Annotated in this window: 47 protein-coding genes, 2 tRNA genes and 3 pseudogenes (2 of these 52 only partly in view); 20 read left to right on the top strand and 32 right to left on the bottom strand. The window is 37.7% G+C overall.

Annotated elements, in window-relative coordinates; translation table 11 throughout:
* Positions 1-1548 carry the 5' portion of a DNA translocase FtsK gene (locus MCQ_RS00760; protein WP_006922949.1) on the bottom strand. 1011 nt of this gene lie to the left of the window's left edge, so the window shows 1548 of its 2559 coding nt (coding positions 1-1548); it begins with the start codon at positions 1546-1548; its stop codon lies off the left edge, out of view.
* Between the two features lie 401 nt (positions 1549-1949).
* Here MCQ_RS00760 and MCQ_RS00755 point away from each other — a divergent pair, with 401 nt between their 5' ends.
* The 3 genes from MCQ_RS00755 (at position 1950) to rpoH (ending at position 5444) form a co-directional block, all read left to right on the top strand.
* Positions 1950-3380, top strand: a complete 1431-nt coding sequence (locus tag MCQ_RS00755) for an aldehyde dehydrogenase family protein (RefSeq protein ID WP_006922948.1) — start codon at positions 1950-1952, stop codon at positions 3378-3380.
* A gap of 32 nt (positions 3381-3412) precedes the next feature.
* A complete protein-coding gene (locus MCQ_RS00750; RefSeq protein ID WP_006922947.1) occupies positions 3413-4417 on the top strand; it encodes an RluA family pseudouridine synthase in 1005 nt (334 codons plus the stop codon).
* Positions 4418-4565: 148 nt separating this feature from the next.
* On the top strand, positions 4566-5444 hold the full coding sequence (gene rpoH / locus MCQ_RS00745) for an RNA polymerase sigma factor RpoH (protein ID WP_006922946.1): 879 nt from the start codon (positions 4566-4568) through the stop codon (positions 5442-5444).
* A gap of 162 nt (positions 5445-5606) precedes the next feature.
* Here rpoH and MCQ_RS00740 read toward each other — a convergent pair whose 3' ends face one another.
* From MCQ_RS00740 to MCQ_RS00730, 3 genes are all read right to left on the bottom strand, one after another.
* Complete coding sequence (locus MCQ_RS00740) at positions 5607-7034, bottom strand: hypothetical protein (protein ID WP_006922945.1); 1428 nt, start codon at positions 7032-7034, stop codon at positions 5607-5609.
* Between the two features lie 241 nt (positions 7035-7275).
* Positions 7276-8565 (bottom strand): adenylosuccinate synthase, encoded by a 1290-nt coding sequence (locus MCQ_RS00735; RefSeq protein ID WP_006922944.1) that lies wholly within the window; start codon positions 8563-8565, stop codon positions 7276-7278.
* A 397-nt stretch (positions 8566-8962) separates the two neighbouring features.
* Entirely contained in the window at positions 8963-10120 is a 1158-nt protein-coding gene (locus tag MCQ_RS00730; RefSeq protein ID WP_006922943.1) for a phosphoserine transaminase, read from the bottom strand.
* A gap of 406 nt (positions 10121-10526) precedes the next feature.
* Here MCQ_RS00730 and MCQ_RS00725 point away from each other — a divergent pair.
* Positions 10527-10602: transfer RNA gene (locus MCQ_RS00725), tRNA-Phe, on the top strand.
* Positions 10603-12330: 1728 nt separating this feature from the next.
* Here MCQ_RS00725 and MCQ_RS00715 read toward each other — a convergent pair.
* The 4 genes from MCQ_RS00715 to MCQ_RS00700 are packed head-to-tail and all read right to left on the bottom strand — an operon-like array spanning position 12331 to position 15681.
* Complete coding sequence (locus MCQ_RS00715) at positions 12331-12885, bottom strand: biotin transporter BioY (RefSeq protein WP_006922940.1); 555 nt, start codon at positions 12883-12885, stop codon at positions 12331-12333.
* Positions 12886-12921: 36 nt separating this feature from the next.
* The gene (locus MCQ_RS00710; RefSeq protein ID WP_006922939.1) at positions 12922-13536 is read right to left on the bottom strand and encodes an energy-coupling factor transporter transmembrane component T family protein; all 615 of its coding nucleotides are present in this window, start codon (positions 13534-13536) and stop codon (positions 12922-12924) included.
* A complete protein-coding gene (locus MCQ_RS00705; RefSeq protein ID WP_035007758.1) occupies positions 13533-14213 on the bottom strand; it encodes an energy-coupling factor ABC transporter ATP-binding protein in 681 nt (226 codons plus the stop codon). Before MCQ_RS00705 ends, MCQ_RS00710 begins: the two co-directional genes overlap by 4 nt.
* 37 nt (positions 14214-14250) lie before the next feature.
* Complete coding sequence (locus tag MCQ_RS00700) at positions 14251-15681, bottom strand: amino acid permease (RefSeq protein ID WP_006922937.1); 1431 nt, start codon at positions 15679-15681, stop codon at positions 14251-14253.
* Between the two features lie 193 nt (positions 15682-15874).
* Between MCQ_RS00700 and MCQ_RS00695 the strand changes: the two genes are divergently transcribed.
* Both MCQ_RS00695 and MCQ_RS00685 read left to right on the top strand, forming a co-directional pair.
* Complete coding sequence (locus MCQ_RS00695) at positions 15875-16195, top strand: hypothetical protein (RefSeq protein WP_006922936.1); 321 nt, start codon at positions 15875-15877, stop codon at positions 16193-16195.
* 1309 nt (positions 16196-17504) lie between these two features.
* Positions 17505-17580, top strand: a tRNA-Thr gene (locus MCQ_RS00685).
* Positions 17581-17806: 226 nt separating this feature from the next.
* Here the strand turns inward: MCQ_RS00685 and MCQ_RS00680 are convergent.
* From MCQ_RS00680 to MCQ_RS08650, 5 genes and pseudogenes are all read right to left on the bottom strand, one after another.
* Positions 17807-18625, bottom strand: a pseudogene (locus MCQ_RS00680) (DNA adenine methylase).
* Between the two features lie 143 nt (positions 18626-18768).
* Entirely contained in the window at positions 18769-19758 is a 990-nt protein-coding gene (locus MCQ_RS00675) for a phage late control D family protein (protein ID WP_006922933.1), read from the bottom strand.
* Positions 19758-20012, bottom strand: a complete 255-nt coding sequence (locus tag MCQ_RS00670; RefSeq protein ID WP_006922932.1) for a tail protein X — start codon at positions 20010-20012, stop codon at positions 19758-19760. The genes MCQ_RS00675 and MCQ_RS00670 overlap by 1 nt, the downstream gene beginning before the upstream one ends.
* The gene (locus MCQ_RS00665) at positions 20009-20470 is read right to left on the bottom strand and encodes a phage tail protein (protein WP_006922931.1); all 462 of its coding nucleotides are present in this window, start codon (positions 20468-20470) and stop codon (positions 20009-20011) included. The genes MCQ_RS00670 and MCQ_RS00665 overlap by 4 nt, the downstream gene beginning before the upstream one ends.
* Positions 20471-20591: 121 nt before the next feature.
* The gene (locus MCQ_RS08650; protein ID WP_245256369.1) at positions 20592-20954 is read right to left on the bottom strand and encodes a hypothetical protein; all 363 of its coding nucleotides are present in this window, start codon (positions 20952-20954) and stop codon (positions 20592-20594) included.
* A gap of 24 nt (positions 20955-20978) precedes the next feature.
* Here MCQ_RS08650 and MCQ_RS09155 point away from each other — a divergent pair, with 24 nt between their 5' ends.
* The 8 genes and pseudogenes from MCQ_RS09155 (at position 20979) to MCQ_RS09460 (ending at position 27237) form a co-directional block, all read left to right on the top strand.
* Positions 20979-21602: a hypothetical protein gene (locus MCQ_RS09155; RefSeq protein WP_159052264.1), complete on the top strand. Its 624-nt coding sequence runs from the start codon at positions 20979-20981 to the stop codon at positions 21600-21602.
* 2256 nt (positions 21603-23858) lie between these two features.
* Entirely contained in the window at positions 23859-24521 is a 663-nt protein-coding gene (locus MCQ_RS00655; protein ID WP_006922928.1) for a lysozyme, read from the top strand.
* Positions 24518-24745, top strand: a complete 228-nt coding sequence (locus tag MCQ_RS00650) for a hypothetical protein (protein ID WP_006922927.1) — start codon at positions 24518-24520, stop codon at positions 24743-24745. The genes MCQ_RS00655 and MCQ_RS00650 overlap by 4 nt, the downstream gene beginning before the upstream one ends.
* Positions 24678-24893: a hypothetical protein gene (locus MCQ_RS09475; RefSeq protein WP_081489766.1), complete on the top strand. Its 216-nt coding sequence runs from the start codon at positions 24678-24680 to the stop codon at positions 24891-24893. The genes MCQ_RS00650 and MCQ_RS09475 overlap by 68 nt, the downstream gene beginning before the upstream one ends.
* A 735-nt stretch (positions 24894-25628) precedes the next feature.
* Positions 25629-26222: pseudogene (locus tag MCQ_RS09030) on the top strand (hypothetical protein).
* A gap of 311 nt (positions 26223-26533) precedes the next feature.
* Positions 26534-26749: a hypothetical protein gene (locus MCQ_RS09470; protein WP_006922923.1), complete on the top strand. Its 216-nt coding sequence runs from the start codon at positions 26534-26536 to the stop codon at positions 26747-26749.
* Positions 26750-26825: 76 nt separating this feature from the next.
* Complete coding sequence (locus tag MCQ_RS09465) at positions 26826-27041, top strand: hypothetical protein (protein WP_006922922.1); 216 nt, start codon at positions 26826-26828, stop codon at positions 27039-27041.
* Positions 26992-27237, top strand: a complete 246-nt coding sequence (locus tag MCQ_RS09460) for a transketolase C-terminal domain-containing protein (protein WP_006922921.1) — start codon at positions 26992-26994, stop codon at positions 27235-27237. The genes MCQ_RS09465 and MCQ_RS09460 overlap by 50 nt, the downstream gene beginning before the upstream one ends.
* A gap of 364 nt (positions 27238-27601) precedes the next feature.
* Here MCQ_RS09460 and lldD read toward each other — a convergent pair whose 3' ends face one another.
* Positions 27602-28753: an FMN-dependent L-lactate dehydrogenase LldD gene (lldD, locus tag MCQ_RS00635; protein ID WP_035007635.1), complete on the bottom strand. Its 1152-nt coding sequence runs from the start codon at positions 28751-28753 to the stop codon at positions 27602-27604.
* Positions 28754-29175: 422 nt separating this feature from the next.
* On the opposite strand from lldD, the gene MCQ_RS09255 reads away from it, so the two are divergent.
* The 3 genes from MCQ_RS09255 to MCQ_RS00620 all read left to right on the top strand — a co-directional run bounded on the left by MCQ_RS09255 (position 29176) and on the right by MCQ_RS00620 (position 31656).
* Positions 29176-29472: a hypothetical protein gene (locus MCQ_RS09255; protein ID WP_181461085.1), complete on the top strand. Its 297-nt coding sequence runs from the start codon at positions 29176-29178 to the stop codon at positions 29470-29472.
* A 551-nt stretch (positions 29473-30023) separates the two neighbouring features.
* The gene (locus MCQ_RS09145; RefSeq protein ID WP_159052262.1) at positions 30024-30188 is read left to right on the top strand and encodes a hypothetical protein; all 165 of its coding nucleotides are present in this window, start codon (positions 30024-30026) and stop codon (positions 30186-30188) included.
* A 124-nt stretch (positions 30189-30312) separates the two neighbouring features.
* Entirely contained in the window at positions 30313-31656 is a 1344-nt protein-coding gene (locus tag MCQ_RS00620; protein ID WP_006922918.1) for an MATE family efflux transporter, read from the top strand.
* A 1013-nt stretch (positions 31657-32669) separates the two neighbouring features.
* Here MCQ_RS00620 and MCQ_RS00610 read toward each other — a convergent pair.
* Positions 32670-33758 (bottom strand): 2'-deoxycytidine 5'-triphosphate deaminase, encoded by a 1089-nt coding sequence (locus MCQ_RS00610; protein WP_006922917.1) that lies wholly within the window; start codon positions 33756-33758, stop codon positions 32670-32672.
* Positions 33759-34053: 295 nt separating this feature from the next.
* Between MCQ_RS00610 and mutL the strand changes: the two genes are divergently transcribed.
* Both mutL and MCQ_RS00595 read left to right on the top strand, forming a co-directional pair.
* Complete coding sequence (mutL, locus tag MCQ_RS00600) at positions 34054-35901, top strand: DNA mismatch repair endonuclease MutL (protein WP_035007629.1); 1848 nt, start codon at positions 34054-34056, stop codon at positions 35899-35901.
* Positions 35902-36015: 114 nt separating this feature from the next.
* Complete coding sequence (locus tag MCQ_RS00595; RefSeq protein ID WP_006922915.1) at positions 36016-36252, top strand: DUF2093 domain-containing protein; 237 nt, start codon at positions 36016-36018, stop codon at positions 36250-36252.
* 45 nt (positions 36253-36297) lie between these two features.
* Here the strand turns inward: MCQ_RS00595 and lpxK are convergent, their stop codons facing one another.
* The 10 genes and pseudogenes from lpxK to MCQ_RS00545 form a co-directional block, all read right to left on the bottom strand.
* On the bottom strand, positions 36298-37317 hold the full coding sequence (gene lpxK / locus MCQ_RS00590; protein ID WP_006922914.1) for a tetraacyldisaccharide 4'-kinase: 1020 nt from the start codon (positions 37315-37317) through the stop codon (positions 36298-36300).
* Complete coding sequence (waaA, locus tag MCQ_RS00585) at positions 37307-38626, bottom strand: lipid IV(A) 3-deoxy-D-manno-octulosonic acid transferase (protein ID WP_006922913.1); 1320 nt, start codon at positions 38624-38626, stop codon at positions 37307-37309. Before waaA ends, lpxK begins: the two co-directional genes overlap by 11 nt.
* Positions 38627-39438: 812 nt before the next feature.
* Entirely contained in the window at positions 39439-39684 is a 246-nt protein-coding gene (locus MCQ_RS00580) for a DUF4170 domain-containing protein (RefSeq protein ID WP_006922912.1), read from the bottom strand.
* Between the two features lie 45 nt (positions 39685-39729).
* Positions 39730-40533, bottom strand: coding sequence for a 3'(2'),5'-bisphosphate nucleotidase CysQ (locus tag MCQ_RS00575; RefSeq protein WP_006922911.1), 804 nt, complete (start codon positions 40531-40533; stop codon positions 39730-39732).
* Positions 40520-41851: a TldD/PmbA family protein gene (locus tag MCQ_RS00570; RefSeq protein ID WP_035007627.1), complete on the bottom strand. Its 1332-nt coding sequence runs from the start codon at positions 41849-41851 to the stop codon at positions 40520-40522. Before MCQ_RS00570 ends, MCQ_RS00575 begins: the two co-directional genes overlap by 14 nt.
* A 1416-nt stretch (positions 41852-43267) precedes the next feature.
* Positions 43268-43718, bottom strand: a pseudogene (locus tag MCQ_RS00565) (SRPBCC family protein).
* 220 nt (positions 43719-43938) lie between these two features.
* A complete protein-coding gene (locus MCQ_RS00560; protein ID WP_006922908.1) occupies positions 43939-44127 on the bottom strand; it encodes a hypothetical protein in 189 nt (62 codons plus the stop codon).
* A 146-nt stretch (positions 44128-44273) separates the two neighbouring features.
* Positions 44274-44537: an EVE domain-containing protein gene (locus MCQ_RS09455; protein ID WP_006922906.1), complete on the bottom strand. Its 264-nt coding sequence runs from the start codon at positions 44535-44537 to the stop codon at positions 44274-44276.
* Positions 44538-45129: 592 nt separating this feature from the next.
* Entirely contained in the window at positions 45130-45699 is a 570-nt protein-coding gene (rsmD, locus tag MCQ_RS00550; protein ID WP_006922904.1) for a 16S rRNA (guanine(966)-N(2))-methyltransferase RsmD, read from the bottom strand.
* The gene (locus MCQ_RS00545) at positions 45680-47083 is read right to left on the bottom strand and encodes a pseudouridine synthase (RefSeq protein ID WP_006922902.1); all 1404 of its coding nucleotides are present in this window, start codon (positions 47081-47083) and stop codon (positions 45680-45682) included. The genes rsmD and MCQ_RS00545 overlap by 20 nt, the downstream gene beginning before the upstream one ends.
* Before the next feature lie 278 nt (positions 47084-47361).
* Here MCQ_RS00545 and MCQ_RS00540 point away from each other — a divergent pair, with 278 nt between their 5' ends.
* The gene (locus MCQ_RS00540) at positions 47362-47808 is read left to right on the top strand and encodes a nucleoside deaminase (protein ID WP_006922900.1); all 447 of its coding nucleotides are present in this window, start codon (positions 47362-47364) and stop codon (positions 47806-47808) included.
* 5 nt (positions 47809-47813) lie between these two features.
* On the opposite strand, the gene MCQ_RS00535 is transcribed toward MCQ_RS00540, so the two are convergent.
* From MCQ_RS00535 to MCQ_RS00505, 7 genes are all read right to left on the bottom strand, one after another.
* Positions 47814-48395 (bottom strand): hypothetical protein, encoded by a 582-nt coding sequence (locus MCQ_RS00535; protein ID WP_006922899.1) that lies wholly within the window; start codon positions 48393-48395, stop codon positions 47814-47816.
* 201 nt (positions 48396-48596) lie between these two features.
* Positions 48597-51512, bottom strand: a complete 2916-nt coding sequence (gene ileS, locus MCQ_RS00530) for an isoleucine--tRNA ligase (protein ID WP_006922898.1) — start codon at positions 51510-51512, stop codon at positions 48597-48599.
* Between the two features lie 251 nt (positions 51513-51763).
* Positions 51764-53230: an outer membrane protein gene (locus MCQ_RS00525; RefSeq protein WP_006922897.1), complete on the bottom strand. Its 1467-nt coding sequence runs from the start codon at positions 53228-53230 to the stop codon at positions 51764-51766.
* 166 nt (positions 53231-53396) lie between these two features.
* The gene (locus tag MCQ_RS00520; RefSeq protein ID WP_006922894.1) at positions 53397-54233 is read right to left on the bottom strand and encodes a porin; all 837 of its coding nucleotides are present in this window, start codon (positions 54231-54233) and stop codon (positions 53397-53399) included.
* Between the two features lie 338 nt (positions 54234-54571).
* On the bottom strand, positions 54572-55405 hold the full coding sequence (locus tag MCQ_RS00515) for an outer membrane protein (RefSeq protein ID WP_006922892.1): 834 nt from the start codon (positions 55403-55405) through the stop codon (positions 54572-54574).
* A gap of 1152 nt (positions 55406-56557) precedes the next feature.
* Positions 56558-56878 carry a hypothetical protein gene (locus MCQ_RS00510; protein ID WP_006922890.1) on the bottom strand — a complete coding sequence of 107 codons (321 nt, stop codon included), beginning with the start codon at positions 56876-56878 and terminating at the stop codon, positions 56558-56560.
* A gap of 612 nt (positions 56879-57490) precedes the next feature.
* Positions 57491-57671, bottom strand: the final stretch of a protein-coding gene (locus MCQ_RS00505) for a ribonuclease D (RefSeq protein ID WP_006922889.1). 440 nt of this gene lie beyond the right edge of the window; only the last 181 of its 621 coding nucleotides appear in the window; its start codon lies beyond the right edge, outside the window; its stop codon occupies positions 57491-57493.

The following is a 57671-nucleotide window of genomic DNA, read 5'->3' as shown; positions in this document are numbered from 1 at the left end:
TTGCTCTGGCGTCATGCGATAAAGGATCGATAAGATCATTGTATTAATTGCAACAGATTTTCCTGACCCTGTTGTTCCTGCAACCAACAAATGGGGCATTTTTGCTAATTCTGCAATGACAGGCTCACCATTAATCCCCTTCCCTAAGGCAAGCACTAATTTAAATTGGCTATCACGAAAAGTTTTTGATTGGATTAATTCACGCAAATAAACGGTTTCACGAACTGCATTTGGTAATTCAATTCCGATAACATTGCGTCCAGGAATCACAGCAACACGGGCAGAAATGGCAGACATAGAACGGGCAATATCGTCAGAAAGACCAATAACCCGAGACGATTTCACCCCAGCAGCAGGCTCAAATTCATACATTGTCACTACTGGTCCTGGGCGGACATGAATAATTTCTCCCTTAATTCCAAAATCTTCTAAAACGCTTTCTAAAAGCCGAGCACTACGTTCCAATATTTCTTGCGAAATAATTTTATCATCCTGAAAGATAGGTTCTTGTAATAAATCAATTGGAGGAAATTCATAAGTACCATAGTCAAGAGATTTAACATTTGACTTAAAAGCAGAATCATAATTTCCTAACGACTTATAAGCGGAGTGCAATGCTTTGTGTTTTGGTTTTATCACAGATAAATCTTCTGAACTCTTCGCTATACCTTCTGTTATACAACCGGAAATATTATTGGTATTTTGAGGCTCCATAGCAGCCCCTGCTGCGCTTAAATTATGAGCAGAATCTTCTACAACAAGCTGAGACTTAGAATGACACTTTTGAGGCTCTTTAACAGTAGTATTCTTTGCATGTATTAAATTAGAAATTTGCTCAATGCCCTGATTATTCTCCGTTGGAGCTTCTGATGTAATGGAATCGTAAAATTGCGGAAAACGATATTCAAGAACACGATAAAGAGCAGTAATTGACTCATCAAAAGCAGAAGCCGTATTCAGTGCAACCTCATCACTTACAAAATCAATCCGTGTTACATCTTTTTCTGAAATTTTAGTGTCAATCTGTTCTAGCATAAAGGATTCACACTCAAAAAATGCATCATCAGAAAGATGAACAACAGCCTTTGTTTTTTGCACCACATTTTTTACTTGTAATTTATGCTTTCCTGCATCCTCCTCAACCGGCGTATTAACAGTTTGTCGTGACAACTGCTCCAAAACTGCTGAATGACAAATTGACGCTTTATTCTCTATAGATCGCGGATTAATCACTCTTTTGGTCGATGGGAAATTTTTTGTTTTCTTGTTACAATGTATAATGTTCGTAAGCTTTTTTCTTTCTTGCTTCGTAAAGACTTGAAACTGTTTCGCAAAAACTGGATCTGTTTCTATACGACGACGCAAAATTTCCACTTCTGGTGTTCGTGTAAAACGCACATTCTGTCCAAGCATGAATGCCTTTTTCCATACTTCTGGATAAGAAAATATTTCAGCAATATTAGTAGATGAATCTCTTTCTGATGCACCTTGTGCACTCTCATCAGAAAAAAAAGATGTAGAAATGGATTTTGTTTTCGAACTATGCATGACACCCAACAAAATTATAGCAATAAGAACACTTGCTTCTTCAAAAAGAATGGATAGAGACTACAGTACGAAGGTTAATAACCTTTTGCTGGCTGTCACTTTTTTTTAAAAAATAATATAATTTCTCTCTATAATTTTCCCTTTATTCTTGCTGTGTAAATGATAAAATTCATAGTGTTATACAGCTGTACTTCGTTGGTTTTAAAGAAAAATTTCTTATAGAAGATTAGTAAAAATAATACAAAGAGTTAAGTCCTACTTTTTCAATGCTCCATGCCTCATTGTTATAAAACAGTCCAATTTCTTTACCTTTGATAAGATTATCCTTGTTATCCTTATTAAAAAAGGTTCAAATAGAACATCATTTAACAATACAAAAATAAAAAAGTAGGGAGTGCATTATGTTTAATAAGCGGAAATTTTATATTAATGGTTTATGGGATGATCCGAGCACTCCTCACGATTTACACGTCATTGACCCATCAACAGAAGAAGCTTGTGCTGTCATTAGCATGGGCAATACAACAGATGCAGATAAAGCAATTAACGCTGCTAAAAAAGCTTTTCCAAATTGGAAAAAAACCTTGCCCAGTGAACGTCTTAGTTTCGTTGAAAAAATTTTAGAAATCTATGAAAAACGCTCAGAAGATATGGCACAAGCCATTTCAATGGAAATGGGAGCACCTATTGATATGGCGCTCAATGCGCAGACCGCAACCGGCAGTGACCATATTCGCAACTTTATCAAAGCTTACAAAGAGTTTTCGTTCCAAGGTCTTTTAATAGAAGACAATGAGAAAGCGATTCTTCATTATGACCCTATCGGCGTCGTAGGATTGATTACTCCTTGGAATTGGCCGATGAACCAAATAACTCTTAAAGTTATTCCTGCTCTCTTAGCTGGCTGTACTATGGTTTTGAAACCCTCAGAAATTGCTCCTCTTTCTGCTATGCTCTTTGCTGAAATTTTAGATGAAGCCGCCTTACCTGCCGGCGTTTTTAATTTGATCAATGGTGATGGAAAAAATGTCGGCTCTTACCTCTCTGCTCATCCAGATCTGGAAATGATCAGTTTTACTGGATCCACCAGAGCAGGAAAAGATATTTCTAAAAATGCCAGCAACACTTTAAAACGAGTCTGTCTAGAACTTGGAGGCAAAGGCGCTAATATCATCTTTGCTGACGCCGATACAGACGCTATTCAACGTGGTGTACACCACTGCTTCTATAATAGTGGGCAAAGCTGTAATGCGCCAACACGTATGCTTGTGGAACAAACCATCTATGAAAAAGCTATCGAAATAGCCAAAGATATCGCCGAACAAACAAAGGTAGGCCCAAGCCACCAAGTAGGAAATCATATTGGTCCCGTAGTTTCAAAACAACAATACGAAAAAATTCAAGATCTTATCCAATCCGGAATTGATGAAGGTGCAACACTTGTCGCAGGTGGAACTGGTTTACCGATGGGAATGGAACGCGGTTATTATGTACGTCCAACCGTCTTTGCCAATGTGAAATCTAGTATGCGTATTTTTAGAGAAGAAATCTTTGGTCCGGTCCTGTCTATTCTTCCCTTTAATACAGAAGATGAAGCCGTAGCTTTAGCCAATGATACTGAGTATGGTCTTACAAACTATATACAATCGCAAGATCGAAGCAAATGCCGTCGTATAGCTGTGCAACTACGGTCTGGTATGGTAGAAATTAACGGACATGGATTACCCGATGGTAGTTACTTTGGAGGCGTAAAGTTTTCTGGACGTGCCCGTGAAGGCGGACGATGGGGAATTAAAGAATTCCTCGATACCAAAGCAATTTCATATTGGTAAAATAATCTTATTAAAAACTTAATAGGAAATGTATGATAACACAGCGAGTAACAGATGAAAATGCTCTTGGGCAGCGGCTTGATCAATGGCTAGCCGAACAATATAAAAATGAGTTATCGCGTTCGCGTTTGCAAGTCCTCATCCGTGAAGGCTCCCTTAAAATTGATGGTCAATTAATAAAAGAGCCGAAAACAAAATTAAAACCCAATCAAATGATCGAATTGACAATACCTGTCCTTTCTGATGCAAAACCTAGCGGTGAAGCCATTGCATTGGACATTCTCTTTGAAGATGATCATGTCATTGTCATCAATAAACCGGCTGGTCTCGTTGTTCATCCTGGAAACGGTAACTGGACAGGTACATTGGTTAATGCTCTTATCTATCACTGTCACGATAGTTTGTCTGGTATCGGTGGCATTAAACGTCCGGGTATTGTCCATCGTCTCGATAAAAATACAAGCGGAGTCATGGTTGTCGCCAAAAATGACCTTGCTCATCAAAGCTTAAGTGCACAATTTTCTGACCACGGACGTACCAGTGCATTAGATCGACGCTATCACGCCTTGATTTGGGGATCTCCCAGCCGTAATGTTTTAACAATTGATGCATCTCTTGGCCGTTCCCCCCATAACCGAACGAAACAAGCTGTCGTCCATAGCCAAAGTTCTCATGCTCGTCACGCTATTACACATATTTCTCTCCTTGAAAAATATGGAACTCTCGCAGATACAACATCTTTTGCTAGCCTTCTGGAATGTCGTTTGGAAACCGGGCGCACACACCAAATTCGTGTTCATATGGCCCATATAGGACATCCACTCGTAGGTGATACTGTTTATGGAAATGCTTTTAAAACAAAATCAAACGTGCTTAATCCCATAATTAGAAATGCAATCGATCAATTCAACCGACAAGCGCTTCATGCAGTCAGTCTTACCTTTGAACATCCTGCTACAGGTAAAATTATGTCTTTTTCTTCACCTCTTCCCCACGATATGGCTGAACTTATCAAGCATTTTCAAAAAATGAATTGAAACTTTTAGCCTTCTTATGATTTCACAATAAAATGTCTCTTTTTGAACAAAATTAAAAATTATGATAAGGTGATGCATTAGAGATATTGGTAATGTCTACAAATCGAATTTGCCTTATCAGGGAATTCATGCAAAAGGAGGGTGCTATATGGCCCATATGAATCTGCTATCAGTAACGACAGGTGACGGAGGATTGAATCGTTACCTAGAAGAAGTTCGTCGTTTTCCAATGCTTGAGCCAAAAGAAGAGTACATGCTGGCTCAACGTTATCGTGAACATAATGATCTAAAGGCTGCGCATAGATTGGTAACCAGTCATTTACGCCTCGTGGCTAAAATTGCAATGGGATATCGGGGCTACGGATTGCCTATTGGGGAAGTCATTTCAGAAGGCAATGTTGGACTTATGCAAGCTGTTAAGCGTTTCGAGCCGGAACGTGGTTTTCGTCTTGCAACCTATGCAATATGGTGGATTAAAGCATCAATCCAAGAATATGTATTGCGGTCTTGGAGCTTGGTAAAAATGGGGACAACTGCTAATCAAAAGCGCTTATTTTTCAACCTTCGTAAGTTAAAAAGTAGGCTTCAAGCGCTTGATAGTGGTGATCTCAACGCAGAGCAAGTGAAAGAAATTGCAACCCAATTGAATGTCACAGAAGATGAAGTCGTATCGATGAACCGTCGACTTGGTGGTGACACTTCGCTCAATGCACCTGTTCGCACCAAAGAAGGTGAAAGTGGACAATGGCAAGATTGGTTGGTGGATGACTCAAACAATCAGGAACAAACTTTGATTGAACAAAATGAATTGGAAAATCGTCGTTCCATGCTAATACATGCCATGAGTAATTTGAATGAACGAGAAAGGCGTATATTCAAAGCACGTCGTTTAAGCGATATACCGCTGACATTAGAAGAACTCTCAAGTGAATTTAACATTAGTCGCGAGCGTGTAAGACAAATTGAAATGCGTGCATTTGAAAAAGTGCAAGATTCTATAAAAGCTTTTGCTTTATCCCAAAGTTAGGTATAAAGCTCCTAAATTTTAAGTATAAAATCAATTATTTGTGCATTTTGAACATAAGAAAGAGCTGACATCTGTTGGCTCTTTCAGTTTGAGCTAAGCTACCAGAAGCTTTCTGTAACGAGAATTCTTTTTATAGTCTTCTGTCTCATTCGCGCTAATATTTTATTTTTTCTGCCCAAGAATTGTCAGCTTCTCTGATTTAACAAGCCATTGTCCAATGACTTCATTAAAAATAGACTCACCTGTTGGTCCTTTTGCAAAAGTCAATTCGTTTGTACGTCCGTTTTTATCAGTCAATACTAAACGCACCCAATCCAATTCCCGCATTAATTGTAAATTTCGGTTAAGAAATGGATGATTGCTGCTCAATGCAACAAGAAAAAAATTCTCATCAATCTTCGCTGCAACAGTCCTTGTTAAAGTCTGTCCAATGGATTGTTCACTTGCTTTAAAAGTTAGTGCCTGAACATTGCTTATAGATTGACCTGAAAATTTATCAGAAAGAATGAAAATAAGATCCATAATATACGCAGCAGGAAAAGATAGATCGGTATTACGACGCAAAATTAACCGTAATGATAATCCTTCATCTGGAATTTTTATATCACCTTGGATAGCCAATTCTTCTGGAGCCCCCTTTCCGCGAGACTCCTTTATAAGTGTCCAACGAGCGCTCCCTGTTGCTACTTTTTCTGCATCATAATCCGTACGCGCTTGATAAAAAACAGCCTCACCTAATTGTTCACTTGACTGCAAATTTTTAGCAATAACTGTTGAGGTTCCTTCTTCATTCGAAGAATCTGCCGTTTGATCTAAGCCAACATCAATTTCGCTCCCATCCTCTAACAGACGTTGTGTTAACTTTCTGTTAACCGAAAGTGTCCTGGATAATGCATGAGAAACGTGAATATTTTCCCCTGACAATCGATAATTATTTGATACAAACAAACGTTCACAGATAAAATAAATACCTATCACTAAGGTGAAAAAACCAACAAAAACAGCAGCACTTATCACAATACGCCTTTGCATCGATGACCTATTAGCACGACGCAAAGCTTGAGAAAAAATATGCGAAACAATGTACGTATTATCTCCTTGCAAAGGAGAAGCTAAAGATGAAGCCTTTAAGGTATTGTTGTCAACATGCTCAGAAGACAAATAAGCTTCCATACTGACAAGCTCTGCATCTGGCACCGCTGATACAGAAAGCTCATCAACTGCCTCATTGTTCTTTAAACTTGTAACAGTGTCTTGTCTTCCTTCTGTTTTTACTACTGAAAACTCATTACCCTGTAGCAATACAGAGTCTTGTGTGTGTTTGTCATCTTCAGCTATATGTGTAGTTTTCCACCCAATAACTGAAGACAGCAAATTCTTTTCAACAGCTAAATATTCTTCTTCAACAGTTGCAATAGCACTTTGCAAAATCTTTCTCTGCTTATCTGCCATCGCTTGTGGTATTGTTGCTGCTACAAATTGATGTTCTAATGTTTCGATAGCTCGTTTATAAACCCGCTTACGCACTTGTGGTGTAACATTACTTTGCGCATTGATTGTTTTTTTTAAGATTCCAATGAAATCTACCATATCTTCTATAATCTTTCTCAAACTGAGAAGAAAAACCCCAGCCCCCAGGCCAGCGTTTATTTTAGCCTTCTAAGTTGATTGCCATTTATATTGATACAACTATTGCCTCAGTTTAAAGTGAATATACGAAATAAACAATGCTATTTTGCACCTTTCTCTCACACCCTCTCGTATCAGTCTCTGTTCTATAGGAAAATACAGAGCCAAAACAAAAATCAATATGGAAATCTCAAGATAATGATTAATCTGCAAATGGATCAGTAACAAGGATGGTATCTTCACGCTCAGGGCTAGTAGATAATAAAGCCACCCGCGTATTAATCAATTCTTCAATATAGCGTATATATTTAACAGCCTGCACCGGTAAATTTTCCCAGCTCAATGCATGTGCTGTTTCTTCCTTCCAACCTTCCAATGTCTCATACACAGGCTTTACACGAGCTTGCGCTCCCATGGAAGAGGGTAAATAATCAATCTTTTTTCCATCAAGCTCATACCCAACACAAATTTTAATTTCATCCAAACCATCCAAAACATCAAGCTTTGTCAGTGCTATACCGTGAACACCGCAAATCGCTACCATCTGACGTACTAAAACAGCATCAAACCAACCACATCGACGTTTTCGACCAGTCACGACACCAAATTCTTTGCCACGCATTCCAATAAATTCGCCAATATCATTTATCTGCTCTGTCGGAAATGGTCCTTCTCCAACTCGTGTTGTATAAGCTTTTGCAATACCTAAAACATAGTGAATTGAGCTAGGTCCCATACCTGAACCAGTACATGCCTGCCCAGCAACTGTATTGGATGATGTCACGTAAGGATAAGTACCGAAATCATTATCTAATAAAGCACCTTGCGCACCTTCAAAAAGAACATGCTTTCCCATCCGATAACTTTCATCTAAAAGACGCCACGTGCAATCTATAAAGGGTAGAATTTCGTCCGCTACTTGCATTAATTCATCATAAAGCGCCTTGGAATCAATCTCTGCAACACCCATCCCGCGACGCAAAGCATTATGATGTCCCAAAAGCCGTTCAATCTTAGCCATAAGCGTATCAGGTTCTGCTAAATCCATCACTCGGATAGCACGACGCCCCACCTTATCTTCATAAGCCGGACCAATACCACGCTTTGTCGTACCAATTTTTAAACCCGATAAACCACTTTCTCGGGTCGCATCAAGATCGCGATGCAAAGAGAGAATCAACGGAGCATTTTCAGCAATACGTAAAATTTCCGGTGTAATTTTCACGCCCTGATCACGTAGTTTTTTTAATTCTGACACAAAATGATGGGGATCAACGACAACCCCATTCCCAATAATTGATAACTTCCCACGTACTAAACCAGACGGTAAAAGCGATAATTTATAACTAACCCCATCAATAACCAATGTGTGCCCTGCATTGTGTCCGCCCTGATATCTCACCACGATATCTGCCCGCTCAGACAACCAATCTACAATTTTACCTTTGCCTTCATCGCCCCATTGTGTACCGACAACTACTACATTGGCCATAACTTTCTCCATCATGTTTGGTCAAACAAAACCAGCATTCAAAAACAAACGGTGTTTTATAACGAAACCTTAGAGAAAGTGCGACTCTTCATTTCAGCTTTTTCCAAATCTCTAGGTGATTTCAATCTGCAACTTTATGATAATTAAAAGAAAACAATACTTAAGACATAAAATATATCTTCATTCTCAATCAGTCATTTTTTCTGTAAAAAGTAGAAGACTTTAGAACCTTTGGTTGTTGCTTTCGCCAATATTTGAAAAATCATTCATAGCCCCTGTAATTCCTTACAATCTGCGCGATATTTTAACATCGTTTTCTTATTTAAAAATACGAGAGGCCATCATGGTCGCCCGTATTTTTCTGGAAAAGTCACATTATAAAATTGCCAACAATGCTTTAAAGTCGAGCTTTTTCGACCTGAAATGCCCATTCAAGCCATTGTGTTAAAATTTCAAGATCAGAAGCCTCAACGGTTATACCTGTCCAAATCCGAAGTCCTGGAGGAGCATTTCGATAGGAACCAATATCATAAGCAGCATCTTCCTCTTCAAGACGGTTTACTACCGCTTTTATAAAAGATACTCGCTTTTCAATATCCAAAGTAGTAATAACTGGATCAACAATATCTAAACAAACAGATGTATTAGACCGCACTTGAGGATCCTTGGCCAAATATTCTAACCACGGTGTTTTGCGAACAAACGCATCAATTACAGAAAAATTTTTATCAACTCGCGCCCTTAATGCCTGCACTCCACCCAATGATTTTGCCCACTTCAATGCATCAAGATAATCTTCAACACATAGCAGAGAGGGTGTATTAATTGTCTTACCCTTAAAAATATTTTCGTTTAATTTTCCTTCTTTTTTCATACAGAAAATTTGGGGCATGGGCCAAGGTGGAACATAACTTTCAAGCCGTTCAACAGCACGAGGACTTAAAATCAACATGCCATGCGCAGCCTCACCTCCCAAAACTTTTTGCCAGGAAAAAGTCACAACATCTAATTTTGAAAAATCAAGATTTTGCGCAAAAGCCGCTGATGTTGCATCACAAATTGTTAATCCTGCCCGCTTATCTGGAATGAAATCTGCATTAGGAATACGCACACCAGAAGTTGTCCCATTCCATGTAAAAACAACATCACGATCAAAATCCATTTGTGTTAGGTCCGGCAATTCGCCATAAGGGGCTTCAAAACGACGCACATCAGAAAGCTTTAATTGCTCAACAACATCTGCAATCCACCCCGAACCAAAACTTTCCCATGCTGCCATATCGACACCACGTTCGCCTAATAAGGACCATAGAGACATCTCAACAGCACCAGTATCGGAAGCAGGAACAATTCCTATACGATAATCAGAAGGCACTTCAAGAACTTCACGTGTTAAATTAACAACCTCAGCCAGTCTTGATTCTGCTGCTCTAGATCGATGTGAACGTCCAACTAATGCTTCTTTAAGGACTTCAAGAGTCCAACCAGGTCGCTTACGACAAGGGCCTGAAGAAAAATTAGGATTATTTGGACGATAACTTGGTTTTTTAAACATTATTATTAGTCTCCCCTTTTAAATGGCTTGCCTTTCTTTAAAGAAAAACGAATTATTATAAAGACTGTGCCAATAGTCCCCTTAAACAAAGATCAAAAACATTTTCTATTTATTTCGTAAGCTTAAAATACGTGGAAATCTTATGAAAAATATTCCTCTCAATTATATTTTTATTGATTCTTTAGAAAGATTTCCTTGCGTCATCACCACGATAAGACAACATTCTGATGACGATACACTAACGTATCGCAATATACCTATCAAGTTGATTTTATGAAAAGAGAAATTATAATTGCCTCAAATACGGAAATAAATTTATAAAAAATCAATTATTTTTCTTTTGATGACTGGACAGAGAAAATTTTAATGTTATAACCGCACACGTTTCACGTGTTTTGTGAAATGTGCCCAGATAGCTCAGTTGGTAGAGCAGCGGACTGAAAATCCGCGTGTCCGTGGTTCGAATCCGCGTCTGGGCACCACATTCTTTTTTTCTCTAAATAACTTATTGATTTTCCATATGTTTTTTTAAGGTGAGGGATGCGTCGATAAAAGTGAGGGAATAGAATTTTAAAATATTCCTTTCTAATTATTTGAAAAAGGACTTTTTTGAGGAATTCCTAGCTGCATTAAACATCAAAAGTGTTTCCGTTTCTAAAAAAATAGATCCCTTTGAAGACCTCTGATACCTCATTACAATCTTTAAGATTTAAACAAACTTGCTTTCGATATCCTTGACGATGTATGCCATATTAACAAAATCATCTGCATTAAAATTATCCGCAGAAGAATAATGATCCTTGAAACTACAGAGGATATAAAAAAATAAACTCTATGGAGCATCATAAAGATTAAAACTCAATAGCATGTTCCATAAAAAATTTCTTGATATCAGTGAAGTTTTGCTTAACTTATTTCATTCTTCTTCAAAGCTTTTCTAGATTATAAGCGACTGATCTTTTTTTTTAATTTAAAACACTTTTAGTCTTTTTTCCAAATAGAACAGCATTACAATCACAAAAACTGGACTACTCTTTTCACAGGAAGCAAGTTGCCAAGATCAATTTTTTTTTATAATCAAGTAAAAATCTCTTTGAAAAAATGAACAATTCCAATTGCCAAATAAGCAAAATTATTCCGAAGCATTAGAAAAGCTTAGTGATCTCACCTGCAACTACTTATGCTTGTAAAAGATTATTTAATACACCCAATAATTAAATTATTAACGCATAAATTTATGTATATATATGATGCATGCCCCCCCAATTTTGCCTTGATAGTAATCCTCTTTTTATTTTATTCTTACAATAAAATTCGGATATTCCATAAAATACATTTCATGCCTTTATTGCAAATAATTAAGCCAAATAATACTATAATATACTCTTTTATCCTACCTAAATATGGAAAATATGGAAGAGTATAAATATTGCCATAAATTAGCATATACAAGCGCCACTTTCATAAAAAATGATGTTACACTTTCCCAAAATACAACTTGATTGCTTGAATGAGCAGACATGATCACTTTATTCAATAAAGGACGAACCTGTTTATTAGAAAATAAAGCTGTCCTAGAAAGAGTAGGAGAAATAATAAAAGATGTCTCTCCTTGAATAAGAGTTCGATCTGATGCATTCGCACCAGAAGAAAGAAAGAAAATAATAAAAAATATAGAAAAAAAATATCTTACATTCATGGTTTTTACTTTTACAATTTAGCTTATTAAATAAGACAAAATGGGTTTAACATAAATATTGTTATGTATTTATATATTACAAATGAAATAATTGCAATAATAATATTTATTAAACATAGATATTAAAATATGTTATATTCACTGCATTAAAATATAAATTTCTTATTCAAATTATTTAAATAAAAATATGATAATAATAATCCATTGTAATTAATTTTTCAAAAAAGAATGAAATTTTCTTATATATGAAGAATATTATTAACTATTTTATATCAAAAATTCACTTTAATATTCAATGATATTTTTAATATCTATTAATAATAACGGATATAAATTACATTTATTAGTTTTGAGATGATCACTTAGATAGCATAGAATAATTTTTCTTTTATCCTACATATTTCCTCTTATGAAAGCGCAAACAATAAGACAGAAAACTTTTCCATATTATTATTTCTGTCCTTTCTCTCCTAGGTATATCGCAATATAAATCCCTCCTTTACAGCAAGAATTACCTTTTCTTTGACACAATGAGAGGAACAGATTTTTTAACTGTAAGTGCTACAAAGGATGTAATCAGCACTTTCAGAGAATCGCCAATCAAAAAACCTAAGGAACTTATTAAAGCTGTTAGCAAAGGAATTTGAGTAATATAAGCCATCCACGGAACTCCAAAAAGATAAACAATCCCAATACCACCTAAAGCATTTATCACAAACAATGTAATAAAATTTAACCGTCGCCAAAATAACTCAACCATAATGCCAATAAAAAATGCAGCAACTGGATACCCAATCATATAGCCACCCCCAGCTCCTAAAAAAACACTAATACCTCCACGCCCACCAGCCAATAGAGGCAATCCAATAGCAACAAGTACAAGAAAAAGAATTGAAGCCAAAGCCCCTCTTTTCGCTCCAAGTATAGACCCTGCTAACATCGGCCCCATAGACTGAGCTGTAATAGGAAGCCCAAGAAAAACAGGAAGAAAAATAGGGGGGAAAAGTCCTAAAACTGCATAAATAGCTGCAAATAAAGCAACGTAGGTTAAATCTTTTGTATTCATTAAATTATTCCTTTATTATGAGTGTTTTTATCGACACTAGACTTTATCATCAGTATCACTGTCATAAGAACGTGCATCTAAGGCTTCAGCCACCTCTGAAGCCATCTTGATAGTTCGTATAATAAGGGGCATTGCAAGAGCGAAAATGTTGGTATCAAATCCGCGTGCCCGCTGTGCTTCACGCACCTCATTGAACTTTTCACTAACAACCGGAATAAATCTGATCGCCAGAGATAAAGCCATACTCAATTTTGATGGATTTATACCAAAGCATCGAAATGGTCGAAGCCTTCTTTCAACTGAATTTACCATATCTGAAACTTTGGTTGTTAAAGAAACAAGCGACGCTAAAAAAATAAGAGTAATAAAGCGTAATATGACTTCAAAGCCCGTAAACCAACTCTTAAAAAAAACTTGAAAAACAAATATAAGTACTAAAAATAAACTCATCGATTTGAGCTGTTTTACAACATTGTTGAAAGGAACCTTCGCAACTCCATACAACAAAGCTACAAACAGTAAAAAAAACGAGAGCACAGGTAAAGATGAAACCGTAAATATAATAGTTCCACATAAAGCTAGAAACACCAGCTTAACCTCTGGTTTAAGCCGATGGATAAATGTATCCTTGGGAAGATATAAGCCGATCACGACATTCTTCTTATATATTCTTTAATTGCAACAAACGGTATATCATCAACAATTATTTCCCCCTTATCAAAAACTAGTACTCTATCAAAGTTCCTGAGAAATTCCAAATCATGTGATACCACAATTGCCGTTTGTGATAATTCTTCTATGACTTGCGTAATACGACGCTTATTTCGTAAATCAAGTAATGTTGTTGGCTCATCAAAAATAATATAATCGGGTTTCATCGCCACCACACCCGAAATGGCAACTAATTGTTTTTGTCCGCCACTTAATAAATGAACCGCATGATTTCTTAAAGTTTGGAGATCATAGCGCTGTAGGATTTCATCTACACGCTCCTTAATTTCATCTTTACTAAGTTTTAAATTCTTAAGACCAAACGATAAATCTTCTTCTACTAATGGCAAAACAATTTGATTATCAGGATTTTGAAAAACAAATCCTATTTTACGCCTTACTGCTTTTGCATCACGCTTTGTATCAAGACCATCAACGCTCACAAAACCATTTGATGGTAACTGTAGCCCACTGATAAGACGAACAAATGTACTTTTTCCAGAACCATTGGCACCAATAACTGCAATTCGTCTTTCAGTAAGCTCTACAGTGATATCTCTTAAAACGCACAAATCACCAAAATTTTGTGTGACATTATTAAATTTTATGATTCCCAAGATTTCTTCCAATCATTCCCCTTATATTATCCCAACGCTATCTCTTAAGCTTATAGCTTAAAAGCAAAAGTAAACACCACAGAGGAATGATAATAACCGCCAAACTCATATCAGGCATCTGCGTAGGAATATATGATTCAAAAAAGGTCGCTTTGACTCCTATCATATCAAAAATTTGAGCCATTAACCCATTTTTTCCAAAGCCACTTATAAACATAATACAAAATAATAAAGCAAGAAAAAAGAGGCAAAAATAGTTAGCATAAGGATACAGACCAAACGCATAAACAAAAGATCCTTCCCTGTCCTTGTGTGCTTTTCGAAACTTTAAATGAACAATAACAATAATAGCCCAAGTAATAACTGCTGCCGCAGTCGCAAGAGCCATAATCCGCATAAAACTATTGTCGGGAACAAGAGCATTAACAACAACAATTACCGAAGTACATAATGATGAAAAAAGGATAGCAACATAAGGAACATGGGCAGCATTAAGTTTACCAAAAATATATGGTGCATTTTTTTGTATTGCTAAACTATAAAGCATGCGGCTATTCGAATAAATGCCACTATTATAGACAGAAATAGCAGCCATAATCACCACAAAATTCAAAATATGTCCAGCTGCAGGAATTCCCACGGTTTCAAAAATAGTAACGAAAGGACTGCCATCTTTTCCAATCGTATCCCACGGACTTATCATCATAATTACGCCAATAGAACCAATATAAAAAATGATAATCCTCCACATCACTTTACGAATAGCCATTGGAATTGTTTTTTGGGGATTGGAGACCTCTCCAGCCGCAATACCAATAAGTTCTGTTCCACCAAAAGAAAACATCACCACAGCAGTAGCTAATACAACTCCTATTGCACCGTAAGGGAAAAAACCGCCATGATCCCAAAGATGGTGAATACTCGCTTGATTATCATTTGTTCCAGTGACAATAAGGAAAATTCCAAAAATAATCATGCCAACAACAGTAACTACTTTAATCAAAGCCAAGCCAAATTCAAATTCTCCGTAAAAGCGAACATTAAACAAATTGATTAATGTAACAAACATAAGAACAATGAGGGATGACTTCCAATGATCCATTAAAACCCAATGATCAAGATAAAATCCAATAACTGTAAGTTCAGTCATACTGACAAGAATATAAAGAAACCAATAATTCCAACCCGTTATGAAACCAACCTTATCTCCCCAATATTTATAGGCAAAGAAGCTAAAAGCACCCGAAGTTGGCTCTTCTACTGACATTTCACCAAGCATTCTCATGATAAAATAGATAATAAGTCCACCGAAAAGATAAGCTAAAATAGTTGAAGGACCAGCCAATTGTATAGATTCCGCTGAGCCATAAAAAAGACCGGTCCCAATAACGCCTCCTAAAGCAATCATTTGAACATGACGATTTTGAAGGCTACGTTTCAATTCACTATGCTTTTCTTCAAACATCATTCCTCGTTTCCTGTTAGGTTTAACTTCAATTTTATCAAAAACGCCGCCCATGACTTTTATGTATTTTTCTAAAAAAATCACGAACACAAACGTAAACACACCTTTCGTCTCACAATGTGCAACGACTTTTTTTTCTGTGCGTTATGCAAGTGTTGAATTGAGCAAACGCTGCGTTAAAATAACAGGAAGAAATATGCTTCGTCCTTTATTTAAATTAATGGCTTTTATTTCTTTTACGTTGATGATTATAGCATTAGTCATCGATGGTACGCGCTCTGTGAGCACATCACATTGGGAAACAACACCCCTCAATAAAATGCTAGAAAATCTCCTACAAACAGATATCTATGGACTCAACCAATCTATGCATAATATGACACTCCCTCTCTTACACTCAATTTGCATCACCCTCATCTGTTTACCAATATGGTCTATTTTAGGTACCTTAGCAATAATATTTTGTATTTTGAGTTATGAAAAACAAAAGCCTTTTCATAAAATCTTCTATAGATAAAGAAAAATACATTTGATATTTAATAAGATTTTCAAAATCTATTGCGCTATAAATAATCGGCACACCTTAAAGAAATTTATCCTCTTGATAAAACAAAAGCTATTTCACCAATAGGCATAACTGAATAAGGCTTTATTATGAATATAAAGTGGCCTACCCTACCCGATGATCACTGTGGGCTACTACTATAAATAAGCTTTACTTTTATCAATAAAAGCATTTAGCTATTGCAATGTTACTTCTGTTCCTACCTGTAAGAAAATTCTGCATAGAAAAAACTGAACAACATATTGCTGTAGCTAAAATTATTTATTATCCCTAATTTATCTCTTAAAAGTTTTTCTCCGTTCTTTGGAACAGTGATCGTAGACAAAAAATGTACCCTAAAATAATATGGAAACTCTTTATTGAATTGATATCTTTTGAAATAATGATGATAACATAGATTTTGCAAAAACCATCCCTTATATCTACTGAGATGCATTAAACTGAAAAATCTGTGCAATAAACGGTTACAATTACAACAAAAAAACATTTCATCCTATTGTAGTCTAGGAGATACATACCTTGAAAAAAAGAAGGCTTTACTGACAAAAATTGAAAGCTTCAACAAAAATATCCAATATCCCTATTCATGAAGAAATAATATAGCAGCTGTTTCAGAGAAACTTCATTTTTCTAAATATGAAAATCGCCTTGTTAAAATATTAAATTTTTAGATATTTCATATTCTTGCCTTGATCACTTACCACGCAAGAAAGCTTCTCAATGAACCTTTTCTTGATGTGCTTGCTTTTGCTTGATTCGGTATTGTCTGTCGTCCTGAAAGCCGATTTTATCACATTATTCCCCTTTACCTCCATTCCTGTGATATAAGAATGAAAAGTAGCTTTTCTAAAAAACAATTCTTACACTGATCTTCTCTTTAGGTTATAAAGATTGATGGTATTTTTTTATTTCAAAAATAATCTATAAAATAAATCTCTCCCTTTCGGATAAGAAAGGCATCCTTAATCTGTGCAAAGATCTCTTAACGCAATCTCTATCCCAAAAATCGACTTATTATACCGCCTCCAACATTAAATACAATTGTAAATTGAAAAGATATATTATCGGCAACTTCATAGCATTAAGATGAAAAAAATATCGCTCTGCACTGCTAATTTCAGCAAGCCACGCTTTTTACCTCAACTGCCTCAATGACTCCTGAATCTTCTAGATTAATCGAACAAAATGCACACTTGCTTTTGTGCATTCTTTTGGTTATTACCTTCGGTCTGACTTTTGTCTGATTAATATGTAAGCTTATGCCGCATTAGCTCAGTTGGTAGAGCACATCATTCGTAATGATGGGGTCGCTGGTTCGAATCCGGCATGCGGCACCATGTTTTGCTTTTAACACATTGAAATATATAGGTTTTTCCTTTAAACAATTATTTTCAGACCACCTTTTGGACCACCTTCTACAATTTATATAATTTGACTGTAGCTTGACAGTAGGTTTTGTACCAATTTATTTTTTCAAAAGTTTTTTAAGAGGTTCTCAAAGGGTCTTCAAAGACCTTTCAAAGGTCATTTAAAGCCCCTTTTATGAGTCATTTTTCTCTTCTTCTAAAAATCGCAATTTGAGATGATCAGCTCCTTCGCCGGAATCGGATACTTTGAACCACATGTATAAGACGTATTCACCTCTTTTCGTTTAAATTGGCTAAAGGTTGTTCGGATCTCTGGCACATCATTGAGAGACAAAACAAACTTCCCCTTTAATTGTGCAAGCAGTGTCGACATTTTCTGGTAATCCTCTCGCTTAAACAAATCCTTTCCATAGCAATCCTCAACGCCCCAATAAGGTGGATCAAGGTAAAACAAGGTCGTTGGCAAGTCATAGCGCTTGATAAAGTCAAACCAGTCTAAATGTTCAATGGTCACATTTGATAAACGCCGGTAAATCAGCTTTAAGAACCCCTCAAGTTTGAAAGAGTTAAACCGGGCACTACGGTAGGGATCAACTCCAAACGACCGCTTTGCTACCTGCCCACCAAAACTCAACCGCTGTAGATATAAAAACCGCAAAGCCCGCTCTAAATCCGTCAGTGTCTTTGGATCTTGCAGAGCAAAACTTTAAAACGCCTCACGGCTGCTAATTTGGAACTCTAACAGATCCATAAAAGGGTGATAATGGCGTTGCAAAACCCGAAAAAAATTCACCACATCCCCTGAGCGATCATTGATGACTTCATATAAGGGTATCAATTTCCGTCTGAAGAATATTCCCCCCATGCCAACAAAAGGCTCAGCATAAGTGCGATGTGGGATCGCTTCAATGATTTTGATAATGGTTTTTGCTAACCTGATTTTGCCACCAATATAAGCGGCAGCTGGTTCTATAGGATCAATAGATTTTAATGTTTCTTTACAAAGTGTATCCATACTTTTTTAACACTCTTTCATCACTAGTAGCCATCTTCTCATTGCTTCAAGTGATAAGAAGTGGCTGCGATGTTAAGTTGTGTTACATCGGACGGGGTGTGTTCGCAAAACTAGTCCCGTTGGCTGGACAACCAACCCAGCCTCTATTCTTTATTGCTGTCCCTTCCCTTGTCTGGTGCTTCAAGAGTAATGTCTGTGGTGTATCCGCTTTGTTTCTCATAGCGATGGGTGACGCTTTGGGCTTTCCATGGTCCATCGATTTCACTGCGGAACCCTTGAAGAAGCAGCGGTTGATCCGCCATGATTTCGGGGCGCCCTTCAAGGGACAAAGAGCCACTGCCTACAGCACGACACAGCCGGTCTGATTCTGAAGCGGCAGCAGCCAGTGCCTCTTCCTTACAAGTGTAGCAACAACGCAGACGGCGTACGGGACCAGTAAAACCTGTCTGATGTTTGACTTGGCATTGTTGCCCTTGTGAACGATCAAAATAACAGGCTTCAATGGTGCCATATTGCGTACGCGGCTCAAAGGTAAATTCCCAGCTCGAACAGTCATGCTTATGGATTGCTAATGCCGGTAAGTTCTCTCCACTTAAAAATAAAAACTTATTGTCTTTGATGAAAAAACGTGCCTGCATGCGCTCAGCAAGGCGCGTTAAAAAATCAACAGCCGATTGATCCGTACGAATCACATAAGGGAGAGTTTGTTGAGTGAACTGGGGGCTTATCTTTGCTTGATAGCCATGGCGTTTGGCTAAGGTTTCCACAATCTCGCCAACAGTTTTACCATCAAAATGTTCACTTGTTTGTTCTTTGAGTTCTTTACGCATCGAGGCGCTTTTGCCACAAAGGCGCAAGATCTCGCCATAACTGCCACCGATACTTACAACTGATTCGATAACAAAACACCCCATCGAAGCACTGATGCTGTTCTCATAACCAAAGATCACCTGCAGAGCACTGCCCGTTTGTGGAACCTCTAAATCATTGCCACTATCGTCAAACTCCGCTTCAAATCTATCGGCTTCATTGCCGGCATGATCAGTGATGGTTGCCGTTAAAAGACGTTGGTAAAAAACCTCATAAACAGGTTTGTCTCCCACCTTGACCACAATAAAAGGGTATGTGCGCATTAATCCCATAACCGCTTCACCGTGCTTTGAGGATTGTGAAGTGCGAATTCAGGCAAAACAACAGTTAAGCCGCGCGGCAAAAGCACACCATATTTGGCAATCTCTGGATTGGCTTCCAGTGTGGCTTCGAGATAGCCGTTTAGTGCCCCAACTTGTGCACGGTCTCCTAACACAGCCATGGCATGGTGAAAGCAGATGAGATCAAGACTCATATCCTCTAGCTCTACAACAATGCGCTTTTGGGGTATCTTCATGGAGTTTGTCCTCCTTGAGATTGTTCCACCTGATATTGACCTTGCGGTTTGCCCCCATCAAAAAATGGCAAAAGACTGAGGAAATAGCGGATGCGCTGTGATTGAGCAGAGCGGCTGATATAGTCGTGGTCTTGCGTGAGTGCGGTGATCACCACAGGGCCATGGAGGATAGCACTATAGCTCGTATCATTGATCCACCGAAGCATCTGCACAGGCTTGGCTCTTCTAATTGTTTGGGTGATGGCATCAATGGCGACACGGTCACCAAATTCCTCTGGAAACCAAACCCCATAAATGGTCTTTGCATCATTGCCATAGCCAGTAAATTGTAAACTGGGCGACCTACCAAAACGCTCTAGGCAAACCCATGAGGCAGAAAACTCTTCTTCAAAGGATTGGAAATTCAGCCAGTCCACGTAAAATTGATGCGGTCCTAACATCATCAAAGGATCTCTCATTGCCTCCCTCCCCTCATTTTATTCTTTCCATTATTCTGTTCCACCATGCAGAGCATTGGCGCGTGCACGTTGAATGGCGTGAGCAACCGCACGACCAGTGGCTACGGGATCACGAGCGCCATTAATATGCACCGTGACATTTTCGATTGTGCGTAGTGGTGGAGTGATCTTTGTTATTGTCTCTTTGCTCTCGACCAGATCGATTTGCATAACCAGCACCAGCAAATTGCATAATGGGCTGGATGGCTGTTTTGCCGCCCAACCAACTTGATAAATGCCAACTGGGCAAATGAAACAGATCAGATAAATCAACATTGCCAATCCATTCTCTGATGCGATTTGGCAAAGATTGAAAAAAGTCCTTCAATTTTGTAATGGGTGCCATAAAACCACCGACAATCCAATTGGCCAAGTCTTCCCCTGCTTGTTCCATACTGGCTTTGGCATCCTCAGGGAGCTTTTCGCGCGCAAAAAAGCTTCCCAACCAGCCCCAAAAGTTGGAAAGACTTTGCTTGAAACCATCCCCCACATTGCCAAACCACTTGCCAACAATGCTAAGTCCCTGTTTAAACTTTTGCCAATGTTCAGAGAAATCAAAACAAGAGCATGTGCTATTCCCCGTGCAAAGCCTTTAACAAAGGAAGAAAAACGATCCCAATATTTCCACAAAACAAAACAGCTAGCAAGGATCACCGCCACAACAGCAGCAATCAAAGCCCCTATCGGGCTAAAAACAGCACCAACCACAGAGGCAATGCCAGCACCAACCACTTCGATCACTGTGCCTATCCAACCGAAAGTAGCGGCGAATGCAGAGCCAGAGACCATAAGCCCTCGAAACGCAGCCACGAGTAAAGTCATCGGTCGGAGAAGACGCAGCGTGCTCCCACCAAGACTTGCTGCCATTATTCCCACTGAGCGCCCTGATGCGATTAAACCTCACCAACTTGTTTTAAGAGCACGGCTGAGCGCTCCAAGCTTTACAAAAGAAGTCATGAGTTGCAGAAGCCCAAGGCGTGTACCAGCCATGGTAAAACGCAACACCCGCAAAGCAATATTAAAAGCCATCAGAGCTGCAATGGTTTTTATGATGGCGCTTGTTAAAGCTGAAGATTGGTATGATTATGGTTAGGGTGATATACTGTAACTATGTAGAATACTACACAACGAAAGAAGACAGCGTGCTGTATTGCTTTATTATCACGCCAAGTTGAAGAGATTTTTCTTGTCAATTCTAATTTTAATAACACGATTGAAATCTATTGTTTACAAACATATTGCTATAACATTTGATGATAACGGCTCACACACACTTCATAGTGCAACTTTAACCTTTGAAGTCACTTATCTGAGAAATATCCACACCATAAATAAAAGAATGCAACAGCAGGACAATCTGAGCCCATCATAATTTTTTCACCAGAAACAGAAATAAAAAATGAAGATAAATACACAAAAATTGAGGTTCCTATGCTTGAATGGCATGACAAGGAAATCACCGATCTCAAGCCTCATTTATAAAATACTTATAGTGGACAGAATTAGCTATGCTGATCACAGAAACGCGCTCGACTGGATAAAAAAGTAGCAATCTCATTAGTATTGCCTTTCATAAACAAGCCCACGCTGGTAAACTGCATTCCCATGAGGAATGCGATGTTAGAGAACAAATTCTTGTTCTCTCTTCATCAAAGGATTTATAGCAAAAAGTAATCGTTAACTTCATTCATACGGATACCAACTAAACCGCCGATAAAAGTAGAATTTATCGAACCATACCCTCTAATAGAATAACAGTTGCGTATGATGATAAATAAAATACTATATACTCATCATCAAATCAGAAGGAATTTCATTATTATGATTTCTGAAGCATATCGAGAAAAGGTGATGATATTACGTTAGAACTTATAACACTAGAGAGCATAAAGATTACCTCAGAACATGAGGCTCAAATTAAGCGCCAAAAGAAAAGTGTTGCCCTCTAAGCAACTAATTATGTTTCTATTAATTCAAGTGATTTAAGACAACAGAAAATATAGGTAACATATCTTCACAGGTTTTTTTACCTCTGGTTCTCCATGATAAGCACTCCAAATTGAACACGGTTTGACACACGCATGATACGGCACAATTATCAGAGACACACTTCGAAACTCATTGATCAATCATTTTTTAACAATTATTTTTGACTTTTATATAATATAAATTCATGAATAATTTCGCTTTTTATCTGAAAAACAAACAATGAAGTGATAAGCAATATCGGTTTATATTTTTTAATGCAATTAGAAAACAAAATAGAGGATATTCAAATTAACTGTAGTTTTTTTGAACAAAACATGTATAGTACGTTTTGTGTCTACAATATGGATTCGATATAATCTATGAATACAAAATGTTTAATTGCGGTATATTTTTTCAGTTTGATAGCAACTTCTACAGTACAAGTAATGGATGCTATAATTCTTAAAGAATCAGTATCCGTTACTTCATAAGTTATTGTAATACATGATTTTATTGAATAGATTATTTATTGGTGGTGGATTGATGCTTTTTTCAAGTAAAGCTACTTTAAAAATGCTCTAAAGAGGCTAATGCTGGAGAATTATGATTTGAAATTTATTACCTAAACCTTAATGGACGATAAGGAGTTTTTATGCAAATCTTAGTATTTGCCTCGGAAAGAGCTTTTTTCTGGAGCGATTTTGGTGTGTTGTAGTGTTGTAAAGAGGATACAAATGAAGTGGATGGAAGATAATAAGAAAAACAATAACTAAATAGTTTGCTGTTCGTATTGAGTTTGCAACAATTAGTAATTTTGTCATGTGTGCTAAGTATTATTCAGTTTTTTTATAAATAAGTTCGCAAAGGAAAATTTGTAATTAGTCGTAAGATCTCAATGACTTCCGTATTTGTATACTTTATAAATTTTGATTATTTGGCTTGCCGTAAAACTTGTTTTTTAGGGCAGTGCTATAAGGTTTTATTCAATGGAGTATTGTAAGTGTGATTTGTCATTAATTACAGTAAATACACAGGATAGTCTTTGTGCATAGAATTCATGAAATGAATCGCACAAGAAGCAAAAGAAATTTATCGAGAGAATTTTATCTGATTATGAATTAGATTTATTGAAAGTCATTATCTTAAGGCAGAAAGGAAGTTGATAGCTACAGAGTGGATAATCATTAAAATATAATCTTTTTTTCCAATGAACAAAGCGTCATAGGTTTTAATACTTCCTGTCGCAAAGATCTTTTAGTTCTAATAGGCTATCTTACTCTTCCGTTCTTTAGGGTGAGAAGGGTGAGTTTTGAATTTTACTTCACGTCCTACTTTGTGTGGGGCTTTTTTAGCGGATTAAGAATAATTCGGATTAAGAATAATGCGGAAAATATCAAAAGAAGGGCTTGCACTAATTAAGCAATTGGAGGGTTTGCGGTTAAGTGCTTACGAAGATGCTATTGGTGTGTGGACAATTGGTTATGGACATACAAGTGCTGCTGGTGCTCCAGATGTCTATGAAGGAATGCAAATTACGGAAAAAGAAGCAGAAAAAATCCTTCGTCAAGATTTGAGACAATTTGAAGATGTTATTAAACAAACTGTTAATGTTCCTTTAAGCGATGAGCAGTTCGCAGCACTGGTGTCGTTTTGCTATAATGTTGGAACAGAAGCTTTTCATCGCTCTACACTCTTAAAAAAGCTTAATAAAGGCAATTATGATGCTATACCAATTGAATTACAAAAATGGACGAGAGCAGGAGGAAAGCGTCTCCAAGGCCTTGTCAATCGTCGAGCAGCCGAAGCATGGCTATGGACTCAAGGAGCTCATGTATCTCCCAATTATCAAAAAGTAGAAGCGCAAGGCGTCACAGGTATTTGCAAAGTAGAAGCTCTTGCACCAATTATAGGTTCTTTCTCAGGGCTTGGAGGACTTTTCGCAGGGAATGGTCCTGTTCAATGGGCTTTAGCAGGCATTATGGTTTTGGCTGCTTGTACGGCTATGGTATATATCGCTAAACGCTTTCAGGAGCACCGTCTATGATCTTATGGATAAAAAAATATCTGACGATAATAGCAACAATCTCAGCAGCTTTTTTTGTAGCTTTAGTGAAAGCTTTTTTTCTTGGGAAAAAAGCTGAGCAGCAAAAACAAACAGAGAAAGCTTTAAACACAGCAAAGACAAGGCTTGAGGTAGAAAATGAAATTAACAAAAAAAGTGATGCTAGTGTGCGTACTGAGCTTTCTGACTGGCTGCGCAACGAATGAACGAACTTCTTGTCTTGGGTGGCTGCCAATTTATTTGAACCACCAAGATCTCAATGTGATTAGCCCAAACTTGGCAAGAGATATCCTAAAACATAACAAGCAAGGTGAGCGTCTGTGTGGGTGGAAACGTGAACAGGAAACAAAGTGACAGAAATATAGAATTCACAGAATTAAGAAAGACAGCTTTTTCATGAGATAATCAATACCTACCCAAGTATGAAAATAGTGTCTCGTTGTGTGAAATAGGGTGTTTTTGTCTTATTAGTGGTTGATTTTGTTTATCTCATAGATGCGATAGGTAATATCCATCCATATTTGAGACATTCGTTTTCAAAGAATTTGAAGATATGTTATGATAAAGAGGAAGGGTTCGCAAGAACTCTCCTGCTACAAATTGCGGCGCTGTAAATGTAGTTCAGAGTGTGTACTAAGTAGCCACAACTCTAGTGTTTTGGCAGCAGAATTTCAATAGAAAAACTATAAATGTTAAAACCTCGTGCTCATAAATAAGATTGCATTCTGAATAAAAAATGATTTCATAATTTTTATATAAAATATGTAAGCATCTTACACACCAGTAAAAATCTGCGTATTTTTTCACTTTAACTCTTATAAAAAGTAAATTTTTTTCAGAAAGTTTTGCTTATTTGCAATAAATAAATTTTATAATTATTGAAATTTATACCATAAAACCATTATACAATGAACAATATATATTAAAAAATATTTAATAATATTATTTTAAAATTAATAAATTTTATTTAAATATTTTATAGATTAAAATAAGAAATATCTAATATTTATATCTAATAAATTAAAGAGTCCATGATACATAAAGAGAATTTAAGGTGATTATTTTATAAATCTTTTGAGGGGATAGAGTGTGGCTTATACAAGCAATAAAGCGGATACTGTCAATGCAATCTATGCTCTCCGTTTACGCCTTAAAATACTTGACTTCATCAGAAAAGCGAAATCTGGACACACAGCGGGTAACCTTTCCTGCATTGATTTGATTTATGTCTTATATAAATATATTCTTAGAATAAGTTTAACGCTTCTTCATGATTCTAATCGCGATCGATATATTCAAAGTAAGGGACATGCAGTTGAAGCATTGTATATTGTATTATCAGAAATGGGATATTTTGATCCTCAACTTCTCGATACTTATTTAAAATTTTGTTCAAAATTTATTGGTCATGTAACTAAAAAAGTCCCTGATATTGAATAAAGCACAGATTCTCTTGGTCATGGCTTATCTCTTGGTGCGAGAATGACTCTTTCTAGACAGTTTAATCTCAATCCTATTTGTGTTTTGGTGCTTTTTAGCGATGGCGAAATGACAGAGGGATCCGTCTGGGAGGCTGCATTATTTTCAGCGCACTATAAACTCAGTAATCTTACCGCAATTGTTGATAAAAATCCGCTACAAATTTCTGATACAACTGATGTCTTAATGAAAACAAAGCCTTAGCAGATAAATTTACAAGTTTTGAGTAGCATATTGTAGAAATTGATAGTCACGATATAACACAACTGAAAACATCATTAGGTTCTCCTCCATCTCGTAAGGACAAACCAACAGCAATACTTATAAACACCATAAAGGGATGTGGAATTTCCACGATGAAAAATGACATACGCTGGCACCATAAAGTTCCAACAGATGAGGAATATAATATTGCTGTCAATGAAATTCAGACAAAAATTCAATTAATGGGAAAATAAGCGTAGATGCGTATCATCAAGAAACGCAAACTGCTGTGAAGTTCAAACCTCGAAATTATGAATAAGGTCCTTATAAGGATAGCGCAATTTGATAAAGATATTGTCGTTTTAACTGCTGATTCACGAATATCCGGAAAGATTGATCAATTCGCAAAGCTTTATCCAGGACGTATTATAGAAGTTGGTATTTTTGAACAAAATTTGGTAGTCATTGCTGCTGGTCTTGCTTCATGTGAAAAAAGCCATGTGTTGTTTCACAGGCATGTTTTTTGACGACGCGTACACGTGAACAAATAAAGGTAAATATCGCTTATTGCGAAACATCCAGTTAGACTAATTGGTATTAGCTATGGACCACTTAAGGGCCACACATCATACCATTTCCGATTTTGCGTCACTTCGCGCTATTCCTAATATACGCATCATTGCTCATGCTGATAATAATAAAGAAACAGAAGCTGCAATTCTCTCTACTTTAAGTAACCCTACGCCTGCTTATATACATTTAGGAAAGCGTGCTGCTACAAATATTCATAGTTATCTTTCGAAAAATCAATGCTTGTAAAGCTTCTGTTATAAGAGAGGGAAAAGATATTCTCTTGCTTGCAACTGGAGAAACCGTTCACATTTGTCTCGATGCCGTTGAAGAACTCCCAAAATATGAAGTTATGCCAACAATTGTAAGTGTTTCAACAATTCAACCTTTAGATGGTGAATCTGTGCTAAAACTATGCCAATCCCAACAATTTTTTTGCCTGTGAAAAACTAGTATCAATGAGAGCTTAAAGAAGCAATTGCGAGATTACTTATGGAATATAGCATTGCATACAGATTTGTATCACTAGGAATACCGAATGAGCTCGTCTGGAATGAAAGATAATTAAACATTTTAGCAAATTATGAAATCAGTAGAAATGGCATAATAAAAACTGTATTAGGCAATGCAGTAATATACAAAGAATATCAAACTGCATCTGAATATGCTCATCAGCTAAAAAACATCACAAATCATTGAGCATGATAAAAAGAAAATAAAAAATAATAAGCATACGGAATCGTACTTTTTCTGCATTCAATGAAAAAATTCTTTTATTTAAAGAGAGAACTAGTAAAAATACATTTTCTTCATTGTATAAGAACATCTGTACTTGCTAAACTCTCGTGTGTTATTTCTTTAATTGCATACGCTCCAGTTAATGTCATAGCTATACGCATTTCATTAGCAAAAAGATCAAGAAGGTGAGCAACACCTTTCTCCCCTGCTGCTGCGAGTGCATATACAAAAGCACGACCAATCATGACGGCATCTGCACCTTGTGCTATCATACGTACAACATCAAGCCCAGAACGAACACCAGAATCAACTAAAATGGTCAAATCACCTTTTACAGCCTCCGCAATTGCCGGCAGTGCTCGCGCAGTGGACAAGACACCATCAAGTTGGCGCCCACCATGATTGGAAACAACAATACCATCAGCACCAAATTGTACTGCCTCCCGTGCATCTTTTGGATCGAGAATACCTTTCAGAACCATTTTTCCCTTCCAAAAATCTCGAATCCATTGCAGATCAGACCAACCAATTGATGGATCAAAATTTGCACCAAGCCACCCAACATAGTCTTCCAATGTAATCTTCTTTTTTAGATAAGTAGAGACATTTCCAAGATCATGAGGGCGTCCCATAACACCAACATTCCAAGCCCAATGTGGATGGGCAACAGCTTGTAAAATACGGCGTAATCCAGAATAAGGCCCAGACATTCCTGAATGCGCATCACGATAACGCGCACCAGGAACGGGCATATCAACTGTAAAAACTAATGTACGCACACCAGCCAACCAAGACCGCTCTAATGCATCACGCATAAACCCGCGATCCTTGAGAACATAAAGTTGAAACCAAAATGCATTTCCAACCGCTTCTTGCACTTCTGCAATGGAACAAACTGAAACTGAAGATAGTGTAAAAGGAATGCCTTTCGAAACTGCCGCACGCGCAGCTTTTACCTCACCACGACGTGCATACATACCAGTTAACCCTACAGGTGCAAGAATAATCGGCAAATCAAGTGTTTGATCAAAAAGCTTGATTGAAAGATCAACTTCACCAACCTGCCTCAGAATCCTTTGACGGAGTGCAAGTGCTTGAAGATCTGTACAATTGCGCCGCAACGTTTCCTCAGCATAAGCACCGCCATCAATATAATGAAAAAGAAAAGGTGGAAGCCGACGCTTTGCTGCTTTGCGGTAATCAAATGTTGAGGAAATAATCATTATGGCACCATTGTTTCTGAATGAAAAGCGAAAACACCTTAAACCTATAAGCCCCAACCCGCGCACCTCCTATTAAACGTTTCAATAGAACACTCCACTCAGTAGATGCAGGCAACAAAGATTGCAACTCAAAAAACTAAACAACAAAAATAAAGTCCTTACTTCTCTTTTCCAGATTTAAATACCTGAGAAATATTCAACCTCGATAAATAACGTATAAATTCATCATAACCTAAGTAAGGCTTTCCCCTTTATGATTGATGCCATTCCGAAGCATCGCTTTCATCATTTATTCTACTTTCAAAGTAATTCTCTTCTACAAAGATGTATCACATTACAATCTGTAAGAGTATATAAACAATCATTCAACCTTATCTAAAAGACAAAACATTAATAGACATAAATCAAACTGTTGAATAAATTTGGTTATTTTCCCTCATATTAATATCCAAAATCTTGTAGATTTACTACTAACAATTCACATAGAACATACAACCCTTAACTCAAATTGTAATTGTAATAAAAAAGTGTGTTTAGAAAAATCTGAACACACTCAAAGCAGTAATGTGAGCTTCGGTCACAATAAAATTACTTATGAAAATAAAGAAAAAGGCAAAGCCGAAACATCATTTCCTTTAAAAGGTAGTATATTGCCTCAAATTAAGCCGGAGATGTTAAGAAAGGCATTGCCAAATCAGGCTTATGTATCTCAAATATGAGCTTGAATCTGAAAATGATTTAATAATGGCTATGGACTTTTTACCTAAAATATCCAGAATCTCATCTAGCGCTTTTGAAAAGGCTAAAAAACTATAGGGCTAAAAAAGCTGCTCTCGCTATTGGTATGATCATCAAAAAATATTACCGGCACCTCATCCGTCACCAAGCGGATCTCTGCGTGGCATGATTGCTAAAGAAAATCGCAGTGAATTATATCTGGAAAGACCATTTTATGCTCTGATGAATACGGATAGAGCTAGTGATAAAGGCAAAGAAAGTATAATGTCATCTATTGAGAGATGATTAATGAGGCTGTCGTGATGCACACACTGAAACACATGCAGATCTTCTTTAACTTTTAAATGAAGAAAGAAGTTATTGTGGAATATCTGCGGGGATATATATGAAGATTTATTGTTTAGCAAGAGAGTATTTAAGAGTTTTAATTCTTATCAGAAATCAACCACAAAATTGCTTTTTGTTTTTTAGGGGGAGCATATCAAGTTTTGTACCAAGAAATCTTCCAAAAATGTTATTGAAAATATTGAAAATGGATATGCAAGACGAACAAACGCTTGCTGAAGATATTGTATCAACGACTGTAACTTGTTGGGAGCATAATGTTGTACAAAAAAACGCATGGCATGAAGTCCAAAAAACCATAAAGGCGCATTGCGCTTCTCCTTTAAGAACTGGACATCTCCTCTTAGCTTAATGAGTTCTCATTATGCATCCTTTACGCAAGATTTGCGATGGAAAGATTTTACGGAAAAAATCAATGCGTTTTGTTTAAAAGATCCGAGTTTAATACATCCTTCAATATGGAAGGGTATTTCACAATGTTTGTTGTGATGAAACAATTGCTATTTCTTGGCATGCCACTGGCTGTTGGGTTTATCTCTCAGATGATGATTTCCTTCACAGATGCAGCGCTTGTGGCGCATTTAGGCGTTCAAGCCTTGAGTGGTACAATGTTGGCTCTGAGTATGTTTAGTTTTGTTATGTTGTTGGGGCTAGGTATTATTACCGCTGTTGCACCAAAACTTGCGGAAAGCTTTCGCAGACAAGAGGGATATGCATTGAAGGCGTGGTTTGATCAAGGAATATGGCTTTCCCTTTTGATTGGAATGATGAATGCGATCATTTTACTCAATACGAGGAATATTTTGTGTCTTCTCGGCCAAGATGTGGCAATTGCCAATATAGCGCAGGAATATAATAGTGGCGCTGCTATAGGGGTGGTGTTTTTTTATCTTTATGTGAATAGCCGCGGATTACTGTCAGCAATTGGTAATCCAAAGCCCTTAACCTGGGTTATGCTTGCGGCTATCCTCGTGAATTTTCTTATTTCTTGGCCGCTTATTTTGGGTATAGGTTTTGCAAGCGGATTAGGTGTCTTTGGTGCAGGAATTGCAAGCAGTTTCATCCGTATTTTGATTGTCATTGCAGCGGCAATAATTCTGACCCGCAATTCTGCTTTTCATGCCTTTCACTTTAATTATTTGAGACCGAAGTTAGAGATTTCACGAATAACAACATTGCTGCGCGTAGGGCTACCCATTGGTATACGTATTCTTATTGCGGAAGGTTTTCCTTCTGTCATTGCATTCATGATTACTGATTATGGGGTCCAAGCTTTGGCTACGCATGCGATTGGAATGCGTCTTGATATGCTTATTTCCGTGGTGGCTTTGGGGATATCTAGCGCAGCCGCGACAATAGCAGCGTGGTATAGAGCAGATGAGAATAATATGGCTATAAAACAGTTGCGTATGAGTGTTACAGTTTTTGCTGTAGTTTATGTCTTGTTTTTATCAGGGGTTGTTTATCTCTCTTATGAATTTATTCTTACAACTATCTTTGATATTTCCGAGGCCAGTGTCATTGTTTTTTCTTGGGAGTTGCTTCCGCTCATTTTATTGTCTTTTGCTTTTGGCACTTTAGGGGCGATGCTCAATGGCATACTTGTGGGCTTTCTTGATACATTTTGGTCAACACTTGTTGTAGCAACAAGCTATTGGGGAGTAGGCCTATTGGGAGGAGCGCTCATAGCGCATTTTTTTGAATATGGCTTTATTGGCTATTGGCTAGGCATGATTGGTGCAAGCTTAATCGTTTCTATATTTAACTATATGCGTGTGAGTTATTTAATAAAACGCAATTCTATATTTGGGTCTGAGTGAGTATTATAAAAACACCTGTAAAGCACTAGCTGTGAAGGCATAGCTACTCACCCCCGTCCATATAGGCTGTTTACTTCTATGGAGATAAATATAGGCTACAAAACTTGCTTAATCTTGAAAAGAAAAGCCTTTGATTGTAGCTTCAATATTATCTGTTGAGTTATTTTATAAATATCACCGGTCTTATTCAGGGGGGTGAAGAATGCTCTTAATAACTTAGATATGATGTTTTTTTTGATAAAGCTGTTGATCTTAGTGGCTTTATTGAAAAGGAAGCCAACCTCTCTCATCAGGAAAATTGCTGAAATGGTGTTGGTGCATTGATTTATGATAATATTCGGTTTTTTTGTAGAGTTTACAGGCGCGCTAGAGCTTGAGGTAATGCTTTAATTTCTCATAAAGCTGAGATTAATGGTGATACAAAAATTGGTGATGATTATAAAGAACCTGTCATTGAAAATATTGTTTTTGTATAGAATAGATGATAGTTTTTGGTGGAAACGCTTACTTTAAAACAGTAAAAAGCTGCGTCACATTAAAGATGCGGCAATTTATTGTAATGCAGACATTTAATGGGGGAATATCAAAAATGCGATATATAGAGCCTTCTAAAGGATTTGAAATATGAGTATGTCTCAACAGAAAAAGTTTCACTTTTGTTGAGCGATTTTGGTCATACTACAAATTGCTTTATACACAAAATGGGTAACTTAGAACATCAAGATAAAATCATCTAAAGCAGAAATGAAATACATTAAAATTTAGGGACAATATTTATTAGAAAGCACTACGTTTTTTTTGAAAAAAACTGTTAATGCATTGTATGTGAAAGCTTATTTATTTGTCCCTTAGTGAGATTTTATACAGAATAAATGTACGATGTCTTCATCTAAACTTTTAGGAATCAAGTAAGTAGTGGCAACCGATCTTATATATTTATTTTGAAAACTAAAGCTTCCCTTCTAATGAAGATGCTTTCTACATACACTTTATCAAAGTCCGCGTTTTAAAACTCACTTAAAATGCTTAGATAACTTTAATCCCTGCGCTTGATAATGTGAGCCAACATCATGCCCATAAAGCGCTAACGGTCGATTAAGCATGTGCTCATATACTAAACGACCAATAATTTGGCCATGCTCCAAGATAAATGGAACCTCATGGCTGCGAACTTCCAAAACTGCCTTTGCCCCTTTTCCACTGGCCTCCATATGCCCAAATCCTGGATCAAAAAAACCTGCATAATGCACCCTAAACTCACCAACTAAGGGATCAAAAGGTGTCATTTCAGCTGCATAAAGCGGAGGAACATGGACAGCTTCTCGTGAAACTAAAATATAAAACTCATCAGGATCAAGTACCATTTCTCTTTGACCACGGTCAAAAAGAGGTTCCCAAAAATCTAAAACATCGGCAACAGCACGCTTATCAATATCAATAACACTTGTATGACGTTTCCCACGATATCCCACAAGTCCGTTTTCGTTCCCTTTCAAATTAATGGAAAGCCCAATACCACCATCGCTAATATTAGGAAAATCGTCTGATATAAGCGTTTCTTGCCTATGCAAAGCGTGCAACTCAATTTCATTTAAATAACTTTGTCCCTTTCTAAGCCGAAGCTGAGATAAATGCGATCCGGTGCGTACTAAAATTGGAAATGTACGTGGACTAATTTCTAGATAAAGTGGGCCATGATAACCTGCACAAATTTTATCAAACTCCTGAGCATTATCCGTAATCACACGCGTAAAAATATCTAACCGTCCCGTAGAACTTTTTGGATTAGCAACCGCAGATAAAGTTTCTGGTAAAGCCAAACTTTCCAAAAGAGGCACAATATAAACACACCCCGTTTCCAAAACCGCCCCCTCCCGCAAATCAAATTCATGCAACTTTAACCGTTCGAGCTTATCTAAAACTTTTGCATCAGATCCCGGCATAAAAGAAGCACGGATACGATAAGCTTTTTCCCCTAAACGCAAATCAAGACTTGCAGGTTGTATTTGGGCTGCATCAAATGGCCAAAGAGCCTTAAGAATACCATTGTCAATTAAAGCCTGTAGATCACTATCTGCCAAAATACCACTCATACGCACCATATGATCCTGCCTTCCATCTTTACTCTGCTTCTTTTTGACCCAAATAATCGATCAGTGTAAATCTTTTAAAATGATACAAATCATTCCCTCCCAATTTTGTCAGTTAATTTGCTACCACAATCAATACATGGATGCCACAAACAATAAAGCAGTAACTGGTAAAAACATTCTTTGAAAGTAAATACAACTTTCGAAGATAATATCTTTACACTCTCTCATCCTTGAATGTTCAACAAATAATGTTATCATGATTTCAAGCTTCTTTAAGTTTTCAGGAATCTGTTTAGAATTTATTATGATCATACGCCATCTTAGCGAAAATATTATTAATCAAATTGCCGCTGGTGAAGTTATTGAACGGCCGGCAAATGTTGTCAAAGAACTGGTTGAAAATGCTATTGACGCTGGAGCAACCCGTATTGAAATCGTGACAGTAAACGGTGGAAAAAATTTTATAAAGGTAAGTGATAATGGCTTCGGTATTCCTGCAGATCAGTTAACTTTAGCAGTTTCTCGCCATTGTACATCAAAAATTACAGATGATGTTCACAATATCTGTTTTCTTGGTTTTCGAGGAGAAGCCTTACCCTCCATTGGTTCTGTCGCTAAACTTAAATTAATCTCACGAACACAGCACGCTGACAATGCTGCTGAAATTATTGTCACAGCAGGAAAAATTGTCGGTCCCAAACCGGCTGCTGCTAACCCTGGAACTATTGTTGAAGTTCGTGACCTCTTCTTTGTCACTCCAGCACGGCTAAAATTTATGAAAACTGATCGTGCTGAAACAAACGCCATTACCGATATGATTAAACGAATTGCTATTGCATTTCCACATATCCGCTTTTCTCTTTCTGGATCAGACCGAACTTCTATAGAATTACCTGCTACGGAAAATAATACCCAAGGGCAATTACAACGTATTACACAGATTATGGGAAATGAATTCGCTCCCAACAGCATTGTCCTTAATGCTGAACGCGAAGCTGTTCGCTTAAGCGGATTTGCCTGTTTGCCGTCCTTCAACCGTAGCAATAGTCTTCACCAATTTGCTTATGTTAATGGTCGTCCAGTGCGCGATAAATTACTCTGGGGAGCAATCCGAGGAGCCTATGCTGATGTTATGGCTAAAGATCGTCATCCCGTATCTATCCTTTTTATTGATCTACCACCCACTGATGTAGACGTTAATGTGCATCCAACCAAAGCCGATGTAAGATTCCGTGACCCAGGACTCATTCGCGGTTTAATCGTTGGAGCAATTCATGAAGCTTTGCATCAAAGTGGTGTTCGTCCAACTTCAACGCGCTCTGAAGCAATGTTGGATGCATTTCAAGCACCACAACCAGTGGGAACTTTTAAGAGCGCTCACCGACCTTTTTCTTATAACCCACAGCAACAGAACCATCACTTTGCATCAACCGCATCAATGATTCATAAACCACTAGATGCTACAAGTTCTATCAGTTTAAGAGAGGGCACTACCCCAATCATGGAGTGTTTAGATAGGCCAAGTGGTGATGTCTGCACTGCAAACCTTACACCTTCAGCGGAAGAATTACATTATCCACTAGGAGCTGCAAGAGCACAAATTCATAAAAACTACATTATCGCTCAAACCCAAGACAGTTTGATTATTGTTGATCAGCATGCTGCTCATGAAAGACTGGTTTATGAAGCACTCAAGAATGCCCTTTATTCTAAACCGCTTCCTTCACAATTGTTACTTATTCCTGAAATTGTAGAACTTTCTGAAGAAGATGCAACGTGCCTTTTAACGCATAAAGATGCTTTGCAAAAATTTGGCTTGAGTATAGAGCCATTTGGATCTGGTGCAATCGTTGTGCGGGAAACGCCTGCTATGTTGGGGGAAATCAACGTGCAAGCCCTGATTAAAGATCTTGCAGATGAAGCAGCTGAATATGATACTACAAACAATTTAAAAGCAATGCTTGATTATGTTGCAGCAACTATGGCCTGTCACGGTTCGGTACGATCAGGGCGTCTTTTACGCCCCGAAGAAATGAATGCACTCTTACGACAAATAGAATCCACACCCAATACAGGTACGTGCAATCACGGTCGTCCTACTTATATTGAACTTAAATTAACTGATATAGAACGGCTTTTTGGCAGAAAATAAATTACCGTCGTTTTGGTGAAAAAGAATTTTTTTAATTCGCTCTCGACTTTATAATATATCTTATGGCATTTTATTTCGATCATCTCTCACAAAGATAAAAAGGGATTATAAAGAATGTTTTCCAATGATGAACGTGAAGCAAAAATCCATTATTCCAACAATGGATATAAAATCGTCGAATATGGAACCTATACCTTTTGTGCTGTTAGCGGACAAAAAATACCTCTCGATGATCTAAAATATTGGAATCATCACCGCCAAGAAGCATATGCCAGTTGTGAAATTTCCTATCATCGCGAACTTGAATGTAATCCGTATCTCAGCCAATTGTTAAAAACACAAAAAAAATAACCAATTGAAAATTATAAATCCAGCCCTCACTTTTAAAAGTGTAATTTAAAAGAGGTGTTTGCGTTCTCTAAAACGGGTCATAACTTCCTCAAGGAGCATATGGCAAAAATCTCTTTGAGCAAAATCAACTTTAACATCAAAGACAATAAGATTTTTTAAATCTTTTTGCACACCGCTTGTCTGTATACGTGTGTAATCCTTAGCCGTTGTTGCCAACCATAAATTGTGCATTTTAGCCCTTTGTGCAAGATTTGTTAAATCAGTATCAGTAAAAAAATAGTGGTCAGGATAAGAGTAAGCTTGCACAACATAACCAGATAATTCTTTAATGGATTGAAAAAATTTATCCGGATTGCCAATGCCTGAAAATGCCAAAAATGATTTTCCCGCAACCCTATCGGATGCTAATGGTTTAAAATGAGCATAATGCAAAGCTTTTCCAGTACGGGTGACAAGGAAATCAATATTATCACACGCATCCGAATGGCCAATCAATAAAACACTGTCCATCAAAGAAAACTGTGTTTTTAAGGGTACACGCAAAGGCCCTGCTGGGAAAACAGCTCTATTCCCCAAACTACGCATTGCATCGACAACGAGCAATGCGTAATCTATGTGAAGACGACGGCTTTGAAATCCGTCATCCATTAAAATAAAATCACATCCTTCTTGCTTAAGTCGTTGTGCCGCTTCATAACGGTCTGGTGATATAGCAACAAATGCATGCCGTGCAAGTAAGAGTGCCTCATCACCAACATCGCGCGCATTATCCCATTTCTCATTTACAAGATGCACCCCCTTAACCATCGCACCATAACCACGCGATACAACACCAGGGACAAAACCAAGCTCTTTAGCGGCTTTCGCAAAAGCAATGACAACAGGCGTTTTACCAGCACCACCACATGTAAAATTGCCAATACATAAAACCGGAAGATCAATAATAAGGGACTGTCTTGTCATACGGCAACGAGAAAAATAACCATATACCCAAGAAATTGGAGCTAATAAAAAACGTAAAAAGCTTCTTTCCTTCCACCAAAAACGAGGTGCGCTAATATGCATATTGACCCCGATGTTGGCTTAAACTTGTCTGTATTACAAGGGGTTGCAAAAATGGATCAAGAACCTTTAGTGTACGCTCGAGTGCCCCTGCCATATCTGTCGCTACTTCATGAGCTTTATCAACCATTTTTTCCCGTAATGCTTCATTTGTTAAAAGCCTATATACCTGAATAGCAAGCTGTTTTGTATCTTGAACCATACATGCTGCATCACGCTTTAAAAATTGTTCAAACATTTCTTGGAAATTTGAGACATGAGGACCCGTTAAAATAGCTGAACCTAACAAAGCCAACTCCAATGGATTATGTCCACCATGTCCACACAAAGACTTCCCAAGGAAAGCAACTTTCGATAAGCGAAGGAAAAGTCCCATTTCTCCAATTGTATCTCCCCACAAAACATCTGTCTTCGTATCTGGAACAGCGTTTTCGCTTCTACGAATAAAACGCAAATTATTGTCACATTTCTTGATAAGATCTTCTGAACGTTCAGGATGACGAGGCACAATGATTGTCAATAAATCTGGCAAATAATTTTTAAGAATCTTATGAACTTCAAAAGCAATCTGCTCTTCCCCTTCATGGGTTGAAACAGCTGCCCAAACTGGACGATTACCAATAGCATCACGATACCGTGCTAACACTGTTTTATCTTTAACCAGAAAAACATCAGCTTTCAAATTACCAGAAAGCACAACAGATTTTACCCCAAGTGCATGGAAATAAGCCACATCCCTTTCGTTCTGAGCAATAGCTAGGTCAATATGCTTAAAAATATGTCTGGCAAGAACGCGCCGTTTTTGCCAAGCGTTAAAAGAACATTCAGACATATGAGCATTAACTAAAATCTGTGGAATATGCATTTTGGCAAGTTCTCTAATACGTAAAGGCCAAATTTCCGATTCACAAATCAGTGCTAAATCAGGCTTCCAATGGCTTATAAAACGGCGTACTGCCAAGTCCAAATCTAACGGAGCATATTGATGAATTAACCGATTACCAAAATGCTTTTTCACAAGAGAAGAAGATGTTACAGTACAAGTTGTCAATAATACATTGATTTTCAATGATAAGATATAATTAATCAGTGGGATAAGGGCAAGCGTTTCTCCAACGCTTGCTGCATGCAGCCAAATTAATGGACTTGGAGGACGTACTTCATGGCTTTTACCTAGGCGTTCTTTTTGGCGACCTTGCTCTTCTTTTCCACGGACAGTACGAAAAAACAAATAAAAAGGGATCATGGGACGTAAGCAAAAACCAATCATCCGATAGATTAAAAGAGCCACACGTGCCTTTAGTTCCAACATTTAAAATCACCTCATTTACCTATCTTGAGACATTTATAAGCTTCTTTTGTTAAACGATTCATCAACTCTTTTCATTGCATTGATTTCTCTTCTCATAAAACACTCTTCACATTTTAGGAGACAAAATGACTCCCTCTCTAAGATCAATTTGATCTCCAACAAGAAAAGAAATCACAGTTTTATTCCCTATTTTTTCAAGAATCTTGCCTCATAAAAAAGTGAGTGTGCACAAAGTATGATAGGGCAGATAAATAATTTGACTAATAAAATAATTCCTTTCCCAATTTTATACGTTTTTCCATGTGAAATATCAGCAATCATAATATCTTTTGTTAGATTTAAGAGCATTTTAGTTAATCGTGCTCACACCCATCTTTATTAACATCATGCATTCTACTTCGTCCCCTCGAACCATGCACAAATTTAAATTCTCATTTTTTGCAAATTGTGGCTTCATTCCTGTATGAATCAAACAAGAAAACATAGGAACAATTTCTTCACTTTGAGGATGAAAAAGAGAGCTCATCATATGCTATTCATGTAAAAAAATGATAATAAATTGATTATAAATGCTCTATGCCTTCACAACATTATTTTAACTTTTCAACAGCAGATTTATCCAACAAAAAAAACGCAAATAATTCATCCATACAACAAAAAACTTTGTAAACCACGTCTTTATCGATAAATGCTTCTCTTGCCAAAAGCGCTTTAAAGCGCATTGTTTCTTTTTCTGAATTATTTCACTCATCCTGATATTCAACCTTGCTACAGTCGTATAACCAAGAAAACAGAAATCGAATATTCAAACTTTACTCTGCATCACCTGTTTCAGGATCAAGAAACTGATGCAAATCTACGATGTAATAACGTTGTAATGCATTATCTACACTGCTTTGTGCCTTCGCCTGCCAAGCTTCATGCGCTGATTGGTAATCTGCGAAAATACCAACCACATCTAAATCATCAGGATTCCTAAATTGATTACTATTAAGATTTTTTAATTCCCCACCAAATACAAGATGCAAATATTGTTTTTTTTTGTTGTTTTCAATCATGTGTGCCTCCATATCTTTCAGAGATTTTAGCGCGCTTTTATGTGATTAAACTAACTTTGCTTGACGAACAACATCTATCATATTTTGACAGCAATTATTTTTACCAGCAACTAATAGTCCATATTGATAAGGTTCAATTCCGTAAGATATAAAAGATGCATCAAGTGATAGAAAACATCCCCCACATTCCTGCAAAATAAGATCAGCAGCGGCAATATCCCACGCATGACAATTCGGACGAACCAACACTATATCGACCTCACCTTGGGCAACAAGAACAATACGATACGCAAGGGAGGGAATGTATTGGTAAAAACTGACTTGATTGCAAAAATCATCCGGCAATTTTTGAGCTAGCGATTTATCAAGCGAAACCCTATATTTGTGATTAACCTCAGATTCTAAAAGAGGAAGCTCTCTGCCATTTAATGTCGCCCCTTCACCAGTAACAGCTGCATAAACATCTCCCTGAGCCGGACATTGCAAAACACCTACGATAGGACGCCCATTTTCAATAATGGCAATCGAAATACACCAATAGATACTGCCAGAAAGAAAACCACGAGTCCCATCAATAGGATCAACCACAAAGTAGCGTTCATAGACCTTTTCCCCGCGATCATCTTTTGTTTCTTCTGAAATCCATCCGTAATTTGGACGTGCTCCAAGAAGTTTTTCCTTCAAAAAATGATCAACTGCAAAATCCGCCTCACTGACCGGTGAATTGCCATCTTTAATCCAAACGTCCAATTCACATCCAAAATATTCCATTGCTAAATCCCCTGCCTGTCGACAAACATCAAGCAAAAGGTTTAGGTCAGAAGAATGATGCGTCTTATTTTCCTGCAAGTGTCATCCCTTCAATTAACAATGTCGGAGCCGCTGTACCATAACGCCGATCAATGTCGCTCGCAGGTGTTAAATGTGCTAACATATGGAGTAAATCAGAACCTAGCGTTACTTCATTTACCGGATAAGAAATTTCACCGTTGTCAATCCAAAAACCGGAAGCGCCACGACTATATTGGCCGGTAACAAAATCAATACCGTGTCCAAATAATTCTGTAACATAAAAACCACTCTGCAAACTTTTTATCATATCGTGAGGCGATATCAAACCTGGTTCAATAGCAAAATTTGTACTTGCCGGCTGAACTAACGACGCCGAACGCACACCGTGACCATTGGTTTTAAGCCCCAATTCACGCGCTGAAGATGAGGAAAGAAGCCAATTTTTCAAAACACCATTTTCAATAATATTTAATGTTTGCCCCTCTACTCCTTCCCCATCGAAAGGACGAGAAGAATTCCCACGCAATCGCAAAGGCTGATCTGTCACATTCACATCAGATTTCATCACTGATTTACCCATGAAATTTTGTAAAAGACTCGTCTTACGCGCTACAGATGCTCCATTCACCATACATGCGATATGCCCAGCAATTCCTCGAGCCGTACGCGGATCAAAAATAACATCAATCCCCCCAGTAGCAGCACGAACTGCACCTAAACGTCGAACTGCACCTAATCCTGCATTCCTGCCTACCGTTTCAGGTGCTTCCAAATCAGAAAAATGTAAGGCCGTTGTGTAATCATAATCTCGCTCCATCGCCGTCCCCTCCCCAGCAAGCGCACTGCAAGAACGTGAAAAATAACTAGAGCGATAGGCCCCACAAAAACCATCACTGGTCACAAGAACAAATCCACTACGGCCATAAGAGGTTGCAGATCCACCAGAATTGCTTACCCCTTTAACATCAAGTGCTGCTGCTTCCATTTTCAAAGCATCTTCCGTTAAAAAATGACTGTCCGGAACAAAATTATCAAAAAGATCAAGATCTTTAGGATGCGTAGCCAAATACTCTTTATCTGCCAAACCTTCAAATAAACTGTCTGGAGAAGCTTTAGCCATCGCAACAGCACGTTCTGCTAGTTCCTGCGGATAAGCCGCTAAATTAGCAGAAACACTTGCTACTTTCCTCCCAACAAAAACCCTCAATGTAAAATCATCGCTTTCCGAAGCTTCTGTCGATTCAACTTTTCCCAAACGAACCGATACACGGGTAGAATGCGCGTGAATAATAACAGCATCAGCAGCATCTGCTCCAGAACGCCTTGCCGATTCAATTAACGAAGCGGCTTTATCTATTTGGTCCTTGTCAGCCATCATAGCTCCCTCAAATATTAATCGTTCATATTGATAAAATTAGCCAATCTATACAAAAATATAACACTCACATGCTCATTGATAAAAATTATGCACTATTCATGCACTCTTTTTTTCAATGAAGTGAGAAATTTCTCTTTTTGAAAAAGCACAATATGTTGTATTTTTTTTGACTTAAGCCTTTCCAATTCACTTTTGTCATTCCACGATCAAAATCTGCACTTACAATCCAACCAATAGAAGATCATGCAATTGACATTAGCTTTAAAACTCTCAACCACTCAAATAACCAAAGAATGTTCTAAACCTCCTCTCCTTCAGCTACGGAAGGCTAAACCAATCCTCACGTTATTCCTCCAATAGCATTCTTTAATTTATAAACAAGTATAAGGAAATAATTTAACTCTTGTAGGATCCATTTTTCTTTTACGAGCTCTCTTATCACAAATACGAATCTTATGAATGAAATAAACTATAAACAAAATAAAAAATATCTTCTTTCGTGATAATTTTACCGAGATCAGCAGCCATAAATTTCTTTAACTCTGAATGGATATCAATAATACTATCGCCAATTACTTTATTTTACATCTATCAAAAATAAATTAGATTATAATATTCTCTCTTGATGCTATCTTATAGGATATAAACAGTACGATATTGTCTTATCTTATGCGCCATAATTAATAGGCCACTTTATCATTAAACAGAAAAGCCTAATCAACTTCCTCTCCTCAAAACACAAATTCAAAATTGCTAGAAAGATCTTGCTTTAAACATTGACACGTTTCCCCCCAGCATTTTATTGAAATGACGATTTTAGTGCCATGTTATCATAAATGGATGATAGAGAATTAAAATTTTTAGAAGAGTCTCAAATATTACATCTCTCCTTCGATTCAAATTACAAATAACAGCATCCACGCAACTAATTTTAGAAGAATCATAGTTCACAATTTTTTTCACAACTACAGAGGTATTTTCCAATAACGAAACATCTGTGCACATAAAAAACAATGTTTTTTAACAGATATATCTAGCGGAGTCAGATCAATCTTTGTGGTATAGATATTCAGCTTATTTATTATCTAGAAGCTTTCAAACTGTACTTTCAAAAAAGTACCAAAGAAGGAATCTTTTGGCTTTATAAACTCTTATAAAACAACAATTAACGATCCACAACTCTCTTAATCTCAACGAAAAAAGGAGTTTATAAGCTTTGATTTCTATAAAAGCTTTAATGTAGAATTGATCCCATATTATGGCATTATTAGATTTAAATGAATAACTGAAAAATACTTCGCAGATACAATTGGTTTGTCACCAAAGATTCCAAGACTTAGTTCTAATGCGGACTATAACCGCTGCATCATCTCCTTTTTGACAAATATCAATTTTCTTCGTGAATAAATGTAACTATAGAAGCGTTTTATTTTTAGTAAGAGCACGACGGCTCATTTCAAGCATTGCATCACGAAGGTGTAATTTAATTTTCGATCCAATAATGACCCCATATTAAGGGAGCAAATAAGCCAGACATATTTACAGTATGACGAATTCTATTGTTTGAAGAACTAGATTTCGTTGAACCAATATACTCATGATCAAAAATCATGCGCGTAAGAGGAAGTTTAGCATAATCAGAAAAACAAAGATTTTTAATAACTTTATCAAGTGTAAAGGTTACTTTCGGTCCTTTTTTAAGCTTCATTTTCCCTACAGCTCCTGCTTTGAAAACACCAGAAAGTTCTACCAACTCAAGTTCTTTATCCCAACAAGGCCAAGTTGCCACATCTTCCCACAGAGCCCAAATTTGCTCAGCACTTGCTTCTGTATTAATTTCTTCGCTATACGTCCATTTAAACATTAGTCCCCCCTATTTTTTTTCAAATAATTTACGTTTAAATACATTAAAGGGCAATGCAAATTCAGTAATCTTCTTCTCACTACACTTACAATTTCTAGCTTGTATATAGGTCTATAACATATACATAAATTATTTTTTTTATCATATTTTAAAAATCTAGATTGTATAACTTCTCTATAATTTTCTTAGCATAAATAAAAATACGTTTTTTCCACTTTCCTCATGTAATAAGCAAAGACTCCAATCCATCTAATCCTGATAATTTTAATAAAACTTTGTGGCGAGTTAGTTGATGCCAATCAATTATTTTAGACCATGCTTTAATTAAATAGGACCATTCAAGTTTTTTGAAGAAATCTTTTTTAGACACCTGATCAAAAATAGCAGAAATAGATGAATAATTAGCCATTAAAAATCCCCATTGCTTCGCGAATTAGAATTGCATCGTAAGCCGTAATTTCAAAAAAACTCATCGCGCTAACATCCCTCAATGAGGGTTGATCAGAAATTCAATTCCTTCATTGTCTTTTAAAATAACAGGTTGTGCTTGTTTATTTAAAATGATATTTTTTCGAAATGGTAAAAATGAGGAGCTTGCTCTACTTGATAAATGTGATTACCTGTAAACACACACTGAAATTCTATTGTTTGAAGGTTTTGTCCTGTACCCATTTCATTGCGTGGACAGTAAATGAAGACTTCATCTCCCTTAGATGTTTGTCGAAGGGGGGCGGCTTTACCGTGACAGACTTGAAGAAAACCAAATTCGGCTGCAAGGCGTGCGTAGGCCCGCAAAATCACCGCTGCCCAATGTTTCATTGTGTATTTACTCTTTCACAAAACAAGCGATATTTTTTACACTACGTGAAATATCTTTTTTAAATTTATGTATAACAAAGCCGTCTACTCTGCACCATTGAAAATACACAACCAAGCCAAGTGGATTAATTTCTCAATTATTGATTAGGTAGTTAATAACCTATATGATCGAAAAAAGTTGAACCTAAAATGAGGAGTAAAATATACATCCTTAAAGAAGAGAATATACAACCCGCTATTGAATTAAGCGTAAATTCAGGGTTAGTAAAGAGTGTTTTCAAGAAGTTATCTCTCCTCCAGTGCTTTCCTTTCTAATATAAAGAGATACATTACCATCATTACCAACCATCTCATTCATATACTTGCTGCATTTTTTAAGTATAAGACATAGAAAGCCTATTATGAGAAACAGAAATATATGAAAAAACAACTTTATGCGGTATGATCCTAAGAATCTTTGATGAAAAGATAAAATTTTACGGTTTTTTCTCCGTAATTCACGTTCACAAAGCAAACCGCTCTAAAATAAAGTGTGCATGAAAAAACTGTACAGAATAATTTTTTTATCCTATCGGATAAAATGAAAACTTTCTCAAGTCTGAGAACATGATCGCAGTTTATAGAAACGTATTGCTGTCTCACCATAAAAACGTTCATCATCTAGATAAAATACATCAGGTAAATGAATAATTGCTTCTTTCTTTTCTTCAAGCACGAAAAGTGTATCAGCTTTTGCCCACCCCCCTTTCAAAGCCTCTACAAAAGCACGCTCACCTAAACAATGGCCATAAGGAGGATCCGCACAGATAACATCAAATGGAAGCATTGTTCCAATACTGCCAAGTTTAGTTGCATCACGACGCAAAATTCGCCCAAACCCTTGTAATTCCAACAATTCAATATTTTTTTGAATTAATCCACGCCCCTCAACTGAATTTTCAACAAAAACAGCAGCTTTTGCACCACGCGATAGAGCTTCTATGCCTAAAGCACCAGTCCCAGAAAAAAGATCAAGGATACGTTTATTGGTCCAAAATTGTTCTTCTCGGCTAGAAAGAATATTAAAAAGGCTTTCGCGCGTACGATCACTCGTTGGGCGAATCGACTGATCAATAGGCGAAAACAAAACACGTCCAGCAAATTTACCGCCGATGACTCGCACGCGATCCTCCAAATGGCTTCGATGTTTTTACACCACTGCCATACGGTTTAGATTTCTTCATGACACCATCAAATGATTTCGTCTTTCTCTTATACTCAAAGGGGCGCCCTTCATGCCCCTCTTTAATAACCTTCCCTTCTTTATTAGAAAAACAATCTTTCTTACCAGAAATACGCACCGCACCATAAGATGTTTTGCCACGTTTTTTATCAAAATTAATGCCCTTATCTTTTTTAAACCGGTCTTCTAATGGCTTTTCCTTACCTCTATGGAAAGTTCTTCTACCAGACAAATCGCTTTTATGACCACGAGAATTATCCTCACTATAGAAAGACTTCTTACGCGTACTCTGCGGACGTGCGCCAGGAGCCATCCAAACATTAGAACGCCGAGAACGAGGCAAAAATTGCTCTGCTTTTTCACCCTCGTTTTTATCTTTTCGCATAAATTTTTCATCAGACTTTGTGCTCAATCGTGCTCGACCGCGCTCAAGAGAGCCGCCTCTCTGTCTGCGCTGTACATCTCTCCCACTTGAAAAAATCCATCCATCATTCGTGACAGCAAGATCTTTATGACTTCGTTTTTCCGGAAAAACTGCAGAATTTGAAAATGGCTTGAGAATAGGAGCATCAAAATCTGCATTGGCTTGCATAATTAAACGCTCTCCCAATTGATCACGTAACATCCGCCCTTTTAACTCACGAACTGCTCCCTCTTCTAAATCAGAGAGCTGAAATGGACCATAAGATACACGAATCAAACGATTAACTGATAGTCCTAATGCACCCAAAACATTCTTTATTTCACGATTTTTTCCTTCACGCAAAGCCACAGAAAGCCACACATTCGCCCCTTGTTCACGTTCAATCGATGCCTCAATCGAACCATAGAAAATACCATTAATTGCAATGCCATTTTTAAGGTTATCAAGCGCGCTCTGTTTCACTCTTCCATGAGCACGAACCCGATATTTACGCACCCAGCCCGTCAACGGAAGCTCTAATACACGCGCTAGTCCACCGTCATTGGTGAGCAACAAAAGCCCTTCTGTATTAATATCAAGCCTGCCGACAGAAAGGACACGTGGCATTCCTTTCGGCAAATTGTCAAATACTGTCGGCCTACCTTCAGGATCACGGGTTGTGGTGACAAGTCCTGCCGGCTTATGGTAAAGCCATAACCGTGTTCGTTCTATAGGAGATAAAGGTTTACCATCAACTGTAATAATATCAGAGCGTGTAACGTTAAAAGCAGGCGTCGTCACAACTGTGCCATTAACAACAATACGACCTGCCACAATCATCATTTCTGCATCACGCCGTGACGCAACACCAGCACGCGCTAATCTTTTAGCAATCCGCTCACTCTCATTTTTGTCATTCATTTGCTTTTCACACCATTTTTTTCCAGTACATTCAGCAAACTTTTTACACGCACTATATTGCTTACCTTGTAAGGGGGAGTAGCACAATCATTGATCATTTTCTATCCTTTGACAGCAATAATATACCTATTACTTGCAAGTCAGTTTTAAACACTTTAAAAAAGCTATGGTACCTTCTGACATGGTAATAGCTTACTTACTTTACAGTATCTCACTATAAAAGTATCTCACTATAAAAAAGAGCCTTTGGGCACTACATTTCAAGTAGAAAAAACACGATGACTTTAACTCCTATGGAAATAGCTCTTTTAGAAGCACAATTAGCAGAAAAAAAAGAGGAAGTCCCTGTCGGAGCAGTCATAACACGTGGAACAATAATCATTGCACGCGCTGGTAATTATACAAAAACCCCACATGATCCTACGGGACACGCAGAAATGCGGGTTATCCGTATAGCCTGTGAAGCACTCCAAAGTGAAAGGCTTCCTGATTGCGACCTTTATGTAACGCTTGAACCTTGTGCTATGTGTGCAGCAGCTATTTCATTTGCACGGATACGACGCCTCTATTACGCAACGAGTGATCCCAAAGGTGGTGCTATCGAACATGGTCCACGCCTATATCAACAGCCAACTTGTCATCACAAACCTGAAGTCTATTCTGGCTTCAAGGAAAAAGAAGCTGCTCAACTGCTTAAAAACTTTTTTGCACAAAAGCGGCGTTAAAAAGGCTACCAGCTCTTTTTGCCAGAGCCCCTTTTCGAAGTGCTTTTTCTCTCCCGCTCTTTCAATGCTTCGTCTTTACCTTGTTGGCCAACAGGCGCAGTCCTTGCCGGCTGACGATAACTTAAAGGAGGTTCAGTAAGATACCGACGATACTCTGGGCTTCCAACGTGTGCTCTCTGACGACGTAAATATTCTTGCCGTTGCTCCGCATTCAACCGTGAAACATTTTCTGAACCATCAATAGATGATACTTTTTGGGGGAAAACAGAAACGCTGCCTCTGTCAGGATGTTGCTTTAGTGTTGCTGTTCCACCAAAAGATCCAGCCTGTGTTACATCTTGTTGAGGTAGTGGTAAAATTACCCGTGAACCAGGGCTTGGCATTACAAGTTTTGGACGAGATTTCATAACAAGCTGGCTAGTGTTGTTTGTCGGCGTTAACGAAGTAATGTTAGCGACATCTTCAAAAAATTGCAAGGAAGCCGGCTTACCTGTACCATAGGTAGGAGCAGATAAACCGCATCCCGTTAAGATAAGGCACACGCCCAAAATGCTTGTTGAAAATATTTTTACTTCACGTTTTTTCACTGCTTATCCATTTTTCTAAGTATCTGGCTGATAGATATTCCCGCAATTTACTGGAGATCAATCCCCACATAGAAAATTACCCCCCAAAGATAAAACAACGGAGCCTACCCCTACCATAAAAGACCTTACGCATCAATGACAGAATCTGAACGCTAAAACGCTGTTTACAATCTTGGATTTTTCCTCCCTGATGCAAAACTTTTAAATTTTGCCAAGCATGTGTAACTCCCGCAAAGTAGCCGCATCGCGAGCAGATACATCAGGATAAGCGGGATCGCTTCCAACATCTTGTGTATAACGCCATGATCGAGCACATTTTGTCCCCAAAGCCTTACCTGGATATACACCAACGCCTTCAACATCGCTTAGAATAAAAGCATCCGCAGGCGGTACATCCTCAGTAATTGTTAGAGCACTGGTAATACAAATTTCTGCCATATCCAAATTTTCTAAAGCCTCCAGCAAAACCGGATTAGAAATAAAAACAATAGGTGCCGCTTCTAAAGATGATCCAATACGTTTGTCAGCACGTTCTAGCTCTAAAGCACCCGTCACAACTTTACGAACCTGCCGAACTTTTTTCCAACGCTCAGCTAAAGATTCATTTTTCCATTCCCCTGGTACAGGGCGGAATTGCTCTAAATGCACCGATTGACTTTCTGGATAACGTTCCAGCCATGCTTCTTCCATGGTAAAAGGCAACATTGGAGCAAGCCATGTTACCATTCGCTCAAAAATCTCACGAACAACTTGCAAAGAAGCTTTACGTTTTTTTGATGAAGGTGCATCACAATAAAGAGAGTCTTTGCGAATATCAAAATAAAATGCTGATAACTCCGTGATCGAAAAATCCAACAATGCACGCATAATCTTCTTAAAATCAAATTCGTCATAGGCTCGATTAATCAACTGATCGAGTTCAAAAAGACGATGTAATATCAATTTTTCAAGATCTGGCAGTGCACAATAAGATATTTTTTCTCCTTCATCATGTGCTAGAGTTCCAAGCATCCAACGAATTGCATTGCGTAATTTACGATACGAATCCACATTCGTCTGAAGGATTTTTTTGCCTAAACGCTGATCTTCCCAATAATCAGTTGTCATCACCCAAAGACGAAAAATATCAGCACCAGAAGTTTTAATGATCTCTTGCGGAACAACTGTATTCCCCAAAGATTTAGACATTTTCTTGCCATTTTCATCCAAAGTAAAACCGTGTGTAATCACCGCCTTATAAGGTGAAGAAGCACGCGTCCCACAGCTTTCTAAAAGAGAAGACTGGAACCACCCGCGATGCTGATCAGATCCTTCAAAATAAATATCAGCAGGCCATTTCAAATCATCCCGATCTTCTAATACAAAGCTATGGCTCGCTCCAGAATCAAACCAAACATCAAGAATATCACGAACCTGAATCCAAGACTCATGCGCGCGTTCACCTAAAAAACGTTCGCGCGCTCCTTCCGCAAACCATGCATCTGCCCCTTCTGCTTCAAAAGCCTGCAAAATACGCTCATTCACTCGCTCATCTTTAAGAACAACACCATCCTCATTCGCAAAAATACAAATCGGAACGCCCCAAGCACGCTGACGAGAAAGGACCCAATCGGGGCGATCTGCTATCATAGAAGCCAAACGATTTTGACCAGAAGAGGGCACAAAACGCGTCATCGAAACAGCCTCCAACGCGCGACTGCGTAGGGTTGAACCATCGCCAAGATCTTTATCCATTGAAATAAACCATTGCGGTGTATTACGAAAAATAACAGGCTTTTTCGAACGCCAACTATGAGGATAAGAATGTTTTAAGCGACCGCGTGCAAACAATCGATTCGCTTTAATTAAAGCATTAATAACCTCTTTATTAGCGTCACCCATTTTTCCATTATCATCAATAACGCGCACAGCGCCCTCTTTACGATCTGGACCAAAACCAGGAGCATCCTTCGTATAAAAACCAGCATCATCAACAGGAAAGGGTATAGATGAATCAATACCCGCCTGCTCTAATAGAGGTTTATAGGCATTCCAAATTTCAAAATCCTCACGCCCATGGCTGGGCGCTGTATGAACAAAACCTGTACCAGCACTTTCTGTTACATGCGAACCATCAAGCATCGCAATCTTATAATTATAACCTCCAGCTAAGCCTTTTAATGGATGAGAAAGAAAGAGCGTTTTAAGCTCATCAGCAGAAACAACACGCAAATGTTTCAAAACAAGTTTTGCTTTTTCTGCACAACTCATCGCCAACGCATCAGCAAAAAGAAGCTTTTCCCCAGCTTGAGGACCAAAATCATTTTCCGCACTTTCAACCTCGTAAACACTGTAAGAAATTTGCGAAGAATAGCTCACCGCACGATTACCAGGAATTGTCCATGGAGTCGTGGTCCAAATTACGACATAAGCACCATATAAGTCACTAGAATCGACTTCAATAACAGGAAATTTAACCCAAATAACCTCTGATTCATGATCATGATATTCAATTTCTGCCTCAGCCAAAGCCGTGCGCTCAACTACAGACCACATTACAGGCTTTGAACCACGATAAATCTGGTCTGACATAGCGAATTTCATCAATTCACTAGCGATGCGTGCTTCTGCATGAAAAGCCATTGTGGTGTAGGGAGTGTTAAAATCTCCGACAACACCAAGACGTTTAAATTCTTCACTTTGAACAGTTATCCAATATTGAGCGAACTCTCGACATTCTTGACGAAATTCGTTAAGGGGTACATCATCCTTATTTTTTCCTTGTGCACGATATTTTTCTTCAATTTTCCATTCAATCGGAAGACCATGACAATCCCAACCAGGGACGTAATTTGCGTTAAAACCACGCATTTGGAATGAACGGACAATTACATCTTTTAAAACTTTGTTCAAAGCATGGCCGACATGAATATGGCCATTTGCATAAGGGGGACCATCATGAAGAATGTAAAGTGGACGATCTTTTGCTTGCTGGCGCAATAGAGCATAAAGCCCCATATCTTCCCATCGTGCCATCAGTTCAAGCTCTTTTTGTGGCAGGCCCGCACGCATAGGAAAATTAGTTTGTGGTAGATAAAGAGTTTTTGAATAATCTATTGTTTCATTTTTCACAGTCATTGTGAAATATTCCTGTCCACTTTTACGATTTCATTCTCGCATAACTTCCCTGAACCCTGCAACTCTGGTTTTTTGATCTATGGGAAAAGCCAAGCCAATCATTCGTATTAGCAGCGATCAAGAAAATATATCATTATATTTCATGGGCTTTATCATGAAACTATCAAGAAAGGAAACCTAAAAATGATTCTCTTAAAAAAATAAAGGCCCCACCATTGGCGGAGCCTCTTAAAAAGTCTCTTACAAAAAAATCAGAATTTGTAAGCTACACCAACACGGAAATCATTGGTCTTGTAGCTAATTTCAAGTTTTTCCTTTGCAAATTTCTTTTTACCAAAGTCTGAGTAACGGTATTCCGCACGCAACAAAACATTGTCGGTCATTGCAAAATCAACACCACCACCAATAGTATAACCAATCATTGTCTTTTTTTCATCGATTAAGTCCTTAGAAGAAATTGTTTCTTCACTCTGTTTCTTAAACGATATCGATACTGTATCCTGAAGCTGTGTATAAGCAATACCACCAGCAATATAAGGCATAATGCGATCAGCAGCAAAACCTATCCGCACCCGTGTAGCACCAGCCCAATTTTGTTTTAAAGTATGGCTTACAGTTTCAACGTTGCCATCTTGATTCAAACCCAGACCAGCGATCTCATTCTTCACTTGCTCTATACCATAGACACTCGTACCGTTCTCATCTTTAGCTTGTGTACCTTGCGCACTGCGTCCAGCCACATTATGTGCAGCATGGGAATTAGAAGCATGTGGATTAGTCGCCCCACCATGTCCAGCTCCATGAGACATACCATGTGGATGAGCACCATGTCCACCGCCATTAGATGCACCATTATGACCATGAGCAACTACTCTTGCCCCATCTGCACTACCCGCCGCTGAACCAGAAGATGGTACCCCGGATGCTGCCGGTGCTGCTGCTGGTGCTGGTGCTGGTGCTAATAATATCCGGCTACTTGCTAAGCTCCTTCCCGCTTCCGATTTCGTTACTGCTTCCGATTTGACCGCTACTGGCTTAGTTGCTGCTGGCTTCGCTTCTGCTGGCTTTTTTGGTGCTGGAGTATTTCCTGCTGAGGGAGTTGCTGCTGAGGGAGTTGCTGCTGAGGGAGTTGCTACTGGAGCAGTTGCTGCTGGAGCAGTTGCTGCTGGAGCAGTTGCTGCTGGAGCAGTTGCTGCTGAGGAAGATCCTGCTGTAGTGGTTCCTGCTGTAGTGGTTCCTGCTGTAGTGGTTCCTGCTGTAGTGGTTCTTGCTGACTGTCCTGATAGTGACCGTGCTGATCTACGAGATCTTGTTACCACATTGTCTACTGAAGCATTATCAGCCCCGCTTAAAGTGATCGTTTTTGTGTGTTTTTGTCCAGCCCAACTTAAATCCGTATCGATACTAAAAATGAAATTATCGCCAAGATCAATATTAGCACCTGTGTAAAGACCCCCTTGAAAACCTGAAAGTTTAGGGGACCAATCTTTACTTAGTGGAATAGTTTTGTCCTTACCAACAAAACCCATATCAGTTTTACTCGAAAAACCACCAGCCTGGCCACCAAAATAAAAACCTGTCCATGTGAAATTAGGAACTACAACAGCTGACTGAATAGTTCGTGCTGGCTGATGAGGAACCATCACATCAGCTGCCTGTGCAGCAGAAGCTGATATTAAAGCAAAAATAGAAGCTGATATTAAACGTTTCGTGTTCATAAGTTATCTCCAAATATACAAAACGGATTATATATAGGACATCTATTTTAAAATATCTGTAGCAAAAATAGCACATTTATAAAAATTCACAAAAAATAGAGGCCCTGTCAAAGACAGGGCCTCTTAGTAATCTAATTTTATACTAATCAGTTAGCTTTGTGCTCAATTAGAATTTGTAAGCTACGCCAACACGAAAATCATTGGTCTTGTAGTGGAATTCAGCATCATCTTTTTCAAATTTCTTTTTACCAAAATCTGAGTAACGGTATTCCGCACGCAACAGAACATTATCAGTCATAGCGAAATCAACACCACCACCAATGGTGAAACCAACCATTGTCATGGTTTTATCAGATTCTTTAGTAGAAACGGTTTTACCGGATGCATCTTTTCCTGAAACTGTAGCAATACCTTGCATCTGTGCATAAGCAATACCACCAGCAACATAAGGCAGAATGCGATCAGCAGCAGCAAAACCAACACGTACCCGCGTAGCACCAGACCATTTTTCTTTAAAAGTAAAATTGTTCTTAATCTTAGCATCCACTAAAGCTGTTGTCTTAAGGCTGATAGACTTCTTCTCTTCAGCACCTGCGTTAGGAGTCTGACTAGCACCTGCGTTAGAGGTCTCAGAGCTATTACCGCTAAAAACAGAGATCGTTTTTGTTTCTCCTCTGTCAGCCCAAACTGCATCGGTTTCAACACCTAGAATGAGACCATTTCCAAGATCCACATTAGAACCCGCATAAATACCACCCATGAAACCTGAAGGCTGAGGTGTTTCATCTTTAGTGAGAAGTTTATTTTTTGTAGCTGGATCAGTTATCTCAACCTTACTCGAAAAGTTCCCAACTTGACCACCAATATAGAAACCTGTCCAAGAAAAAGTAGGGGCAGTAATAACTGGCGCTACTTCATGTGGAACGATAACATCAGCAGCCTGTGCTGCAGAAGCTGAAATCAAAGCGATAACAGAGGTCGTCATTAAAGATTTTATATTCATAAATTTTGCTCCTTATATTTTATGACACAATGCTATACACCTTGACGAAAAAAATCTGTAGTAAAAATAACACAGTTATACAAAATAGAAACTCCGTTCAAAAACAAAGCCTTTTAATAATTGAGTTTTGCACTAGAGATTATAAGTTATCTTACTGAAATCATTGAATTTACAATTAAGTTCATGCTTTTTATTTGCGAGTTTCCTTTTATCAAAATCGACGAATAAAAACATTCGGCATGTATAATAATTATGAAGTATGTGATAATATAGCAACATAAAAACAAATGAGGCTTCGCCAAAGACGCAGCCTCTTCTTAATTTAAGCTTATAATAAGTTAAAATTTGTAAGCCACACCAACACGGAAATCATTGGTTTTATGAGAAGTTTCATATTTATCGTTTGAGTATTTCTTTTTACCAAAATCCGAGTAACGATATTCCGCCCGTATAATAACATTATTGGTCATTGCTAAATCAACACCCGCACCAAGAGTGTAGCCAACAAATGTTTTTGTTTCATCAGACAAATTACCAGAAGCAATTACTTTACCTGTATTCTTGTCTGTTATGGATACTGATGCGATATCTTGAAGCTGTGTATAAGCAATACCACCAGCAACATAAGGCATAATGCGCTCAGCAGCAAAACCGATACGTACCCGCGTAGCACCAGCCCACTTTTCTTTAAAAGTGAAACTGCTTACGCGTTTATTACCAGCTTGGAGTATTTTTTCACCAATCTTAATCCCAGCTTCGTCCAGCATCTTTTTAATATATGGTATGTGCTGTTGCTCAATACTATATACTTTCCCCGTCTTCGTATCATTTTTATCGGTCCAAATGATATCTGTATCAATACCCAGAATAAGACCATTGCCAAGATCAACATTGGAACCAGCATAAAGACCACCCATAAAACCTGACAGTTTAGGTAAAAAATCATCATCCACTGGAATAGTTTTTCCATTACTAAGAATATCCATTTTCGTTTTACTGGAAAAACTCCCAATCTGGCCACCAAGATAAAAACCTGTCCAAGAAAAAGTGGAAGGAATAATAACTGGAGTAACTGGTGTAGGCTGAGGGGAAATAATAACATCCGCTGCCTGCGCTACTGAAGCTGAAACAAAAGCGAAAGCAGAAGCCGTTATTAACCATTTTATATTCATAATTTTCTCTCCATAGCTGAATATTTGAACACACGATCTCATATAGAGCTACAACTATAGATATCTGTAGTAAAAATGATACACCCATAAAAAAAACAAGAAATCTACCAAATCATTCCCCTCTTAGTCATTTGATTTGCCATACAATGAGAATTTGTAAATTATGCTGTTGCAGATTATAATCTCATCAAATTCAATGCTGTTCTTTATGAATTTTCTCAAAAAGTCTAAACAAAACCCCTCTGCGTGTATAATAACACTGTCAATCATTGCAAAATGCAAAGCACACCACATGTACACAAGCAACGGCTTTAGCTTTAACCACGGCATTACCTTATGCAATTAATGTGGCCTCTTCGATTGTTATCTCACAAATGAAAAAAACGTATCCATGTATAAACTCCATTATGAACAACACAAAACGTCATAAAAACTGGTCTTCTTCCCAATCGATTTTTTAAACAATTTTTTAAACAATGGGACTTTTTACGCATTTATTTTTTTTGAAATATAGTCGTACCTCTTTTATTTTCTGCTTTTGCTAACGTTCTAGAAAATCTTTTTTAGAACGTCTGCACAGTCTTGCATAATGGTTTGCCATCTCTTTTGTCGACTCTTATTGGATAAACCCTAGCAAAACCTCGTCAACTCTCCCAGATAAACGTTGAAACTTGCATAAAACTGCCTCTCACGCCAGAAAACTGAAGTATAAACTCCTACTAAATGAGAAGCTCTTGCCGAAATCTTCAAGTGCAATGCTGATTACCCCCCATTCTCTCCGAAAAAACAGAAGTCAGCTTTAAAATTTTTAGTAAAAATAACACACCCTGATACAAAAAATAAAAAACTTATCACCACATACAAAGCAATGTGTTAAATCACTAATAAACTAAAATCTCCTGATTGCCACATACAAATGAAGAGATTCTGTACTCTGCTTTGCCATCACCCTCACGCATCATTTGATCGCAATCGGAGTATCTGTATCTTACATGAATGATACCCTCAGTCACAACAAAAGCACCCTCACAACTAAAGCGCAAATAAACACTGCCAACACCCCACTTTTAAGTTAGCAAACACTCATATTCTCCTCATTTCACTCATGACCGAGAGTAAATACAAGACCTTAATATTGGCTTCTTTAGCTTACTAAAAACTCATCGGACTGCGCATAAATAGGCTTGGTCGTCCTTTTCCTCTTCCTCTTCCTTGACCAGATCCTCTTCTTTTTTGAGACGAAGACGCTACAGGTACCAACTGAACAGCTGGTTCCTTTTGATTATTACCAAGAGAAGAAAATTTCTCTCGTAAAGCTTCACATAAAGGATTGTTAATCTGTGCATCAGCAAAAAAACTTTTAGAAGAAGAAACTCCCTCTACAAACTTTTGAGTAACCATAAAACTCGCTGCCTGTGCTACAGAGATTGAAGCAAAAGTAGCATAAGCTGTAATCAAATACATCATTTTCATAGATCTATCTCCATATAAATATCCATAATGGATTTTACATAGTGCGCTCTGTTCAAACTTCCATAAAAAATGATACGCTTAAAATAGAAAAGGGGGAAAATCCCCCAAAAACAAAGGTTTTTAGCACTTTAATTTTTAAATAGATAGAAAATTTAAGCTATATCAACACGAAAAACATCCGTTTTGTATCTTATAAAGAAAACAATGCACCATCACATATAAAACAAACTAAACCGATGTTTACCAAAATACTCTCTAGCAAGAACATTCCACTTCGTATACCTAATACAATCTCGACAGCATTCATAGAAAGTATACTCTTATTCGTATTTTCTGCTACCATCGCCGATACAATTGCCTGTCTCTTTTCTTGTCTAATATTAGAAAACAAAGACAGTTATAAACATCAAAAAGCACATCTGCGTAAATGTACTTTGTTATTGTGCATTCCTCAAATTAAAGAGTTCTCACCCTATCTCCATAAGGATTTTGTCATAAAATGTAGCAATCAAAATAGGTGAAAGAAAAAATGTAAATGCCCATGAACTATGGGCATTTTATTCTGTGGTATCAATATCTCCACACTCTGAGATTAAAAACTTGTTGTTAATCTCAGCTATGCGCGAAAATATCAATCTCAGACCAACCTAAAAGATCAAGTTTTGCTCTCATCGGCAAAAATTCAAAACATGCCTTTGCAACATTTTCCCGTTCTTCACGCTTTAAACGCTCTTCAAACACATCTTTTAAACGGTGCAAATATAAAACATCTGACGCAGCATATTCAATTTGC

The sequence above is a fragment of the Candidatus Bartonella washoeensis Sb944nv genome (assembly GCF_000278135.1).
Classification (GTDB): domain Bacteria; phylum Pseudomonadota; class Alphaproteobacteria; order Rhizobiales; family Rhizobiaceae; genus Bartonella; species Bartonella washoeensis.
Note: the sequence above shows the minus strand (reverse complement) of the source record. Positions and strands in the feature narration are given on the sequence as shown.

Bases quoted from the DNA above. Each gene is read 5' to 3' on its own strand.
- MCQ_RS00665 (WP_006922931.1), bottom strand. From the start codon at position 20,470: ATGAGAGATCCTTTGATGATGTTAGGACCGCATCAATTTTACGTGGAC.
- MCQ_RS09475 (WP_081489766.1), top strand. From the start codon at position 24,678: ATGAAATTAACAAAAAAAGTGATGCTAGTGTGCGTACTGAGCTTTCTG.
- MCQ_RS00740 (WP_006922945.1), bottom strand. From the start codon at position 7,034: ATGGTAGATTTCATTGGAATCTTAAAAAAAACAATCAATGCGCAAAGT.
- MCQ_RS00655 (WP_006922928.1), top strand. From the start codon at position 23,859: ATGCGGAAAATATCAAAAGAAGGGCTTGCACTAATTAAGCAATTGGAG.
- lpxK (WP_006922914.1), bottom strand. From the start codon at position 37,317: ATGCATATTAGCGCACCTCGTTTTTGGTGGAAGGAAAGAAGCTTTTTA.
- MCQ_RS09465 (WP_006922922.1), top strand. From the start codon at position 26,826: ATGGACCACTTAAGGGCCACACATCATACCATTTCCGATTTTGCGTCA.
- MCQ_RS00620 (WP_006922918.1), top strand. From the start codon at position 30,313: ATGTTTGTTGTGATGAAACAATTGCTATTTCTTGGCATGCCACTGGCT.
- MCQ_RS09145 (WP_159052262.1), top strand. From the start codon at position 30,024: ATGGATATGCAAGACGAACAAACGCTTGCTGAAGATATTGTATCAACG.
- ileS (WP_006922898.1), bottom strand. From the start codon at position 51,512: ATGACTGTGAAAAATGAAACAATAGATTATTCAAAAACTCTTTATCTA.
- MCQ_RS00560 (WP_006922908.1), bottom strand. From the start codon at position 44,127: ATGGCTAATTATTCATCTATTTCTGCTATTTTTGATCAGGTGTCTAAA.
- MCQ_RS00540 (WP_006922900.1), top strand. From the start codon at position 47,362: ATGACTTTAACTCCTATGGAAATAGCTCTTTTAGAAGCACAATTAGCA.
- MCQ_RS00525 (WP_006922897.1), bottom strand. From the start codon at position 53,230: ATGAACACGAAACGTTTAATATCAGCTTCTATTTTTGCTTTAATATCA.
- MCQ_RS00670 (WP_006922932.1), bottom strand. From the start codon at position 20,012: ATGAAGATACCCCAAAAGCGCATTGTTGTAGAGCTAGAGGATATGAGT.
- MCQ_RS00715 (WP_006922940.1), bottom strand. From the start codon at position 12,885: ATGAATACAAAAGATTTAACCTACGTTGCTTTATTTGCAGCTATTTAT.
- MCQ_RS00730 (WP_006922943.1), bottom strand. From the start codon at position 10,120: ATGTTTAAAAAACCAAGTTATCGTCCAAATAATCCTAATTTTTCTTCA.
- MCQ_RS00675 (WP_006922933.1), bottom strand. From the start codon at position 19,758: ATGCGCACATACCCTTTTATTGTGGTCAAGGTGGGAGACAAACCTGTT.
- MCQ_RS00650 (WP_006922927.1), top strand. From the start codon at position 24,518: ATGATCTTATGGATAAAAAAATATCTGACGATAATAGCAACAATCTCA.
- MCQ_RS00755 (WP_006922948.1), top strand. From the start codon at position 1,950: ATGTTTAATAAGCGGAAATTTTATATTAATGGTTTATGGGATGATCCG.
- rpoH (WP_006922946.1), top strand. From the start codon at position 4,566: ATGGCCCATATGAATCTGCTATCAGTAACGACAGGTGACGGAGGATTG.
- MCQ_RS00750 (WP_006922947.1), top strand. From the start codon at position 3,413: ATGATAACACAGCGAGTAACAGATGAAAATGCTCTTGGGCAGCGGCTT.
- MCQ_RS00735 (WP_006922944.1), bottom strand. From the start codon at position 8,565: ATGGCCAATGTAGTAGTTGTCGGTACACAATGGGGCGATGAAGGCAAA.
- MCQ_RS00580 (WP_006922912.1), bottom strand. From the start codon at position 39,684: ATGATTGAAAACAACAAAAAAAAACAATATTTGCATCTTGTATTTGGT.
- MCQ_RS00510 (WP_006922890.1), bottom strand. From the start codon at position 56,878: ATGAAAATGATGTATTTGATTACAGCTTATGCTACTTTTGCTTCAATC.
- mutL (WP_035007629.1), top strand. From the start codon at position 34,054: ATGATCATACGCCATCTTAGCGAAAATATTATTAATCAAATTGCCGCT.
- MCQ_RS09455 (WP_006922906.1), bottom strand. From the start codon at position 44,537: ATGAAACATTGGGCAGCGGTGATTTTGCGGGCCTACGCACGCCTTGCA.
- MCQ_RS00545 (WP_006922902.1), bottom strand. From the start codon at position 47,083: ATGAATGACAAAAATGAGAGTGAGCGGATTGCTAAAAGATTAGCGCGT.
- MCQ_RS00695 (WP_006922936.1), top strand. From the start codon at position 15,875: ATGCTTCGTCCTTTATTTAAATTAATGGCTTTTATTTCTTTTACGTTG.
- MCQ_RS00515 (WP_006922892.1), bottom strand. From the start codon at position 55,405: ATGAATATAAAATGGTTAATAACGGCTTCTGCTTTCGCTTTTGTTTCA.
- MCQ_RS00700 (WP_006922937.1), bottom strand. From the start codon at position 15,681: ATGATGTTTGAAGAAAAGCATAGTGAATTGAAACGTAGCCTTCAAAAT.
- MCQ_RS09470 (WP_006922923.1), top strand. From the start codon at position 26,534: ATGAATAAGGTCCTTATAAGGATAGCGCAATTTGATAAAGATATTGTC.
- waaA (WP_006922913.1), bottom strand. From the start codon at position 38,626: ATGTTGGAACTAAAGGCACGTGTGGCTCTTTTAATCTATCGGATGATT.
- lldD (WP_035007635.1), bottom strand. From the start codon at position 28,753: ATGATTATTTCCTCAACATTTGATTACCGCAAAGCAGCAAAGCGTCGG.
- MCQ_RS00570 (WP_035007627.1), bottom strand. From the start codon at position 41,851: ATGGCTGACAAGGACCAAATAGATAAAGCCGCTTCGTTAATTGAATCG.
- MCQ_RS00610 (WP_006922917.1), bottom strand. From the start codon at position 33,758: ATGGTGCGTATGAGTGGTATTTTGGCAGATAGTGATCTACAGGCTTTA.
- MCQ_RS00520 (WP_006922894.1), bottom strand. From the start codon at position 54,233: ATGAATATAAAATCTTTAATGACGACCTCTGTTATCGCTTTGATTTCA.
- MCQ_RS00595 (WP_006922915.1), top strand. From the start codon at position 36,016: ATGTTTTCCAATGATGAACGTGAAGCAAAAATCCATTATTCCAACAAT.